The sequence below is a fragment of the Streptomyces sp. ISL-96 genome (assembly GCF_018614035.1).
GTDB lineage: Bacteria > Actinomycetota > Actinomycetes > Streptomycetales > Streptomycetaceae > Streptomyces.
On sequence record NZ_JAGGPA010000007.1, the window covers coordinates 1 to 56,054 of the forward strand.

General features: G+C 70.9%; 54 protein-coding genes, 1 pseudogene and 1 riboswitch (1 of these 56 running past the window's edge). Of the genes and pseudogenes, 32 read left to right on the forward strand and 23 right to left on the reverse strand.

All coding sequences use genetic code 11. The annotated features are described in order from the left end of the window. Positions 1-297, reverse strand: a 297-nt coding sequence (locus tag J7E96_RS05140; protein ID WP_215127911.1) for an FAD-dependent oxidoreductase, incomplete at its 3' end; no start/stop codon positions are given. A 76-nt stretch (positions 298-373) separates the two neighbouring features. Between J7E96_RS05140 and J7E96_RS05145 the strand changes: the two genes are divergently transcribed. Then, positions 374-1,402, forward strand: coding sequence for an oxidoreductase (locus tag J7E96_RS05145; RefSeq protein ID WP_215127912.1), 1,029 nt, complete (start codon positions 374-376; stop codon positions 1,400-1,402). Between the two features lie 52 nt (positions 1,403-1,454). Next, on the forward strand, positions 1,455-3,092 hold the full coding sequence (locus tag J7E96_RS05150; RefSeq protein ID WP_215127914.1) for an ABC-F family ATP-binding cassette domain-containing protein: 1,638 nt from the start codon (positions 1,455-1,457) through the stop codon (positions 3,090-3,092). 123 nt (positions 3,093-3,215) lie between these two features. Here J7E96_RS05150 and J7E96_RS05155 read toward each other — a convergent pair whose 3' ends face one another. The 3 genes from J7E96_RS05155 to J7E96_RS05160 all read right to left on the reverse strand — a co-directional run bounded on the left by J7E96_RS05155 (position 3,216) and on the right by J7E96_RS05160 (position 6,792). Continuing rightward, a complete protein-coding gene (locus tag J7E96_RS05155; protein WP_215127916.1) occupies positions 3,216-5,624 on the reverse strand; it encodes a Tex family protein in 2,409 nt (802 codons plus the stop codon). 105 nt (positions 5,625-5,729) lie between these two features. Then, the gene (locus J7E96_RS37095; RefSeq protein ID WP_308295842.1) at positions 5,730-5,864 is read right to left on the reverse strand and encodes an LPFR motif small protein; all 135 of its coding nucleotides are present in this window, start codon (positions 5,862-5,864) and stop codon (positions 5,730-5,732) included. 67 nt (positions 5,865-5,931) lie between these two features. Next, on the reverse strand, positions 5,932-6,792 hold the full coding sequence (locus J7E96_RS05160; protein ID WP_215127918.1) for a hypothetical protein: 861 nt from the start codon (positions 6,790-6,792) through the stop codon (positions 5,932-5,934). Between the two features lie 110 nt (positions 6,793-6,902). Here J7E96_RS05160 and J7E96_RS05165 point away from each other — a divergent pair, with 110 nt between their 5' ends. Beyond that, the gene (locus tag J7E96_RS05165; protein WP_215127920.1) at positions 6,903-7,904 is read left to right on the forward strand and encodes a GlxA family transcriptional regulator; all 1,002 of its coding nucleotides are present in this window, start codon (positions 6,903-6,905) and stop codon (positions 7,902-7,904) included. An 11-nt stretch (positions 7,905-7,915) separates the two neighbouring features. Then, positions 7,916-8,560, forward strand: a complete 645-nt coding sequence (locus J7E96_RS05170; protein ID WP_215127922.1) for a DJ-1/PfpI family protein — start codon at positions 7,916-7,918, stop codon at positions 8,558-8,560. 14 nt (positions 8,561-8,574) lie between these two features. Here the strand turns inward: J7E96_RS05170 and J7E96_RS05175 are convergent, their stop codons facing one another. Beyond that, entirely contained in the window at positions 8,575-9,324 is a 750-nt protein-coding gene (locus J7E96_RS05175; protein ID WP_215127923.1) for an enoyl-CoA hydratase/isomerase family protein, read from the reverse strand. Between the two features lie 80 nt (positions 9,325-9,404). Here J7E96_RS05175 and J7E96_RS05180 point away from each other — a divergent pair, with 80 nt between their 5' ends. Together J7E96_RS05180 and J7E96_RS05185 are read left to right on the forward strand one after the other, a co-directional pair. Further along, positions 9,405-10,007, forward strand: coding sequence for an HdeD family acid-resistance protein (locus J7E96_RS05180; protein ID WP_215127925.1), 603 nt, complete (start codon positions 9,405-9,407; stop codon positions 10,005-10,007). Between the two features lie 94 nt (positions 10,008-10,101). Next, a complete protein-coding gene (locus tag J7E96_RS05185) occupies positions 10,102-10,581 on the forward strand; it encodes an ATP-binding protein (RefSeq protein ID WP_308295843.1) in 480 nt (159 codons plus the stop codon). Here J7E96_RS05185 and idi read toward each other — a convergent pair. From idi to galE, 3 genes are all read right to left on the reverse strand, one after another. Beyond that, entirely contained in the window at positions 10,547-11,140 is a 594-nt protein-coding gene (gene idi, locus J7E96_RS05190; protein WP_215127927.1) for an isopentenyl-diphosphate Delta-isomerase, read from the reverse strand. The genes J7E96_RS05185 and idi overlap by 35 nt on opposite strands. Before the next feature lie 181 nt (positions 11,141-11,321). Next, entirely contained in the window at positions 11,322-12,263 is a 942-nt protein-coding gene (locus tag J7E96_RS05195) for a cation diffusion facilitator family transporter (protein WP_215127928.1), read from the reverse strand. Between the two features lie 143 nt (positions 12,264-12,406). Then, the gene (gene galE, locus J7E96_RS05200; protein ID WP_215127930.1) at positions 12,407-13,390 is read right to left on the reverse strand and encodes a UDP-glucose 4-epimerase GalE; all 984 of its coding nucleotides are present in this window, start codon (positions 13,388-13,390) and stop codon (positions 12,407-12,409) included. 578 nt (positions 13,391-13,968) lie between these two features. On the opposite strand from galE, the gene J7E96_RS05205 reads away from it, so the two are divergent. The 16 genes and pseudogenes from J7E96_RS05205 to J7E96_RS05280 form a co-directional block, all read left to right on the forward strand. After that, the gene (locus tag J7E96_RS05205; RefSeq protein WP_308295844.1) at positions 13,969-15,465 is read left to right on the forward strand and encodes a DUF5941 domain-containing protein; all 1,497 of its coding nucleotides are present in this window, start codon (positions 13,969-13,971) and stop codon (positions 15,463-15,465) included. Further along, positions 15,462-16,199: a sugar phosphate nucleotidyltransferase gene (locus J7E96_RS05210; RefSeq protein WP_215127932.1), complete on the forward strand. Its 738-nt coding sequence runs from the start codon at positions 15,462-15,464 to the stop codon at positions 16,197-16,199. Before J7E96_RS05205 ends, J7E96_RS05210 begins: the two co-directional genes overlap by 4 nt. After that, complete coding sequence (locus J7E96_RS05215; protein WP_215127934.1) at positions 16,187-17,248, forward strand: iron-containing alcohol dehydrogenase family protein; 1,062 nt, start codon at positions 16,187-16,189, stop codon at positions 17,246-17,248. The genes J7E96_RS05210 and J7E96_RS05215 overlap by 13 nt, the downstream gene beginning before the upstream one ends. Next, positions 17,226-18,005, forward strand: a complete 780-nt coding sequence (locus J7E96_RS05220; RefSeq protein WP_215127936.1) for a CDP-alcohol phosphatidyltransferase family protein — start codon at positions 17,226-17,228, stop codon at positions 18,003-18,005. The genes J7E96_RS05215 and J7E96_RS05220 overlap by 23 nt, the downstream gene beginning before the upstream one ends. A gap of 50 nt (positions 18,006-18,055) precedes the next feature. After that, on the forward strand, positions 18,056-18,901 hold the full coding sequence (locus J7E96_RS05225) for a glycosyltransferase (RefSeq protein ID WP_215128020.1): 846 nt from the start codon (positions 18,056-18,058) through the stop codon (positions 18,899-18,901). Positions 18,902-18,995: 94 nt separating this feature from the next. Continuing rightward, complete coding sequence (locus J7E96_RS05230) at positions 18,996-19,931, forward strand: ABC transporter permease (protein ID WP_215127937.1); 936 nt, start codon at positions 18,996-18,998, stop codon at positions 19,929-19,931. Then, positions 19,924-20,709: an ABC transporter ATP-binding protein gene (locus J7E96_RS05235; RefSeq protein ID WP_214979048.1), complete on the forward strand. Its 786-nt coding sequence runs from the start codon at positions 19,924-19,926 to the stop codon at positions 20,707-20,709. The genes J7E96_RS05230 and J7E96_RS05235 overlap by 8 nt, the downstream gene beginning before the upstream one ends. A 351-nt stretch (positions 20,710-21,060) precedes the next feature. Further along, the gene (hpnC, locus tag J7E96_RS05240) at positions 21,061-21,963 is read left to right on the forward strand and encodes a squalene synthase HpnC (protein WP_215127939.1); all 903 of its coding nucleotides are present in this window, start codon (positions 21,061-21,063) and stop codon (positions 21,961-21,963) included. Then, positions 21,960-22,928, forward strand: a complete 969-nt coding sequence (gene hpnD / locus J7E96_RS05245; protein ID WP_215127941.1) for a presqualene diphosphate synthase HpnD — start codon at positions 21,960-21,962, stop codon at positions 22,926-22,928. Before hpnC ends, hpnD begins: the two co-directional genes overlap by 4 nt. Positions 22,929-23,055: 127 nt before the next feature. Continuing rightward, positions 23,056-24,456: a hydroxysqualene dehydroxylase HpnE gene (hpnE, locus tag J7E96_RS05250; RefSeq protein WP_251069454.1), complete on the forward strand. Its 1,401-nt coding sequence runs from the start codon at positions 23,056-23,058 to the stop codon at positions 24,454-24,456. Next, positions 24,453-25,547, forward strand: coding sequence for a polyprenyl synthetase family protein (locus tag J7E96_RS05255; RefSeq protein ID WP_215127942.1), 1,095 nt, complete (start codon positions 24,453-24,455; stop codon positions 25,545-25,547). The genes hpnE and J7E96_RS05255 overlap by 4 nt, the downstream gene beginning before the upstream one ends. 121 nt (positions 25,548-25,668) lie before the next feature. Continuing rightward, positions 25,669-27,702, forward strand: coding sequence for a squalene--hopene cyclase (gene shc, locus J7E96_RS05260; protein WP_215127944.1), 2,034 nt, complete (start codon positions 25,669-25,671; stop codon positions 27,700-27,702). 35 nt (positions 27,703-27,737) lie between these two features. After that, complete coding sequence (locus tag J7E96_RS05265; protein ID WP_215127946.1) at positions 27,738-28,394, forward strand: 1-hydroxy-2-methyl-2-butenyl 4-diphosphate reductase; 657 nt, start codon at positions 27,738-27,740, stop codon at positions 28,392-28,394. Positions 28,395-28,399: 5 nt separating this feature from the next. Beyond that, positions 28,400-29,422, forward strand: a complete 1,023-nt coding sequence (hpnH, locus tag J7E96_RS05270) for an adenosyl-hopene transferase HpnH (protein ID WP_215127948.1) — start codon at positions 28,400-28,402, stop codon at positions 29,420-29,422. A gap of 262 nt (positions 29,423-29,684) precedes the next feature. Further along, positions 29,685-31,082 carry an aspartate aminotransferase family protein gene (locus J7E96_RS05275; protein ID WP_215127950.1) on the forward strand — a complete coding sequence of 466 codons (1,398 nt, stop codon included), beginning with the start codon at positions 29,685-29,687 and terminating at the stop codon, positions 31,080-31,082. Between the two features lie 17 nt (positions 31,083-31,099). Then, positions 31,100-31,278, forward strand: a pseudogene (locus J7E96_RS05280) (helix-turn-helix domain-containing protein); the annotation flags it as partial. Between the two features lie 48 nt (positions 31,279-31,326). On the opposite strand, the gene J7E96_RS05285 reads toward J7E96_RS05280, so the two are convergent. Beyond that, positions 31,327-32,154 carry a tyrosine-protein phosphatase gene (locus J7E96_RS05285; RefSeq protein WP_308295846.1) on the reverse strand — a complete coding sequence of 276 codons (828 nt, stop codon included), beginning with the start codon at positions 32,152-32,154 and terminating at the stop codon, positions 31,327-31,329. Between the two features lie 166 nt (positions 32,155-32,320). On the opposite strand from J7E96_RS05285, the gene J7E96_RS05290 reads away from it, so the two are divergent. The 3 genes from J7E96_RS05290 (at position 32,321) to J7E96_RS05300 (ending at position 36,802) form a co-directional block, all read left to right on the forward strand. Beyond that, positions 32,321-34,417, forward strand: a complete 2,097-nt coding sequence (locus J7E96_RS05290) for an alpha-galactosidase (RefSeq protein WP_215128024.1) — start codon at positions 32,321-32,323, stop codon at positions 34,415-34,417. 299 nt (positions 34,418-34,716) lie between these two features. Further along, positions 34,717-34,890: riboswitch (cyclic di-AMP (ydaO/yuaA leader) on the forward strand. A gap of 2 nt (positions 34,891-34,892) precedes the next feature. After that, entirely contained in the window at positions 34,893-35,822 is a 930-nt protein-coding gene (locus J7E96_RS05295; protein ID WP_215127953.1) for a LysM peptidoglycan-binding domain-containing M23 family metallopeptidase, read from the forward strand. Between the two features lie 188 nt (positions 35,823-36,010). Beyond that, a complete protein-coding gene (locus J7E96_RS05300; protein ID WP_215127955.1) occupies positions 36,011-36,802 on the forward strand; it encodes an SGNH/GDSL hydrolase family protein in 792 nt (263 codons plus the stop codon). Here J7E96_RS05300 and J7E96_RS05305 read toward each other — a convergent pair. Genes J7E96_RS05305 through J7E96_RS05330 form a run of 6 tightly spaced genes read right to left on the reverse strand, consistent with a single transcriptional unit; the run spans position 36,755 to position 42,881 of the window. Beyond that, positions 36,755-37,666, reverse strand: a complete 912-nt coding sequence (locus tag J7E96_RS05305; protein ID WP_215127956.1) for an STM4011 family radical SAM protein — start codon at positions 37,664-37,666, stop codon at positions 36,755-36,757. The genes J7E96_RS05300 and J7E96_RS05305 overlap by 48 nt on opposite strands. A gap of 8 nt (positions 37,667-37,674) precedes the next feature. After that, the gene (locus tag J7E96_RS05310; protein WP_215127958.1) at positions 37,675-39,003 is read right to left on the reverse strand and encodes an STM4012 family radical SAM protein; all 1,329 of its coding nucleotides are present in this window, start codon (positions 39,001-39,003) and stop codon (positions 37,675-37,677) included. After that, entirely contained in the window at positions 39,000-39,812 is an 813-nt protein-coding gene (locus tag J7E96_RS05315; RefSeq protein WP_215128026.1) for an STM4013/SEN3800 family hydrolase, read from the reverse strand. The genes J7E96_RS05310 and J7E96_RS05315 overlap by 4 nt, the downstream gene beginning before the upstream one ends. 1 nt (position 39,813) lies before the next feature. Next, a complete protein-coding gene (locus tag J7E96_RS05320) occupies positions 39,814-40,971 on the reverse strand; it encodes an STM4014 family protein (RefSeq protein ID WP_215127960.1) in 1,158 nt (385 codons plus the stop codon). Further along, the gene (locus tag J7E96_RS05325; RefSeq protein WP_215127962.1) at positions 40,952-41,923 is read right to left on the reverse strand and encodes an STM4015 family protein; all 972 of its coding nucleotides are present in this window, start codon (positions 41,921-41,923) and stop codon (positions 40,952-40,954) included. The genes J7E96_RS05320 and J7E96_RS05325 overlap by 20 nt, the downstream gene beginning before the upstream one ends. Before the next feature lie 7 nt (positions 41,924-41,930). Further along, positions 41,931-42,881, reverse strand: coding sequence for an STM4015 family protein (locus J7E96_RS05330; protein ID WP_215127964.1), 951 nt, complete (start codon positions 42,879-42,881; stop codon positions 41,931-41,933). 174 nt (positions 42,882-43,055) lie between these two features. Here J7E96_RS05330 and J7E96_RS05335 point away from each other — a divergent pair, with 174 nt between their 5' ends. Beyond that, positions 43,056-43,382, forward strand: a complete 327-nt coding sequence (locus tag J7E96_RS05335; protein ID WP_215127966.1) for a hypothetical protein — start codon at positions 43,056-43,058, stop codon at positions 43,380-43,382. 71 nt (positions 43,383-43,453) lie between these two features. Then, positions 43,454-44,455: a DUF6745 domain-containing protein gene (locus J7E96_RS05340; RefSeq protein ID WP_215127967.1), complete on the forward strand. Its 1,002-nt coding sequence runs from the start codon at positions 43,454-43,456 to the stop codon at positions 44,453-44,455. 18 nt (positions 44,456-44,473) lie between these two features. Here the strand turns inward: J7E96_RS05340 and J7E96_RS05345 are convergent, their stop codons facing one another. Then, positions 44,474-45,349 carry a carbohydrate kinase family protein gene (locus J7E96_RS05345; RefSeq protein ID WP_215128028.1) on the reverse strand — a complete coding sequence of 292 codons (876 nt, stop codon included), beginning with the start codon at positions 45,347-45,349 and terminating at the stop codon, positions 44,474-44,476. Positions 45,350-45,543: 194 nt separating this feature from the next. On the opposite strand from J7E96_RS05345, the gene J7E96_RS05350 reads away from it, so the two are divergent. Then, positions 45,544-46,287, forward strand: a complete 744-nt coding sequence (locus tag J7E96_RS05350) for an SIMPL domain-containing protein (protein ID WP_215127969.1) — start codon at positions 45,544-45,546, stop codon at positions 46,285-46,287. A gap of 23 nt (positions 46,288-46,310) precedes the next feature. On the opposite strand, the gene J7E96_RS05355 is transcribed toward J7E96_RS05350, so the two are convergent. Beyond that, on the reverse strand, positions 46,311-46,931 hold the full coding sequence (locus tag J7E96_RS05355; protein WP_215127971.1) for a TetR/AcrR family transcriptional regulator: 621 nt from the start codon (positions 46,929-46,931) through the stop codon (positions 46,311-46,313). Between the two features lie 181 nt (positions 46,932-47,112). Here J7E96_RS05355 and J7E96_RS05360 point away from each other — a divergent pair, with 181 nt between their 5' ends. Then, positions 47,113-48,678 carry an APC family permease gene (locus tag J7E96_RS05360; RefSeq protein WP_308295847.1) on the forward strand — a complete coding sequence of 522 codons (1,566 nt, stop codon included), beginning with the start codon at positions 47,113-47,115 and terminating at the stop codon, positions 48,676-48,678. 24 nt (positions 48,679-48,702) lie between these two features. Then, entirely contained in the window at positions 48,703-49,278 is a 576-nt protein-coding gene (locus tag J7E96_RS05365) for a hypothetical protein (RefSeq protein ID WP_215127973.1), read from the forward strand. An 11-nt stretch (positions 49,279-49,289) separates the two neighbouring features. Here the strand turns inward: J7E96_RS05365 and J7E96_RS05370 are convergent, their stop codons facing one another. Further along, complete coding sequence (locus J7E96_RS05370; protein ID WP_215127975.1) at positions 49,290-49,991, reverse strand: anti-sigma factor; 702 nt, start codon at positions 49,989-49,991, stop codon at positions 49,290-49,292. A gap of 17 nt (positions 49,992-50,008) precedes the next feature. Beyond that, positions 50,009-50,584, reverse strand: a complete 576-nt coding sequence (locus J7E96_RS05375; RefSeq protein ID WP_215127977.1) for an RNA polymerase sigma factor — start codon at positions 50,582-50,584, stop codon at positions 50,009-50,011. Positions 50,585-50,730: 146 nt separating this feature from the next. Between J7E96_RS05375 and J7E96_RS05380 the strand changes: the two genes are divergently transcribed. Together J7E96_RS05380 and J7E96_RS05385 are read left to right on the forward strand one after the other, a co-directional pair. After that, the gene (locus J7E96_RS05380; protein WP_215127979.1) at positions 50,731-51,210 is read left to right on the forward strand and encodes a copper-binding protein; all 480 of its coding nucleotides are present in this window, start codon (positions 50,731-50,733) and stop codon (positions 51,208-51,210) included. After that, positions 51,200-51,604: a hypothetical protein gene (locus tag J7E96_RS05385; protein WP_215127980.1), complete on the forward strand. Its 405-nt coding sequence runs from the start codon at positions 51,200-51,202 to the stop codon at positions 51,602-51,604. The genes J7E96_RS05380 and J7E96_RS05385 overlap by 11 nt, the downstream gene beginning before the upstream one ends. Positions 51,605-51,623: 19 nt before the next feature. Here J7E96_RS05385 and J7E96_RS05390 read toward each other — a convergent pair whose 3' ends face one another. The 4 genes in view from J7E96_RS05390 to J7E96_RS05405 are tightly spaced (each overlapping or abutting the next) and all read right to left on the reverse strand, a layout consistent with a single transcriptional unit that may run on beyond the window. Next, positions 51,624-52,451 (reverse strand): SDR family oxidoreductase, encoded by an 828-nt coding sequence (locus J7E96_RS05390; protein ID WP_215127982.1) that lies wholly within the window; start codon positions 52,449-52,451, stop codon positions 51,624-51,626. Further along, positions 52,448-54,544 carry an acetate--CoA ligase family protein gene (locus J7E96_RS05395; protein ID WP_308295848.1) on the reverse strand — a complete coding sequence of 699 codons (2,097 nt, stop codon included), beginning with the start codon at positions 54,542-54,544 and terminating at the stop codon, positions 52,448-52,450. Before J7E96_RS05395 ends, J7E96_RS05390 begins: the two co-directional genes overlap by 4 nt. Then, entirely contained in the window at positions 54,541-55,725 is a 1,185-nt protein-coding gene (locus J7E96_RS05400) for a Glu/Leu/Phe/Val dehydrogenase dimerization domain-containing protein (RefSeq protein ID WP_215127986.1), read from the reverse strand. The genes J7E96_RS05395 and J7E96_RS05400 overlap by 4 nt, the downstream gene beginning before the upstream one ends. Continuing rightward, on the reverse strand, positions 55,722-56,054 hold the 3' end of the coding sequence (locus J7E96_RS05405; RefSeq protein WP_308295849.1) for a thiamine pyrophosphate-dependent enzyme. It continues 1,314 nt past the right edge of the window; the window shows 333 of its 1,647 coding nt (coding positions 1,315-1,647); its start codon lies beyond the right edge, outside the window; it ends in the stop codon at positions 55,722-55,724. The genes J7E96_RS05400 and J7E96_RS05405 overlap by 4 nt, the downstream gene beginning before the upstream one ends.

Here is a 56,054-nt window from a genome sequence, read left to right on the forward strand (position 1 = left end):
CGCCCCGAGCCCCGCAACCGTGGCACCCGCCATGACGCCACCCACAAGCCGCACGCCCGTATCGTCCGGCGTACGGGCCAACTCCTCGTAAACCCGCAGCGACTCCACCGACCAGTCGCCCACCAGTTCTGCGGGCTCGATGCGATAAGGCCACCACAGCGCCCCCGCCACCGCCGAGCAAGTCCGTTCCGCGGGCTCCCTGGTCCACACCCGCACCGACCAGCCACTCTCCGCAAGGAGAACACCCGTAGTCAGCCCCGCCACCCCGCCGCCCACGACAACCACGTCACCGCTCATGACCGGACGCTAACGCCACTGACGCCAATCCGCGCTGCCGTGCTCACATCACCTCGCAGCTGGGGATACTCAGGACATGTCTGCCGACTACGCGACTTTCGGGCTGGCTCCGGCCATGCGGGCCGGTGGTGTTCTCGTCAACGGGGACTACCAAGTGCACCGAGATTTCATGGACTTCCTCATCGACGGCCACCCGCTGCTCCACCAGCTGTCCGACCTCGACGCGGTGTCCCCACTGGCCGCCGACGTACCACCCGCCATTTTCACCGCCCAGGTGCGCACCCTGCTCCTGGAAGCGGACGCGCCCCTCCCCGATGGCCGGTACGTGATCTACGGCTGCCCGGAGTGCGAAAGCCTGGACTGCGGCGCGGTCACCGCCGTGATCGAGCGGGCAGGGGAGGACTTCGTCTGGCGGGACTTCGCCTGGCAGACGAGCGAGACCGCCGACCTGGACCTGAACGGCTACCACGGGATAGGCCCCTTCCGCTTCCGCGGCCAGGAGTACCGCACAGCCCTGGAACGCCTCCTCGCAGCAGGTGACGAGGAGCCCCCGCCCCGCCGCCGAGTCCTCCTCATCGGCGCGAGAGTCGACGTACTGGCGAAACTCGCCGCAGCCCTGCGCACGATCAACATCGGCGCGGACATCACCACCGACGCGGCCGACGTCCCACCAGAAGAGCTGAGGGCGTACGGAGCGGTGGCGTTCGGCAGGGCGGTCGACGAGCACAAACGAAGGTCCGTCCGGGAGGCATTCGAGCGAGCGGGCGCAGACGTGACCTACGTGGACGGCCTGGCCCCGATCATCCCGCTCCTGGTGGCCCAGATAGAGGCCGCCCTGGACCGCAGCCCACCGGAGCGGCGCCGGCTGACGCGGTTGGTGGCAGTGGAGGGCGAGGCGGGGGTCGAGGTGACGTCCACCTGCCGGGTACAGCTGATCGCATACCGCATCGACCGGCTCTTGCGGACGCACACCCACGAGGTCTTCGACGACATGCTGGAGCCAGGAGAGCACCGGATCCCGCTGGACGCGCGGGCGACGAAGGGCCAGTCGTTCATCGTCGCCCGCACGATGGGAGCGGTACTGGTAGCGCCCATGATCCGCTGACAGACGCACCCCGCACCCGTCCCCCGGGAGGCTCGGTAGAATCCGTGACCTGATGACTGCAACTCTCGTCGCCAAAGATCTCGCAGCGGGCCACGGCGACCGCTCCCTCTTCTCCGGGCTCGACCTCGTAGTCGCCCCCGGCGACGTGATCGGCCTCGTTGGCGTGAACGGCGCGGGCAAGTCCACGCTCCTGCGCCTGCTCGCCGGACTCGACACCCCCGAGGAGGGCGAGCTGCGGCTCTCGCCGCCCACCGCCACCGTCGGGCACCTCCCGCAGGAGCCGGAGCGCCGCGAAGGCGAGACGGTACGGGCCTTCCTGGCCCGGCGTACCGGAGTGGCCGCCGCCCAGACCGCGCTCGACGAGGCCACCCAGGCACTCGTCGACGAGGCCCCGGGCGCGGACGACGCGTACTCCGACAGCCTCGACCGCTGGCTGGACCTGGGCGGCGCCGACCTCGACGAGCGCGCCGAGGAGGTAGCCGCGACCCTCGGCCTGACGGTCGGCCTCGACCAGCCCATGACGGCCCTGTCCGGCGGCCAGGCGGCCCGCGCGGGCCTCGCCTCGCTCCTCCTCTCCCGGTACGACGTCTTCCTGCTGGACGAGCCCACGAACGACCTGGACCTCGACGGCCTGGAGCGCCTCGAAGGCTTCGTCTCGGGCCTGCGCGCGGGCACAGTCGTCATCAGCCACGACCGCGAGTTCCTCACCCGCACTGTCACCAAGGTCCTGGAGCTGGATCTCGTCCAGCAGCAGATCAAGCTCTTCGGCGGCGGCTACACGGCGTACCTGGAGGAGCGCGAGACCGCGCGCCGCCACGCCCGCGAGGACTTCGACGAGTACGCCGACAAGAAGTCCGCACTCGAAGGCCGCGCCCAGATGCAGCGCGGCTGGATGGACAAGGGCGTCAAGAACGCCCGCCGAAAGGCGACCGACAGCGACAAGCTCGGCCGTAACCTCCGCAGCGAGGCGAGCGAGAAGCAGGCCGCCAAGGCACGCCAGACGCAGCGCATGATCGAGCGCCTCGACGTCGTCGACGAGCCCCGCAAGGAGTGGGAGCTGCGCATGGAGATCGCGGCGGCCCCGCGCTCCGGCGCGGTGGTAGCCACACTGCGCGACGCCACCGTCAAGCGCGGCGACTTCAGCTTCGGCCCGGCCACCCTCCAGATCGACTGGGCCGACCGCGTCGCCATCACCGGGGCCAACGGCGCGGGCAAGTCCACGCTGCTGGCAGCCCTCCTCGGCCGCCTCCCGCTGGACGAGGGCCACGCGGCACTGGGCCCGGGCGTCGTCGTCGGTGAGGTGGACCAGGCCCGCGGCCTCTTCTACGGCTCCGAGTCGCTCCTCGACGCCTTCTGCGCGGCCGTCCCCGACACGGAACCGGCGGAGGTACGCACCCTCCTGGCCAAATTCGGCTTGCGCGCCGCGCACGTCCTGCGTCCCGCCACCACTCTCTCGCCGGGGGAGCGGACCAGAGCCGCCCTCGCGCTTCTCCAGGGCAGGGGCGTGAACCTTCTCGTCCTCGACGAGCCGACGAACCACCTCGACCTGACCGCGATCGAGCAGCTGGAGGCCGCACTCGACACGTACGAGGGCACGCTGCTGCTGGTCACCCACGACCGCCGGATGCTGGACGCGGTCCGTACGACCCGCCGCATCGAGGTGGCGAACGGCAAGGTCACCGAACTCTGACGCGAGCGGCCCATCGGGCGGGCGGGCGTGCCTCAAACGCCGGACGGGCCCGACTCGCTGCTGCGCAATTCCAGCCCGTCCGGCGTTTGAGGACCTGGGTCCGGGGCGGAGCCCCGGTTTGCGTCAGCCCCGCTTCGGGTCGGTCAGCCCGGCCCGCCGCAACGCATCAGCCATCGCACTGTTGGCCGGCGCAGGCGCCTGCCGGGAAGCACCGCCGCCACCATCACGCCCGCGCCGCTCGCGCCCACCCTGCCGCTGAGCCGGGGGACGACCACCCGAGCCGCCGCGCCGCTCCCGCTTCCCTTCACCAGCACCAGCACCAGCAGCCGCACCAGTCGCACCAGCAGCCGCCACGTCGTCGTCCAGCCGCAGCGTCAACGAGATCCGCTTGCGCGGAATGTCGACGTCCATGACCTTGACCTTCACCACGTCACCCGGCTTCACCACATCCCGCGGGTCCTTGACGAAGGTCTTCGACAGCGCCGACACGTGAACAAGCCCGTCCTGATGAACGCCCACATCCACGAACGCCCCGAACGCGGCGACATTGGTCACCACGCCCTCCAGGATCATCCCGGCCGCCAGGTCCCCGATCTTCTCGACGCCTTCCTTGAAGGTCGCAGTCTTGAAGGCGGGCCGCGGATCACGCCCCGGCTTCTCCAGCTCCTTCAGAATGTCCGACACGGTCGGCAACCCGAACGTGTCGTTCACGAAGTCACCGGCCCGCAGCGACCGCAGCACAGCCGTGTTGCCAATGAGCGTCCCGACGCCGCTCCCCGCCGTCTTCACCATCGCCCGCACCACCGGGTACGCCTCGGGGTGCACGCTGGACGCGTCCAGCGGATCGTCGCCGCCCTGGATGCGGAGGAAGCCCGCACACTGTTCGTACGCCTTCGGGCCGAGCCGCGCCACGTCCTTCAGCCCCTTCCGGGACCGGAACGGGCCATTCGCATCCCGGTGCGCGACGATGTTCTCGGCGAGCCCGGAGCTGATGCCCGAGACCCGCGAAAGCAGCGGCGCGGACGCCGTATTGACATCGACGCCCACCCCGTTCACACAGTCCTCGACGACCGCGTCGAGCGACCGCGACAGCTTCACTTCGGACAGATCGTGCTGGTACTGCCCGACCCCGATCGACTTCGGGTCGATCTTCACCAGCTCGGCCAGCGGATCCTGCAACCGGCGCGCGATGGACACGGCGCCGCGCAGCGACACATCCATGTCCGGAAGCTCCTGCGAAGCGAAAGCGGACGCCGAGTACACGGAAGCACCCGCCTCCGAGACCATCACCTTCGTCAGCTTCAGCTCGGGATGCTTGTCGCACAGCTCGCCGGCGAGCTTGTCGGTCTCGCGGGACGCAGTGCCGTTACCAATGGCGACGAGCTCGACCTCATGCTCCTTGGCGAGCCGCGCCAGGGTCGCCAGCGACTCGTCCCACTTGTTCCGGGGCACATGCGGGTAGATCACATCGGTCGCGACGACCTTGCCCGTCGCATCGACCACAGCGACCTTCACGCCCGTACGGAAACCGGGGTCGAGCCCAAGAGTGGCCCGCGTCCCGGCCGGCGCCGCCAGCAGCAGGTCCCGCAGGTTCGCCGCGAAGACCCGTACGGCTTCGTCCTCCGCGGCGGTACGCAGCCGCAGCCGCAGATCGATCCCGAGGTGCACCAGAATCCGGGTCCGCCACGCCCAGCGCACGGTGTCACCCAGCCACTTGTCGCCGGGCCGGCCCTGCTGGGAGATGCCGAACCGCCGCGCGACCATGCTCTCGTACGTCGAAGGCCCAGCCACCTCCGAGGACGCGGGCTCCTCCGGCTCCAGAACCAGATCCAGTACGTCTTCCTTCTCGCCCCGCAGCATGGCGAGCACCCGGTGCGAGGGCAGCGCGGTGAAGGGCTCGGCGAAATCGAAGTAGTCGGCGAACTTGGCGCCCGCCTCTTCCTTCCCCTCCCGTACCTTCGCGACCAGCCGCCCGCGCGACCACATGCGCTCACGCAGCTCACCGATCAGGTCGGCGTCCTCCGAGAAGCGCTCCGTCAAGATCGACCGCGCGCCGTCCAGGGCGGCCTGCGCATCGGCGACCCCCTTCTCCGCGTCCACGAACGCGGCGGCGGCCGCGAGCGGCTCCACCGAGGGGTCGGTCAGCAGCCCGTTGGCCAGCGGTTCGAGCCCCGCCTCGCGCGCGATCTGCGCCTTCGTCCGGCGCTTGGGCTTGAACGGCAGGTAGATGTCTTCCAGCCGGGCCTTGGTGTCGGCGGCCCGGATCCGCGCCTCAAGGGCGTCGTCCAGTTTGCCCTGCTCGCGTACGGACTCCAGGATCGCTGTCCGCCGCTCCTCCAGCTCGCGCAGATACCGCAGCCGCTCCTCGAGCGTGCGCAGCTGCGCGTCGTCGAGCATCTCGGTCGCTTCCTTGCGGTAGCGAGCGATGAACGGCACGGTCGAGCCGCCGTCGAGCAATTCGACGGCGGCCCGGACCTGCCGCTCCTTTACGCCGAGCTCCTCGGCGATCCTGCCTTCGATGGACGTCGTCACGATGTTCCCGACTCGCCTTCTCCTGCGGGCTGTGCTTGAGCCTGCATTGTGCAGGGTTGTCGGGTCTCCTGTCGCGCGCGCCCCTGACCGGCCAGCCGGTGACCCTCAGGCCCTGCGGGTTCGCCCGCCACCGCGCGACGCGCCTCCGAAGAGCCGGGCGACCAGCCTGAACGGCAGAGTCACCACCGTCGCGAGGGCCGAGCCGACCATACGTAGTCCATCTGCGATCGCACGGAACACGTTGAACCTCCTGCTGTCTCGGTGTCCGACACAGGACGGGTGTCCTTCAGGGCCCGGCGTAAACGGATCACTTACCGGTGAGATCGGCGGGGAACGCCCCGGCTCCCAGCGCCGCGCCGAGGAAGCCCCGGCCGAGCTCGGTGAGCCGCTCGGTGCCCTCGGCGCCCAGGTGCTCGTACGGCGCCGCGTCGAGCCGGTCCGTAACGTCCTCCAGACCGGCGCGCAGCGCCGTGCCCGCCTCGGTCAACTCGCCCTCGGTGTCCAGCAGCCCGCGCTCCCGCAGCCTCCCGGAGGCCGCGTCCCAGTCCGTACGGCTCCAGCCGCGCGTCGCCAGCGTCCAGCGCGGTGACATCCCCTTGCCGGTCGCCGTGTGGCTGACCAGCGCCTCCAGCGGGTCGAGACCGGCGGCGAGCAGCGCGGCCAGGTGGCCGTCGCCGCGGTGCTCGCGCAGCAGTGTCGCGGCGTGCCAGTAGGCGAGATGGGGCCGCTCGGGCACGGGCAGGTCGGCGTGGGCGGCGTACAGCGGACGGGCGTGGCGGGTGCACGCCTCGGCGGCGCGCAGCGCGAGACCGGCGGCCTCCGCCATCTCGTCGGAGGCGATGGCCTCCTCGCCGAGGAGCCGCCGCAGGGTGGTGTCGACGGCACGCAGGCGTGCTTCGAGGACGACCTCGGGCGACGCCGTACGCCACACCTGGGGGACGTGGCGGGCGACGAGGTCGTGGTTGAAGTTGTAGAACGCGGCGGTGATCACCCCGGCCCCGACCGCGCCCATGGCGGCGCCGCGGCCCGCGAAGTAGGCGGCGTTGCTGTCCTCGATGCCCACCGCCGCCAGCTCCTTCGTGAAGTCCGGGGAGAAGTACACGGTCGAGTGCAGCGGATTGAGGGCGTTGTGGCAGCGGCGGCCGGCGCGCGCGGGCAGAGAAGTCATGTCCGTACGCTACCGACTGGTCAGTACGTTCGGAAGCGCCGGGACCCCGTGGCAGTAAAGGTGGGGTACTCGTCATTGCAGCCATTCCCGGCGCCCCGAAGGATGGGCGCATGACGCAGCGATCCGTACGATCCGTCCTCGTCGTACTGTTCGACGACGTCCAGAGCCTCGACGTGACCGGCCCGGTGGAGGTCTTCGCCGGCGCGGCCCTCCCGACCGGCGACGGCGCCCCGGGCGCGTACCGCATCCGTACCGCGTCACTCGACGGCGCTCCCGTACGCACATCCAGCGGCCTCACACTCGTCCCCGACGCGGCCCTCACCGACGAGCCGGCACCCCACACGCTCCTCGTCCCCGGCGGCCACGGCACCCGTGCCCCCGAGCCGCGCCTGATCGACTGGCTGCGCGAGAACGCCCCGCGCGCCGAGCGCCTGGTCTCCGTCTGTACGGGAGCACTCCTGTTGGCGGCGGCCGGACTCCTCGACGGCCGCAGGGTCACCACGCACTGGGTCGTCAGCGACCACATGGCCCGCGTCTACCCGGCCGTCGAGGTGGACCCCGACCCCATCTACATACGCGACGGCAACGTGGCGACCTCGGCCGGCGTCACCTCGGGCATCGACCTAGCGCTCGCCCTCGTCGAGGAGGACCTGGGCAGGGACATCGCGCTCACCATCGCCCGCCATCTCGTCGTCTTCCTGCGGCGCCCGGGAAACCAGGCGCAGTTCAGCGCCCAGCTCGCCGCCCAGACCGCGCAGCGCGAGCCCCTCCGGGAGGTCCAGCAGTGGATCACCGAGCATCCCGGGGACGACCTGTCGGTCGAGTCCCTGGCCGAACGTGCCCGCCTCTCGCCCCGCCACTTCGCCCGCGCGTTCCAGTCCGAGACCGGCATGACACCGGGCAGATACGTAGAGCGCGTACGCCTGGAACACGCGCGCCGGCTCCTGGAGGACTCCACGGACGGCATCGAGGAGATCTCCCGGACCTGCGGCTACGGCACCCCGGAGGCGATGCGCCGCGCCTTCGTCAAATCCCTCGGTACGCCCCCGATGGAGTACCGCCGCCGCTTCCACGCCCCCGCGCAGCCTCCGCACAGCGAACCCGCCCACTGAGAGGAACACCCATGCAGATCGCCGTTCTGCTCTACGACAACTTCACCGCCCTCGACGCGGTCGGGCCCTACGAGCTGCTCGCCCGGCTGCCCGGCGCCGAGACGGTGTTCGTCGCGAAGGAGGCCGGTCAGGTCCGTAACGACCAGCGCAGCCTCGCCCTCGTCGCCGACCGGTCGCTCGCCGAGGTGACACGTCCCGACATCATTCTGGTGCCCGGCGGCCCCGGCTCCCGGCAGGCCATGCACGACGAGACGATCCTCGACTGGCTCCGTACGGCCGACGCCACCAGCACCTGGACCACATCGGTGTGCACCGGCGCACAGGTGCTCGCGGGCGCCGGACTCCTCAAGGGCCGCCGCGCCACCGCGCACTGGCTCTCGCTCGACGAACTGAAGCCGCTCGGCGCCGAACCGACCGGCGAGCGCGTGGTCTTCGACGGGAAGTACGTCACCGCCGCAGGGGTCTCGTCCGGCATCGACATGGCGCTCCACCTGCTCGGCCGCATCGGCGGAGACGCGCTCGCCCAGACCGTGCAGCTGCTCACGGAGTACGACCCCCAGCCGCCGTACGACGCCGGTTCACCGGCCAAGGCCCCGGCCGAGATCGTCGCGCACTGGCGCGGTGAGGCGGAAAAGGTCCTGGCCGTGCAGGACTGACGGGTGCGCCCGCGTCAGACCTCGTAAGTGAAGTGGGGCGTACGGCGCTCCAGGAACGCGGCGACACCCTCGGCGGTGTCGCCGCTTCCGCGCGCCTGCTCCGCCCAGTACGCGTCCCGGTCGATGCGGCCGTCGGCGAATTCCTTCACCGCGGCCTGGGTCAACTGCGAGCGTGACACCAGCACCTGCGTGAACTCGGCCACCCGCCCGGCCAGTGCGCCCGCCGACAGCACCTCGTCCACCAGCCCGGTACGCAGCGCCCGCTCCGTACCGATCAACTCGCCCGAGAACAGCAGATACTTGGCGGCGGAAGGGCCCACCAGCGCGACGAGCCGCCGCGTCGACGACGCCGGATACACAATCCCGAGCTTCGCGGGCGTGACTCCGAAGGACGCCCCCTCCTCCGCGAACCGCAGGTCGCAGGCGGCGGCCAGCTGGCTGCCGCCACCGACGCAGTAACCCCTGACGGCCGCCAGCGTCGGCTTCGGGAACGCCGCCAGCGCCTCCTCGGCCAGCACGGCGAGCCCCTGCGGAGCGTCGCCCTCGCGCAGCGACGAGATGTCCGCCCCCGCGCAGAACGTGTCACCCGCCCCGGTGAGCACCAGCGCCCGTACGCCCCGGTCCGCGGCCAGCCGCTCCAGCAGCCCCGGCAGCGCGGCCCACATCCCGGCCGTCATGGCATTGCGCTTGGCGGGGTTGCTGATGACGACGGTGGCGACCCCGTCCTCCACCTCTGCGAAGATCTGCTCCTGCTGCGGCTCCATGCGCCGGATGCTATCCGGACCGTACGAACCTATGATCAAGAAGGGGTCGACAAGCGGACGCTGCTGAGTGAGGAGTCGTCATGGCCGGTCCCGCGAGTACAAGCGAGGGCAGGAAACTCAAGCGCGGTTTCGGGCTCCTGACCTTCCTCGGCGCGATCCTCGTGCTCGGAGGAATCGTCGGCCTCATCTACACGGGCGTCGCCACCCTCACCTCGATGATCCTCTTCGGCTGGCTGCTGTTGGTCGGCGGCCTCGTCGGGCTGCTCCAGGCCGTCCAGTCGCGCGGCTCGAACTTCTTCTGGCTCGGTGTGGTGGTCGCCGCGCTCAACCTGGCGGCCGGAATCGTCGTCATCCGCCACCCCGAGGGCACCGCCGAGGCGCTGACCATGTTCGCCGCCCTGCTCTTCCTGACCGGCGGCGTCTTCCGGCTGGTCGGGAGTGTGGTGGTGCGCGGCCCGCAGTTCGGCTGGACGCTGGTGCAGGGCGCCTTCGGCGTACTGCTCGGCCTTTTCGTGCTCTTCGACTGGCCGCACAGCAGCCTGTACGTACTGGGCTGCTTCTTCTCGCTCGCGCTGCTCTTCGACGGGCTCGGCCTGATCGCGATCGGCACGGGCGGTCGCCAGATCGTCGACAACCTGGTCGCGTCAGCGACACCGGAGGACCAGGAAGAGTCACACAACTGACGCTGCCATAGGCGTAACGGTCAGAAGTTGTCGATTGCGGCTGACTTGTGTTCAGGAGCCCGGCTCGGACCGGCTGGTTCCCAACACTCAGTGCGTGGTGACGAGAGAAGACGCACCGGCAGGGTACGAAGGAGTCTGGCGCTTCACCGCCCCTGCGGCGGACGCCTCCGTACCGGAAGCCAGGCACGCGGTCCGCGACCTGCTGAACCGGCAGGGCGTGCCGGCCCATGACGATCTGGTGCAGGGGCTGCTGCTCATCGTCTCCGAGCTGGTCACCAACGTCGTACGTCATGCGGCGCTGCTCTCTCCGGAGCTGGCCGTCGAGGTGGCGATCGGCACGGAGTGGATCAGGGTCTCCGTGGAGGACAGCCACCCCTACCGGCCCAAGGCCCTGGAGCGGGACTACGCGCAGACCGGCGGGCGCGGCCTGTTGCTCGTGCGGGAGATCACCGCCGAGGCCGGCGGGGTGTGCGACATCGAGCACACCGCGAGCGGCGGGAAGGTCATCTGGGTGGCCCTGCCGCTGGCGGGTGCGGCCGTCACCAGCCCGCGGCCGGGCCCGTCAGCTCTCTGATCGCCGGGCGCGCCGCGTCCAGCACGGTCATGAACCAGGCCGAGAACGGCGCCTTCGCGTGCCGCTCGGCCAGCTCGTCCGGCGTAACGAACGACGTCTCGCCGACCTCCTCCGGGTCGGGCCGCAGCGCGCTCTGCGCCATCCCGACGAAGAGGTGGTTGTACTCCTGCTCGACCAGGCCGGAGCCGGGGTCCGGGTGGTTGTAGCGGACGGTGCCCGCCTCGGCGAGCAGCGAGGGGGAAATGCCCAGCTCCTCGTACGTACGACGAGCGGCCGCGGCGAACGGCGACTCCCCGGGGTAGGGGTGCCCGCAGCAGGTGTTGGACCAGACGCCGGGGGAGTGGTACTTGCCGAGCGCGCGGCGCTGGATCAGCAGCCGTCCGGACTCGTCGAAGAGGAAGACCGAGAAGGCGCGGTGCAGGCGGCCGGGAGCCTGATGCGCGGACAGTTTTTCCGCGGTGCCGATGGTTTTGCCGTCCTCGTCGACCAGCTCGAGCAGGATCTCTTCCGCTGTGCCGTTCGACGAGCTGATCGCCGCGGTGACTGGTGTGCTCGGCATAACCATCCTTCGCTGCTTCGGTTCCCGGTGTCCAAGTCTGCCGTACAAAAGCGTCTTGTCCGTACTTCGAGGAACCGACCGCATGTCCGCCCCCGCCGCACGGCGCGGCGAGGGCGGACGATCCGTCAGCTCGGGCGGCCTCGAAGCCGATGCTGTAGGCGGAGCTCTCCGCCCGGACGCCTCAATGGCAGAGCTTCGCTTCGTGCTCCGCGTGACCACTCGGCTCCAGCTGGAACGTGCAGTGCTCGACGTCGAAGTGCTCCCCGAGGCAGCCCTGGAGGGCGTGCAGCATCTTCTCGTGCCCGACCGAGTCGAGGAACTCCTGGTTGACCACGACGTGCGCGGACAGGACCGGCATGCCCGAGGTGATCGTCCAGGCATGCAGATCGTGTACGTCGTCGACGCCCGGCAGATCGAGTATGTGCTCCCGCACGTCCGCCATGTCCACGCCCTTGGGTGCGATCTCCAGCAGCACGCTCAGCGTCTCCCGCAGCAGCTTCCACGTACGCGGCACGATCATGAGGCCGATGACCAGCGACGCGATCGGGTCGGCGGCCTGCCAGCCGGTCGCCATGATGATGCCGGCCGAGATCAGCACGGCGACCGAGCCGAGGGTGTCCGCGAGAACCTCCAGGAAGGCGCCGCGCACATTGACGCTGTCCTTCTGGCCCTTCATCAGCAGGGACAGTGAGACCATGTTGGCGACGAGACCGACCAGCGCGAAGACGATCGCCGTACCGCTCTTGGTCTCCGCCGGGGTGATGAACCGGTCGACGGCCTCGAAGAGCAGAAAGCCGCCGACGCCGAGCAGCAGCAGACAGTTGGCGAGCGCGGCCAGGATCTCGGCCCTGGCGTACCCGAAGGTGGCCTTCGTGGTGGCGGGGCGGTTGGCGAAGTGGATCGCGAGGAGCGCCATCGCGAGCCCGAGGGCGTCCGTCGCCATGTGGGCCGCGTCCGCGATCAGCGCCAGCGAGTTGGCGAGGAGTCCGCCGACGATCTCGACCGTCATGACGGTCAGGGTGATGCCGAGCGCGATACGCAGCCGCCCCTTGTACGCGGCGGCTGCCGTGCCGGTGGGCGGCGGCCCGCCGTGCGTATGCCCGTGATCGTGCCCTGCCCCCATGTAGGACGCCTCCCCGGTTGGTGTGATGGTGTGACCGAGGTGCCAGTGAACTACGGGCGGGGGGTATGTGCAACACGGGACTGAACACCGTTGTCATGTCCTCTGACCTGCGGAAATGTTCGCAGGTCAGAGCGCTGACAAGATCAGTACCGAGCGGCTTCCGGATGCCGGAGAAGCCAGCCCTCCCACGCCGAGGCGACCATCTCGCGCACCCCGCGCCCGGCCGTCCAGCCGAGCTCCTTGGCGATCAGATCGGAGGAGGCGACGGCCTTCGCGGCGTCTCCGGGGCGGCGCGGCTCGACCACCGGGACGAGTGTGGAACCAGTGACCTCGGCCACCAGATCGGCGAGCTCGCGCACCGAGACGCCCTCACCGCGGCCGATATTGAACGTGAGCTCCGCCGCCTCCTCCCGCGCGGCCAGCGCCCGCGCGACCGACAGATGGGCGTCGGCGAGATCGGCGACGTGAATGTAGTCACGGATGCAGGTGCCGTCGGGCGTCGGATAGTCCGCCCCGAAGATCCGCGGGGCCTCGCCGCGCGTGATCCGGTCGAAGAACATCGGGATGATGTTGAACACTCCGGTGTCGGCCAGCTCCGGCCTCGCCGCACCCGCCACATTGAAGTAGCGCAGGCACGCGGTCGAGAACCCGTGTGCCCGGCCCGCCGCCCGCACCAGCCACTCGCCGGCCAGCTTGGTCTCGCCGTACGGATTGATCGGCGCGCAGGGGGCGTCCTCGGAGATCAGCTCCGCCTCGGGAATCCCGTACACGGCGGCGGAGGAGGAGAAGAGGAAGCGCCGTACCCCGGCCGCCACGACGGCCTCCAGCAGCACTGTGAGTCCGTACACATTCTCCCGGTAGTAGAGCAGCGGCTTCTCGACCGACTCTCCGACCTGCTTCCTCGCCGCGAGATGCACCACACCCGTGACGCCGTGTTCGGCGAGCGTCACGTCGAGCAGCTCCCGGTCGAGTACCGAGCCGCGTACGAGCGCCACCTCTGCCGGCAGCCGGTCGGGAATCCCGGACGAGACGTCGTCCAGGACGACGACCCGCTCACCCGCCGCCGCCATGGTCCGCGCCACATGCGCTCCGATGTAACCCGCACCACCCGTGATCAGCCATGTCATAACGGCCACCCTAGGGTGTGTCCGGACCTCAGGCGGTCGCGGTTTGTGGGGCGGGGCATTGATCGACCAAGATGATCGCGCTTGATCGCGCTCGATCGCGGCTGGGCCGACCGCCTCCCGGTCCGGTCTTATCGGGGCGTTAACGGGCCGTGAACTCGCGCTTCCGTTCATCCGATAGCCTCTGCCGACATGCCTTCCCGCCCATGCCGGGCCGGAATGCCGCATGTCATTGCCGTGCAAGGCCAGCCAGCCCAGCCATGCCCAGCTCCAAGGAGTGAGTTCGTCTGCCGACCGCCATCCTCACCGGTCCGCCGGTACCCGGATCGCCGCTCGAAAGCGATCTGCGGTCGCTGGGATTCGACCTACGGTACGTCGGGCCCGACGCCGACGCCGCCGAGCAGATCGCCAAGCTCCTCGACGGGGCGCCCGGCGGTGAGCGGGTCGCACTCGTCGACCCGCGCTTCGTCGGCCACGTCCACTCCCTGCGCCTCGCGCTGACAGACCCCCGCTTTCCCGCCGCCGCGGCCCCCGGCGCGCTCACCGCGCAGCCCGAGGCCCGCGCGGCGCTGGCACACGCCGTGCGCAGCGCCGGTGCTGGTGCCGGGCCCGACGCCCTCGCCGCCGCGCTCGACGCGAGCGGCACCGCCGTGCAGCGGCCGGAGCTCGGCTCGCTGGTCGCCCTCGTCGCCACGGACGAGGACGAGCGTCAGCAGGCCCGCGCCGCCGTCGCCGCCGTCGACGAGGAGGCCGTACGGCTGCGTACGGCCGTGAAGTCCCGCGACGGCTTCTTCACCACCTTCTGCATCAGCCCGTACTCGCGCTACCTCGCGCGCTGGTGCGCCCGCCGGGGCTTCACCCCGAACCAGGTCACCACCGCCTCGCTGATCACCGCGCTGATCGCGGCCGGCTGCGCGGCGACCGGCACCCGCGGCGGCTACATCGCCGCCGGCGTGCTGCTGCTCTTCTCCTTCGTCCTGGACTGCACCGACGGGCAGCTCGCCCGCTACTCGCTCCAGTACTCGACGATGGGCGCCTGGCTCGACGCGACCTTCGACCGCGCCAAGGAGTACGCCTACTACGCGGGCCTCGCGCTCGGCGCCGCCCGCGCCGGTGACGACGTATGGGCGCTGGCGCTCGGGGCGATGGTGCTCCAGACCTGCCGCCATGTCGTGGACTTCTCCTTCAACGAGGCGAACCACGACGCCGAGTCCAATACGAGCCCCACCGCCGCCCTCTCCGACAAGCTCGACAGCGTCGGCTGGACGGTCTGGGTGCGCCGGATGATCGTCCTGCCGATCGGCGAGCGGTGGGCCATGATCGCGGTCCTGACCGCCGTCACCACCCCGCGGATCGTCTTCTACGCCCTGCTCATCGGCTGCGCGCTCGCCGCCCTCTACACCACGGCGGGCCGCGTGCTGCGCTCGCTGACCCGCAAGGCGCGGCGTACCGACCGAGCCGCGCAGGCCCTCGCCGACCTCGCGGACAGCGGCCCGATCGCCCAGGCAGTGGCGGCCCGGGGTCCGCGCCTCCAGGGCGCCTGGACCGCACCGGCCGTCGCCTTCACCGGCGCCGCCGCCGTGGTCGCCACGGCGCTCACGCAGCCGTTCGGCAGCGGCCAGGTGATCATCGCGGCGGTCTTCTACGCGGTGCTCTCCGGCATAGCCGTCGCGCGGCCCCTCAAGGGAGCCCTCGACTGGCTCGTGCCCCCCGTTTTCCGGGCGGCCGAGTACGGGACGATCCTGATCCTCGCCGCCCGCTCCGAAGTGAACGGAGCGCTGCCCGCGGCCTTCGGACTGGTGTCGGCGGTCGCCTACCATCACTACGACACGGTGTACCGCATCCGGGGCGGCACAGGCGCGCCGCCCCAGTGGCTGGTGCGGACGATCGGCGGGCACGAAGGCCGGACGCTGGTGGCAGTGGTACTCGCCACCCTTCTGGCGGCGCGGAACACAGACCTCACCCTGGCGCTCACGGCTTTCGCTGTGGCCGTGGCGCTCGTGGTGCTGGTGGAGTCCACCCGCTTCTGGGTGTCCTCCGGAGCACCCGCAGTACATGACGAAGGAGAACCCGCATGATCGGCCTCGTACTGGCTGCCGGCGCCGGACGGCGTCTGCGTCCCTACACGGACACCCTCCCGAAGGCGCTCGTGCCCGTGGACGGCGACACGACCGTCCTGGACCTCACGCTGGGCAACTTCGCCGAGGTCGGCCTGACCGAGGTCGCGATCGTCGTCGGCTACCGCAAGGAGGCCGTCTACGCGCGCAAGGAGGCCCTTGAGGCGAAGTACGGCCTCAAGATCACGCTCGTCGACAACGACAAGGCCGAGGAGTGGAACAACGCCTACTCCCTGTGGTGCGCGCGTGATGTCCTCAAGCAGGGTGTGATCCTCGCCAACGGCGACACCGTCCACCCGGTCTCCGTCGAGAAGACGCTGCTCGCCGCCCGCGGCAAGGGCCAGCGGATAATCCTCGCACTCGACACGGTGAAGAACCTCGCCGACGAGGAGATGAAGGTCATCACGCAGGACGGCCAGGGCGTGCGGCGGATCACCAAGCTGATGGACCCGGCGACCGCGACCGGCGAGTACATCGGTGTCACGCTGATCGAGCCCGAGGCCGCCGAAGACCTCGCCGACGCGCTGAAGACGACGTTCGAGCGCGACCCCGACCTCTACTACGAGGACGGCTACCAGGAGCTGGTCAACCGCGGCTTCACCGTCGACGTGGCCCCGATCGGCGAAGTGACGTGGGTCGAGATCGACAATCACGACGACCTCGCGAGGGGCCGGGAGATCGCGTGCCTGTACTGACCCGGCTCATCCCGTCGCCGGTCGTCGTCGACATCAGCCGCGGCGCCATGGACGACCTGGCAGGCCTGCTGGCCGACCAGCGCATCTCCGCCTCCGGCAAGCTGGCGATCGCGACCAGCCCCGGCTCGGGACTGGCCCTGCGCGACAAGCTCGCGCCGGTCCTGCCGGGCGCCGACTGGTACGAGGTCGCCGACGGCACCATCGACTCGGCGGTCACGCTCGCCGACGAGATCAAGGGCAAGCGGTACGACGCCGTGGTCGGCCTCGGCGGCGGCAAGATCATCGACGTGACGAAGTACGCGGCGGCGCGGATCGGCCTGCCGATGGTCGCCGTGGCGACGAACCTCTCGCACGACGGTCTGTGCTCGCCGGTGTCCATCCTGGACAACGACAACGGCCGAGGCTCCTACGGCGTACCGACCCCCATCGCCATGGTCATCGACCTCGATGTGATCCGCGACGCCCCGGTCCGGTTCATCCGGTCCGGTATCGGCGACGCGATCTCCAACATCTCGGCCATCGCGGACTGGGAGCTGTCCCACCATCTTCACGGCGAGCCGATCGACGGACTGGCCGCCGCCATGGCCCGTACGGCGGGAGAAGCCGTACTCCGCCACCCCGGCGGGGTCGGCACCGACGAGTTCCTCACGGTCCTCGCCGAATCCCTCGTGCTGTCCGGTATCGCCATGTCGATCAGCGGCGACAGCCGCCCCTCGTCCGGCGCGTGCCACGAGATCAGCCACGCCTTCGACCTGCTGTACCCCAAGCGTGCGGCGAGCCACGGCGAGCAGGTCGGCATCGGCGCCGCCTTCGCCATGCACCTGCGGGGCGCGCACGAGCAGTCCGGCCTCTTCGCCGAGGTACTGCACCGGCACGGCCTGCCGGTGCTGCCGGAGGAGATCGGCTTCAGCGTCGACGAGTTCGTCGAGGCCGTCGCATACGCACCGCAGACCCGCCCGGGACGCTTCACGATCCTGGAGCACCTGAACCTGTCCACCGACCAGATCAAGGACGCATACGCCGACTATGCAAAAGCCATCAGTAGCTGAGCTCCGACCGGTCGTTCACCCTCCGGGTGTGAAGGACCGGCGCAGCGGCGAGCACTGGGCCGGCCGGCTCTACATGCGCGAGGTCTCGCTGCGCGTCGACCGGCATCTGGTGAACACACGGGTCACGCCCAACCAGCTGACCTATGTCATGACCGTCGCCGGTGCCCTCGCCGCCCCGGCACTGCTCGTACCGGGTATCACGGGCGCCCTGCTCGGCGTGCTGATGGTCCAGCTGTATCTGCTGCTCGACTGCGTCGACGGCGAGATCGCCCGCTGGAAGAAGCAGTACTCGCTCGCCGGGGTCTACCTGGACCGGGTCGCCGCCTACCTCTGCGACGCGGCGGTCCTCGTCGGCTTCGGCCTGCGCGCCGCCGACCTGTGGGGCGAGGGGCGAATCGACTGGCTGTGGGCCTTCCTCGGCACGCTGGCCGCGCTCGGCGCGATCCTGATCAAGGCCGAGACCGACCTCGTCGGCGTCGCCCGTCACCAGGGCGGGATGCCGCCGGTGAAGGAGTCGGCGTCCGAGCCGCGCTCGTCAGGAATGGCGCTGGCCCGCAAGGCCGCGGCCGCGCTGAAGTTCCACCGGCTGGTCCTCGGGGTCGAGGCATCCCTGCTGATCCTCGCCGCGGCGATCGTGGACAGCGTCAGGGACGACCTGTTCTTCTCGCGGATCTGTGTCGCCGTCCTGGCCGGGATCGCACTCCTGCAGACCGTGCTCCACCTCGTGTCCGTCCTCGCTTCCAGCAGGCTGAAGTGACGGCCGCGGGCACGGGCACCGGCCTGAAGGTCGGCGCCGTCATCATCACGATGGGCAACCGGCCGGACGAGCTGCGCGCCCTCATCGACTCGGTCGCCAAGCAGGACGGCGACCACGTCGAGGTCGTGGTGGTCGGCAACGGCTCCCCGGTCACCGGTGTCCCCGAGGGCGTACGGACCGTCGACCTGCCGGAGAACCTCGGCATCCCGGGCGGCCGCAACGCCGGTATCGAGGCGTTCGGCCCCAGCGGCGCCGAGATGGACATCCTGCTCTTCCTCGACGACGACGGTCTGCTGGCCCACCACGACACGGCCGAGCTGTGCCGCCAGGCCTTCGCGGCCGACCCGAAGCTCGGCATCATCAGTTTCCGGATCGCGGACCCCGACACGGGGGAAACCGCGCGCCGCCACGTCCCGCGGCTGCGTGCCGCCGACCCGATGCGCTCCTCGCGCGTGACGACCTTCCTCGGCGGCGCCAATGCCGTACGTACCAAGGTCTTCGCCGAGGTCGGCGGGCTGCCGGACGAGTTCTTCTACGCCCATGAGGAGACCGATCTGGCCTGGCGGGCGCTCGACGCCGGCTGGATGATCGACTACCGGGCGGACATGGTCCTGTACCACCCGACGACCGCTCCTTCCCGGCACGCCGTCTACCACCGCATGGTGGCCCGGAACAGGGTCTGGCTGGCGCGGCGCAATCTGCCGGCCCTCCTGGTGCCCGTCTACCTCGGCGTATGGCTGCTGCTCACGCTGGCGCGGCGCCCCTCCGTACCGGCTCTGAAGGCATGGTTCGGCGGCTTCAAGGAGGGGTGGACGACCTCGGCCGGACCACGCCGCCCGATGAGATGGCGTACCGTCTGGCGACTGACCCGGCTCGGCCGACCTCCTGTCATCTGACAAGCTCGGGTCTGAAAGCATCGGGTGCACGCGGATCTGCAGTCCGTTCCCGCGCCTTACTGCCTGCGCATCTTGAACACGAAAGTTTCAACTTGTGAGTGACACAACCCATGACGGTGCGGTTGCGACGAGCGCCCCGCCATCTCCCGACGACGGACTTACCCCGGCGGAGCTCGCCGCCAAGTACGGCCTGTCGGTGAGCGGTGCCCGGCCGGGGCTGATCGACTATGTCCGGCAGCTGTGGGGCCGCCGCCACTTCATCCTCGCGTTCTCGCAGGCGAAGCTGACCGCCCAGTACAGCCAGGCCAAGCTCGGCCAGCTGTGGCAGGTGGCGACTCCGCTGCTGAACGCCCTCGTGTACTTCCTGATCTTCGGCCTGATCCTGGAGGCCGACCGGGGCATGGAGCGGGAGGTGTACGTCCCCTTCCTGGTCACCGGTGTGTTCGTCTTCACCTTCACCCAGAGCTCGGTGATGGCCGGCGTACGGTCGATCTCCGGCAACCTGGGCCTGGTGAGAGCGCTGCACTTCCCGCGCGCCTCGCTGCCGATCTCCTTCGCGCTCCAGCAGCTCCAGCAGCTGATGTTCTCGATGATCGTGCTCGTGATCATCGCTGTCGCCTTCGGCAGCTACCCCTCGCTGTCCTGGCTGCTGGTCCTGCCCGCGCTGGCCGTCCAGTTCGTCTTCAACATCGGCCTCGCGCTGATCATGGCCAGACTCGGCAGCAAGACCCCCGACCTCGCCCAGCTGATGCCCTTCGTGATGCGTACGTGGATGTACGCCTCCGGCGTGATGTTCAGCATCCCGGCCATGCTCGCCGACAAGAACCTGCCGGGCTGGGTGACGGACGTGCTCCAGTGGAACCCGGCGGCCGTATACATGGATCTCATCCGCTTCGGCCTGATCGACGGGTACGGCTCCGAGAACCTGCCCCCGCACGTCTGGGGCGTCGCCCTGGCCTGGGCGCTGCTCGTGGGCCTCGTGGGCTTCGTGTACTTCTGGAAGGCTGAGGAGAGGTACGGCCGTGGCTGATGACAACAAGCAAGGACGCGTCCCCACGGTCATCGCGGACGACGTGCACATCGTGTACCGCGTCAACGCCGGCGCGGGCGGTCGCGGCAGCGCCACCGCCGCCCTGAACCGCATGATGAAGCGCGGCAAGGGCGATTCGCCCGGCGTACGCAAGGTGCACGCCGTCCGCGGTGTCTCCTTCACGTCCTACCGGGGCGAGGCGATCGGCCTGATCGGTACGAACGGGTCGGGCAAGTCGACCCTGCTCCGTGCCATCGCGGGCCTGCTGCCGACCGAGCAGGGCAAGGTCTACACCGACGGCCAGCCCTCGCTGCTCGGCGTGAACGCGGCGCTGATGAACGACCTGACCGGCGAGCGCAACGTCATCCTCGGCGGCCTCGCCATGGGGATGACCCGCGAGGAGATCCGCGAGCGCTACCAGCAGATCGTCGACTTCTCCGGCATCAACGAGAAGGGCGACTTCATCACGCTGCCGATGCGCACGTACTCCTCCGGCATGGCGGCGCGCCTGCGCTTCTCCATCGCCGCCGCCAAGGATCACGACGTACTCATGATCGACGAGGCGCTGGCGACCGGTGACCGGAAGTTCCAGATCCGCTCCGAGCAGCGCATCCGCGAGCTCCGCAAGGAGGCCGGCACGGTCTTCCTCGTCAGCCACAGCAACAAGTCGATCAGGGACACCTGCGACCGCGTCCTGTGGCTGGAGAAGGGCGAGCTGCTGATGGACGGTCCCACGGACGAGGTCCTCAAGGCGTACGAGAAGGAAACCGGCCGCTAGGACACCCGGGTCACCGTTCGGTACCCCCGCCGGCGCCTCCCGGCGGGGGTGCTGCGTGTCTGCGCTCCTGCGTGTCCCCGCGACGCGAGCGGTCCGGCGCGCCGTAACATGCCGGAATCGTCAACTCCCGCCACCTTCGGGGAGGTTGAGGCATATTGCTGCCTTGTTGTAATGCGACCAACACCCCTGGGCGGGGCTGGTCGTTGTACAACGTAAGCTGTACCGGTGGGCGGCGTGTCCGAAATGGGATGTATTGGGTCGGCAGTGTAGAACGGGAGACGTGACGGCAATGGCTATGGAAACTCTCCAGCTCGAAGACGCTTACGCCGTCCCCGCACCGGGCAGCCCGCGATGACCGGAACCCGGCAGGTGCGCACCGGCGCACACACGCGCACGACCCTGGACAAGGCCGCCGACGAGAATTTCCCGGTGGCTCCCTTCTTTCTGCCCCGCGCCTGGCGGGACGATCTGATGGCCGTCTACGGCTACGCCCGCCTCGTCGACGACATCGGCGACGGCGACCTCGCGCCCGGCGGCGCCGACGCCCGCCTGCTCGGCGTCGACCCCGCCCTGGCCGACGACCGCCTGATCGTGCTCGACGCCTTCGAGGCCGACCTGCGCCGCGTCTTCGACGCCTGTGGCGACGGCCCGCGCCACCCGCTCCTGCGCGCCCTGGTGCCCACCGTGCGCCGCTGCTCGCTCACCCCCGAGCCCTTCATCGGGCTCATCGAAGCCAACCGGCAGGACCAGCTCGTACGCCGCTACAAGACGTACGACGACCTCGTCGCGTACTGCGAGCTGTCGGCCAATCCCGTCGGCCGGCTGGTCCTCGAGATCACCGGCACCGCGAGCCCGGAGCGGATCCGCCGCTCGGACGCGGTCTGCACCGCCCTGCAGATCGTCGAGCACCTCCAGGACGTCGGCGAGGACCTCGGCCGCGACCGGATCTACCTGCCCGCCGACGACATGGCGCGCTTCCACGTCGAGGAAGCCGATCTCGCCGCGCCGTCCGCGAACGCGTCGGTGCGCGCGCTGATCGCGTACGAAGTGGAACGCGCCGGGCGCCTCCTCGACGAGGGCATCCCCCTCGTGGGCAGCGTCAACGGCAGACTCAAGCTGCTGCTCGCCGGTTTCGTCGGCGGCGGACGCGCCGCGCTGACGGCGATCGTCGCCGCCCACTACGACGTGCTCGCCGGACCGCCCAAGTCCACCAGGATCAGCCTGCTGCGCGCGGTGGGAGCCGTCCTGCGATGACACCGAAGAGAGGGGTGAGCCGGCCTGTGGAAGGACTCACGCAGATGTCCGCACCGGTACTCGCCGCGTACAGCTACTGCGAGGCCGTGACCGGACAGCAGGCGCGCAATTTCGCGTACGGCATCAGGCTCCTGCCGACCGACAAGCGCAACGCGATGTCGGCGCTGTACGCGTTCTCGCGGCGCGTGGACGACATCGGTGACGGCGTGCTGGAGCCGGGCGTCAAGCAGGTGCGGCTCGAAGAGACCCGCGCGCTGCTCGACCGGATCCGCGCGGGCATCGTCGACGACGACGACACCGACCCGGTCGCCGTCGCGCTCTCGGACACGGCCCGCCGCTTCCCGCTTCCGCTCGAAGGGCTCGACGAGCTCATCGACGGCGTCCTCATGGACGTACGCGGCGAGACCTACGAGACCTGGGACGACCTGAAGGTCTACTGCCGGTGCGTCGCGGGCGCCATCGGACGGCTCTCCCTGGGCGTGTTCGGCACCGCCGCCGGCGCGCGCTCCACCGAACGCGCCGCCGAGTACGCCGATACGCTCGGCCTCGCCCTCCAGCTCACCAACATCCTCCGGGACGTCCGCGAGGACGCCGGGAACGGGCGTACGTACCTGCCCGCCGACGACCTCGCCAAGTTCGGCTGCTCGGCGGGCTTCCAGGGCGCCACCACGCCCGAAGGCTCCGACTTCACTGGCCTGGTCCACTTCGAAGTACGCCGCGCCCGCGCCCTGTTCGCCGAGGGCTACCGGCTGCTGCCGCTGCTCGACCGGCGCTCCGGCGCCTGTGTCGCAGCCATGGCCGGCATCTACCGGCGGCTGCTGGACCGCATCGAGCGGGACCCCGGGGCCGTGCTGCGGGGCCGGGTCTCGCTGCCGGGACGAGAGAAGGCGTACGTCGCCGTACGCGGCTTGTCGGGCCTCGACGCCCGGCACATCACCCGCAACCACACCAGGAGGCGGGTCTGATGAGGCCCGTTGCGGCCGGCGGGACGAACGGGTACAAGGGACGCGCAACCCCCCGGCGGGCTGACGCGTCCCTGACTGCGACGGCCCGCCGTGCGTACATCGTCGGCGAGGTCCGAGGGGAGGGCGCATGACACGCTCCATGCCCGCCAGGCCCGGGGCACCGGGGCACGCGGTCGTCGTCGGAGGAGGACTGGCCGGCGTCACGGCCGCGCTCCAGCTGGCGGACGCCGGGATGCGGGTGACGCTGCTCGAAGGGCGCCCGCGCCTGGGCGGCCTCGCGTTCTCCTTCCGCCGCGGCGACCTCACCGTCGACAACGGCCAGCACGTCTACCTGCGCTGCTGCACCGCCTACCGGTGGTTCCTGGAGCGGGTCGAGGGTGCCGCGCTCGCGCCGCTGCAGAGCCGGCTCGACGTACCCGTGCTCGACGTCGGCCGGGCCGCGGGGCCCCGGCTCGGGCGGCTGCGCCGCACGGCGCTGCCCGTACCGCTGCACCTGGCCGCCAGCCTGGCGACGTATCCGCACCTGTCCCTCGCCGAACGCGCGAGCGTGGGGCGGGCCGCGATGGCGCTCAAGAAGCTCGACCCGGCCGATCCGGCGCTGGACGGCGTGGACTTCGCCACCTGGCTGGGCCGCCACGGGCAGTCGCCGCGCACCATCGAGGCCCTGTGGGACCTCGTCGGCGTCGCGACGCTCAACGCGACCGCGCCGAACGCCTCGCTCGGCCTCGCCGCGATGGTTTTCAAGACCGGGCTGCTCTCCGAGCCCGGCGCCGCCGACATCGGCTGGGCGCACGTACCGCTCGGCGACCTGCACGACACGCTCGCCCGCAAGGCGCTCGACTCAGCGGGCGTACGGACCGAACTGCGCACCCGCGTCGGCTCCATCTCCCCTTCGGCGGAGGGAGGTTGGGAGGTCGAGACGGCGGGGGAGCGGATCGCGGCCGACACCGTCGTGCTCGCCGTACCCCAGCGCGAGACGCACGGACTGCTGCCCGGGGGCGTCATCGAGGACCCCGACCGGCTGCTCGACATCGGCACCGCGCCGATCCTCAACGTCCATGTCGTGTACGACCGCAAGGTGCTGCGCCGGCCGTTCTTCGCGGCGCTCGGCAGCCCCGTCCAGTGGGTCTTCGACCGCACGGAGTCCTCCGGGCTGAAGGGCGGCGGACAGTACCTCGCGGTCTCGCAGTCGGCGGCCCAGGACGAGATCGACGCGCCCGTGGCCGAGCTGCGCGAGCGCTATCTGCCCGAGCTGGAGCGGCTGTTGCCCGCCGCGCGCGGTGCGGGCGTACGCGACTTCTTCGTCACCCGGGAGCGGACAGCGACGTTCGCCCCCACCCCCGGCGTCGGACGGCTGCGCCCCGGCGCCCGTACGCACGCGCCCGGCCTGTACCTGGCCGGCGCGTGGACCGCCACCGGATGGCCCGCGACCATGGAGGGCGCCGTGCGCAGTGGCATCACCGCCGCCGGAGCGGCCCTCTCCGAGCTCGGCCGCGTCCACGAACATCCGTTGCAGGAGGCGGTATGAGCACTGGTATGGAAACAAGAGGAGAGCCTGTGACCCCGGTGAATCCGGTCGACAACACCACGGTGGACATCGCCGCGCTGCTCGAGCGCGGCCGCACCATGTCCACGCCGGTGCTGAAGGCCGCCGTGGACCGGCTCGCGCCGCCCATGGACACCGTCGCGGCGTACCACTTCGGGTGGATCGACGCCCAGGGCCGGCCGGCCGACGGCGACGGCGGCAAGGCGGTACGTCCGGCGCTCGCGCTGCTGTCGGCGGAGGCGGCGGGCGCGCCGCCCGAGGTCGGCGTCCCCGGCGCCGTCGCCGTCGAACTCGTACACAACTTCTCGCTGCTCCACGACGACCTGATGGACGGCGACGAGCAGCGCCGGCACCGCGACACCGTGTGGAAGGTGCACGGTCCCGCGCAGGCGATCCTCGTCGGCGACGCGCTCTTCGCGCTCGCCAACGAGCTGCTGCTGGAAATGGGCACCGTCGAGGCGGGGCGCGCCACGCGCCGGCTCACCACCGCGACACGCAAGCTCATCGACGGCCAGGCGCAGGACATCTCCTTCGAGCACCGCGAGCGGGTCACCGTCGAGGAGTGCCTGGAGATGGAGGGCAACAAGACGGGCGCGCTGCTCGCCTGCGCGGTCTCCATCGGCGCGGTGCTCGGCGGGGCGGACGACCGTACCGCCGACACGCTGGAGGCGTACGGCTACCACCTCGGCCTCGCCTTCCAGGCCGTCGACGACCTGCTCGGCATCTGGGGCGACCCGGACGCCACCGGAAAGCAGACCTGGAGCGATCTGCGCCAGCGCAAGAAGTCCCTGCCCGTCGTGGCGGCGCTGGCCGCGGGCGGTCCGGCGTCGAAGCGGCTCGGCGAGCTGCTTTCCGCCGACGCCAAGAGCAACGACTTCGAGAGCTTCTCCGAGAAGGAGTTCGCCACCAGGGCGGCTCTGATCGAGGAGGCGGGCGGCCGCGAGTGGACGGCGCAGGAAGCCCGCAGGCAGCATGCCGTCGCCATCGAGGCGCTGCACGACGTCGACATGCCCCCGCAGGTCCGAGCGCAGCTCACCGCGCTCGCGGACTTCGTCGTCGTACGAAAGAGATGATCAGCATCCGCCTCATATGACTCGCAAGTCGCCGTCCGGTGCCGGGGCCCGCCGTAAACCCCGCACCGGACGACGTCGGACCCCAGCACAGCAGATGACCAACTGCCACGAAGGGGAAGCCATGACAGCGACGACCGACGGAAGCACCGGGGCCATGAAGCCCCGCGCAGCCGCGGCCAGCGAATTCGCCCAGCAGGCCAATAACACCAACAACGCCCACACCAACACCAACACCAGTACCGCCGGCGTGCGGGACGCGGCGCGGCGGGCCACGGACCGCGCGGTCGCGCATCTGCTCGCCAAGCAGGACGACCAGGGCTGGTGGAAAGGTGACCTCGAAACCAATGTGACGATGGACGCAGAGGACCTGCTGCTCCGTCAGTTCCTTGGTATCCAGGACGAGAAGACCGTCGGGGCCGCCGCCCTCTTCATCCGCGGCGAGCAGCGCGACGACGGCACCTGGGCCACCTTCTACGGCGGACCCGGCGACCTCTCCACCACCATCGAGGCGTACGTCGCCCTGAGGCTCGCCGGAGACCTGCCGGACGCCGCGCACATGGAGCGGGCCGCCGCCTGGATCAGAGAGCGCGGCGGCATCGCCGCGAGCCGCGTCTTCACCCGGATCTGGCTGGCGCTGTTCGGCTGGTGGAAGTGGGACGATCTGCCCGAGCTGCCACCCGAGCTGATCTTCCTTCCCCCGTGGTTCCCGCTCAACATCTACGACTTCGGCTGCTGGGCGCGGCAGACCATAGTGCCGCTGACCGTGGTCTCGGCGAAGCGGCCGGTGCGTCCCGCGCCGTTCGCGCTCGACGAGCTGCACACCAACGCGCGCGTACCGAACCCGCGCAAGCGGCTTGCCAGGCCCACCAGTTGGGAAGGCGCCTTCCAGCGGCTCGACAAGGCCCTGCACGTCTACCGCAAGTTCGCGCCCGACAGGCTGCGCGGCGCCGCGATGAAGCGCGCGGCGCGCTGGATCATCGAGCGGCAGGAGAACGACGGCTGCTGGGGCGGCATCCAGCCGCCCGCCGTGTACTCGCTGATCGCGCTCCACTTGCTCGGATACGACCTGGACCATCCCGTGATGCGCGCCGGACTCGAATCGCTCGACCGGTTCACGGTGTGGCGCGAGGACGGCTCCCGCATGATCGAGGCCTGCCAGTCGCCGGTCTGGGACACCTGCCTCGCCACCATCGCGCTCGCCGACGCGGGGGTACGGCCCGACGACCCGGCGCTCGTCAAGGCCGCCGACTGGATGATGCGCGAGCAGATCCTGCGGCCGGGTGACTGGGCCGTACGCCGGCCAGGACTGGAGCCGGGCGGCTGGGCGTTCGAGTTCCACAACGACAACTACCCGGACATCGACGACACCGCCGAGGTAGTTCTGGCGCTGCGGCGCGTCGCGCACCCGGACCGCGAGCGGACAGAAGCGAGCATCGAACGTGGTGTCCGCTGGAACCTGGGAATGCAGTCCAGGAACGGCGCCTGGGCCGCCTTCGACGCCGACAACACCAGCCCCTTCCCGAACCGGCTGCCCTTCTGCGACTTCGGCGAGGTCATCGACCCGCCGTCCGCCGACGTCACCGCCCATGTGGTGGAGATGCTGGCCGTCGAGGGCAAGGCACACGACCCGCGCACCCGGCGCGGCATCGAGTGGTTGCTGGGCCATCAGGAGCCGAACGGCGCCTGGTTCGGACGCTGGGGCGTCAACTACGTCTACGGAACGGGGTCGGTCGTACCGGCACTGACCGCGGCCGGGCTGCCCACCGCCCACCCCGCGATCCGCCGCGCCGTCGACTGGCTGGAGTCCGTCCAGAACGACGACGGCGGCTGGGGCGAGGACCTGCGCTCGTACCGTACGGCCGACTGGGCCGGTCGCGGTGCCTCGACCGCTTCGCAGACGGCGTGGGCGCTGCTCGCGCTACTCGCGGCAGGGGAGCAGGAGGCCAAGTCCGTCGAGCGGGGCGTCGCCTGGCTCGCCGAGACCCAGCGCGAGGACGGCTCGTGGGACGAGCCGTACTTCACGGGGACCGGATTCCCGTGGGACTTCTCCATCAACTACAACCTCTACCGGCAGGTCTTCCCGCTCACCGCTCTCGGGCGGTACGTCCACGGGGAGCCCACTTTCCCGGACCTGCGCATCCGGGAAGGGACCTGATGGGCCTGATGGGCCGGATGGATCCCATGGATCCCATGCGCCGGACTCCGGCGCCCCCGCGGCCCGCACCGCTGCTGATCGCCTGCGCGCTCGGCATCGAGCGGTTCGCACTGCGCAGCGGTGCGCGCAAGGAGGTGCCGGGGCCGCCGGTGACCGTTGTGCGTACGGGCATGGGGCCCAGGGCGGCCGAGGAGGCCGTCACCCGGGCGCTCGCCCCCGGCGGACCGGCCGATGACGCCTGCGTCATCGCGTCCGGCTTCTGCGCGGGGCTCGCACCCGGGATGCACCCCGGGGACCTGATCGTCGCCGACGAGACCCGCGGCCCCCGTGGCAGCACCTCCTGTACGGGCGTGGAGCTGCTGGCCGAGGCGCTGGCCAGGGCGGTGCCCGGGCGGACCGTCCACACCGGCCCGCTGACCGGCGCCGACCACGTCGTACGGGGACAGGAGCGGGCCGAGCTGCGGGCCACCGGCGCGATCGCGGTGGACATGGAATCCGCCGCGACGCTCTGGAGCGCACTGCGGGCCGGGCCGCGTCCGGTTGCGGCCGTTCGGGTGGTCGTGGACGCTCCGGAGCACGAGCTCGTACGCGTAGGGACGCTTCGCGGTGGAATATCGGCCTTTCGTGTTCTCCGCGCAGTTCTGCCTGCTTTTTTTGAATGGCACCGTTCTTTGCTGCTCCCCAGGAGGTGAGCTAGATGGCCATGCCGCTCCGTCAGACCATCAGGGTCGGGACGTACCTCGTTGAACAAAAGCTCCGCAGGCGTGAGAAGTTCCCGCTCATCGTCGAGCTTGAACCTCTTTACGCCTGCAACCTCGCATGCGAGGGATGCGGCAAGATCCAGCACCCCGCCGGGGTCCTGAAGCAGCGCATGCCCGTGGCCCAGGCCGTGGGCGCGGTACTTGAGTCCGGCGCTCCGATGGTGTCCATCGCGGGCGGCGAGCCGCTGATGCACCCTCAGATCGACGAGATCGTGCGGCAGCTGGTGGCGAAGAAGAAGTACGTATTCCTGTGCACCAACGCGCTGCTGATGCGTAAGAAGATGGAGAAGTTCACACCGTCGCCGTACTTCGCCTTCGCCGTGCACATCGACGGGCTGCGGGAGCGGCACGACGAATCGGTGGCGAAGGAAGGGGTGTTCGACGAGGCGGTGGAGGCCATCAAGGCGGCCAAGAAGCAAGGCTTCCGGGTCACCACCAACTCCACCTTCTTCAACACCGACACGCCGCAGACGATCATCGAGGTGCTCAACTACCTCAATGACGACCTGCAGGTGGACGAGATGATGATCTCGCCCGCCTACGCGTACGAGAAGGCTCCCGACCAGGAACACTTCCTCGGTGTCGAGCAGACCCGGGAGCTGTTCAAGAAGACGTTCGCGGGTGGCAACCGGCGGCGCTGGCGGCTGAACCATTCGCCGCTGTTCCTGGACTTCCTGGAGGGCAAGGCGGACTTCCCGTGCACGGCGTGGGCGATTCCGAACTACACGCTCTTCGGGTGGCAGCGGCCCTGCTACCTGATGAGCGACGGATACGTCGCGACGTACCGGGAGCTCATCGAGGACACGGACTGGAGCAAGTACGGGCGGGGCAAGGACCCGAGGTGCGCCAACTGCATGGCGCACTGCGGCTACGAGCCGACGGCGGTCCTCGCGACCATGGGCTCGCTCAAGGAGTCCCTGCGCGCGGTCCGCGACACCGTCTCGGGAAGCCACGGGTGACGTGATGGGGGTTGGTGAGCCCGTAGCACTGGGGCTCCCCGAGCTGCCGGCCCTGCCCCTGGCGGTGCGTCGCGCTTCGCGGCGTATCCAGGTCGGGTCGGTGGCGGTCGGCGGGGACGCGGGGTCGCTGGACCGGCGGCTGCGACGTGGTGCCGGCCGACATCGGGCTCACGCCCGCATCGATCGCGGGGCGGATCAGCCTCGCACTGACAGCCGGGGAAGAGCGGGCGGCCCCGCTGGTGAACGCTAAGGAGACCGTGGAATGACGGACGGCGCCCCGAAAGGGTTCGACCTGGCGAAGCTTCTCGCCGAGCGCGGGGCCGAGCGCTACGAGCTGCACGCCAGACACCTGAACCACCAGCTGCCCCGCATGCTGCGCACCATCGGGTTCGACAAGGTCTACGAGCGGGCAGAGGGCGCCTACTTCTGGGACGCCGAAGGCAACGACTACCTCGACATGCTCGCGGGCTTCGGCGTGATGGGTCTCGGCCGGCACCATCCCGTCGTACGCAAGGCGCTGCACGACGTCCTGGACGCCTCGCTCGCCGACCTGACGCGCTTCGACTGCCAGCCGCTCCCCGGACTGCTCGCGGAGCGGCTGCTCACCCACAGCCCGCACCTGGACCGGGTGTTCTTCGGCAACAGCGGCACGGAGGCCGTCGAGACCGCGCTGAAGTTCGCCCGGTACGCGACCGGCAAGCCCAGGATCCTGTACTGCGCGCACGCCTTCCACGGACTGACCACCGGCTCACTGTCGGTCAACGGCGAGGCCGGCTTCCGGGACGGGTTCGCGCCGCTGCTGCCCGACACCGCGATCGCGCTCGGCGACCTGGACGCCCTGGAGCGGGAACTGAAACGCGGCGACGTGGCCGGTTTCGTCGTCGAACCGATCCAGGGGAAGGGCGTTCATGAATCGCCGCCCGGGTTTCTGCGGGCCGCCCAGGAACTTCTTCGGCGGCACAAAGCGCTGCTGATCGCCGACGAGGTGCAGACAGGGCTGGGGCGGACCGGTGACTTCTACGCGTACCAGCACGAGGAGGGCGTGGAACCCGATCTGCTGTGCGTCGCGAAGGCGCTCTCGGGTGGCTACGTTCCGGTCGGCGCGACCCTCGGCAAGGACTGGATCTTCAAGCGCGTCTACTCGTCGATGGACCGGGTGCTGGTCCACTCGGCCAGCTTCGGCTCCAATGCGCAGGCCATGGCGGCGGGCCTGGCCGTCCTCGCGGTGATGGAGGACGAGGAGATCGTCGCGAACGCCCGGCGCTCCGGCGACCTGCTGCGGGAGCGGCTGACCGCGCTCATCGGCCGTTATGAGCTGCTGCACGACGTGCGCGGGCGCGGGCTCATGATCGGGATCGAGTTCGGCAGGCCCAGCTCGCTGAAGCTGCGCAGCCGCTGGGCCATGCTCCAGGCCGCTCGCAAGGGACTCTTCGCGCAGATGGTCGTCGTACCGCTGCTTCAGAAGCACCGCATCCTCACCCAGGTCTCCGGCGACCACCTCGAGGTGATCAAGCTGATTCCGCCGCTGACCGTGGGCGAGAAGGAGGTGGACCGCTTCGTCGGCGCGTTCACGGCGGTGATGGACGACGCGCACAGCGGCGGCGGTCTGATGTGGGACTTCGGGAGGACGCTGGTGAAACAGGCGGTCGGCAACAGGTAGTTTCCGCCTTCGCCGGCCTGCGCCGGCACAGCGGCCTCACGCTGGAGGCGGCCGCCCGGCGCGCCGGGCGCTCGCCCGCGCACCTGTCCCGGCTGGAGACGGTGGCACGACGGTGTCCGCACTCCTGGGCGAGACGCCGGGCGACCGGGACGCCGTACTGCGCGCCGACGAGGCACAGGCGCGGGAGGCCGACGGCGTTGCCCTGCTCCTCACGCTGGGTGGCGAGCGCTGATACCGCCTGTGCTCAGCTCTCGTCGAGCAGGCGCGTCCGCAGCCGCTCGCGGATCTCGGGCGTGACGTTCAGCCCCTCCGAGAGGTAGCGGTCCGTGGTGCCCCAGACATCCTCGATGGTCTCGAAGGCGGCGGCCAGGTACTCCGCGCGGGCCTCGAAGAGCGGGCTCAGCAGCTCCATCACCTCGGGCGACATACCGGTCGACGAGTTGTCGCTGCGGTGCACCTTGTAGCGGCGGTGCGGGTCGTTGGACTTCAGGTAGTCGGCCTCGATGGCCTCGCGCTCGACGCCGACCGCCAGCAGGGTCACGGCTATCGAAAGGCCCGCGCGGTCCTTGCCCGCCGCGCAGTGCATCAGCGCGGGGACGGCTTCCCCGGCGAGCGCGTGCAGCACCTGGCTCTGCTCGGCCGTACGTTCCTTGATGATCATCCGGTACGTCTCCGACATCCGGTCCGCGGCTTTGCCGTCGGCGAGGATCTCGCGCAGCTCGTCGAGGTTCCCGTCGCGGACCATCTTCCAGAACACCGCGCCGTCGGCGGGGTCCGTCAGCGGCAGGTTGACGTTGCGGACCCCCGGCAGCTCGACGTCCGGGCCCTCCAGCTTCTGGTCCGCCTCATTGCGGAAGTCGAAGATCGTGTGGAGGCCTAGCGAACCGAGGAACGCCGCGTCGGCCGGGGTGGCGTGCGCCAGGTGACCGCTGCGGAAGAGGGCGCCGTACCGGACCCGTCGCCCGTCCACCGTCGGCAGGCCGCCCACATCGCGGAAGTTGCGCACCGCGGCGAGCTCGGGCTCGGTCTGCTCGGGCTCTGTCGACGGGACCTGCGGCAGCTGCTGTGTCACGTGGGCTCCTGAAGTCTGCCGTCGGCGCTGCTCGCCGACTTCGGCGCGTTTCGACGATACGACATGGGTTCCTGGGGCAATCATCTCGGCTCGGCCCGCGCGGTCGTTGCGCCGGAGAGACCGGACGTACGAAGATGTTCGGACCTGTGCGAATCTGGGGGGCTTGATGATCGAGACCGGCGGCAACGGCCGTACCTGGCTGCTCTCCGGCGCGGTGGGCAGTTACGCGCTGCACCTCACCGACCGCGACGAGCTGGTCCACCTGCACTGGGGGCCGCGGATCTCCCTCGCCGACGCCGAATCGCTCGCCGCCGAACCGCCGCCGCAGTACTGGCCCTTCGAGTCGCAGCTCGACGGACGCGAGGAGTACCCCGTCGAGGGCGGCCCCCGCTTCGTACGGCCGGCCCTGTCGGTGCGTACGCCCGCCGTGCGCGGCACCGAGTGGCGCTGCGCCGGGTCCACCACGGCCGGCGACGAACTGCGGCTGCGCTTCACCGATCCCGTCCATCACCTCGGCCTCACCCTGCACTACCGGATGCGCGCGGACTCCGACGTCGTGGAGCGATGGGCCACCGTCGCGCACGAAGGACCGGCCGACGCCCCCGCCCTCGAGCTGCTGCGGGCCGACGCCGCCGCCTGGACGCTGCCCCGGCGCGAGCGGTGGCGGCTGAGCCAGCTGCACGGCCGGTGGGCGGCCGAATCCCGGCTCGTACGGTCCGAGCTCACCCCTGGTGAGAAGGTGCTGGGCAGCCGCCGAGGCCACACTGGGCACCAGCACCTGCCCTGGGTCGCCCTCGACGCACAGGGGGCCACGGAGGAGAGTGGCGAGGTGTACGGCTGCGCGCTCGGCTGGTCCGGGTCGTGGCGCATCGCCGTACAGCAACTGCCCGACGGGACGGTGCAGATCACCGGCGGGGCCGGACACGACGACTCGGGTCTGCTGCGGCTGGCGCCCGGCGGAACGTACACCACGCCCGTCTTCGCGGGGCTGTGGAGCGACGGCGGTTTCGGCGGGGCGAGCCGGGCCTGGCACGCCTGGCAGCTCGCGCACGTGATCCCCGACGCGGAGCGGGTGCGGCCCGTTCTCTACAACTCCTGGGAAGCGACCGGGTTCGACATCTCCGAGGAGCAGCAGCGCGCGCTGGCGCGGCGGGCCGCGGACATCGGCGTCGAACTGTTCGTCGTGGACGACGCGTGGTTCGGCGCGCGGGTCAGCGACCGCGCCGGGCTGGGGGACTGGACGCCGAACCCGGACCGCTTTCCCGGTGGGCTGAAGCCGCTGGCGGACGAAGTGCACGGGCTGGGCATGCGGTTCGGGATCTGGGTCGAGCCCGAGATGGTCAACGCCGACAGCGATCTGTACCGGGCGCACCCCGACTGGGTGCAGCACCATCCCGGGCGCACCCGCACGGAGTTCCGTAACCAGCTCGTCCTCAATCTGGCGCGGGACGACGTCCAGGCGTACCTCTGGGAGCAGCTCGACGGGCTGCTGTCGAGCGCGCCGATCGACTATGTGAAGTGGGACTTCAACCGCTGCTTCACCGACGCGGGCTGGCCGGGCGAACCGTATCCGCAGCGGCTGTGGACCGAGCACGTGCACGCCCTGTACGCGCTCCTCGACCGGCTGCGGGCCGCGCATCCCGGCGTTGCCTTCGAATCGTGCTCGGGGGGCGGCGGCCGCATCGACCTCGGGATTCTCTCCCGTACCGACCAGGTGTGGACGTCCGACAACACCGACCCGCTGGACCGGCTCGCCATCCAGCACGGCTTCAGCCAGCTGCACCCGGCGCGGGCGATGGCCGCGTGGGTCACCGACAGCCCGAACACCCAGCTCAACGGGCGGGTCAGCTCCTTGCGCTTCCGCTTCGTGAGCGCGATGGCGGGCGTGCTCGGCATCGGGGGCGATCTGACCGGGTGGGGGGAGGAGGAGATCGCCGAGGCGCGCGAGTGGGTCGACCTGTACAAGGAGATCAGGCCGGTCGTGCAGCACGGCGAGCTGTACCGGCTGCGCGCGCCCGACGGCGGGCTCAGCGCCGTTCAGTACGTACGCGGTGACGACACCGTCGTCCTCGCCTGGCTCCAGGCGCAGCATTACGGCGAGGAGCAGCCGCCGCTGCGTCTGCGCGGGCTGGACCCGGCTGCGGCGTACGCCTGCCTGGACACCTCTGCCGTGCACCGGGGTTCCGTACTGCTCCACCGGGGGCTGCGCACCGCGCTGCGCGGCGATCTCGACGCGGCGGTCTTCCGGCTGCGGAGGATGTAAGTGGCGGTTGGGGAGAAACCGGACTATTTCGGTGTAACTCCCCATGGGGGTACGGGAAATGGCGGGGCCGCTGGTGAGCAGGATCATATTCGTGACGGTGCGTGGTGAAGCTGCGCGGGTAAATGCCAGTCGGCGGGCGGGGCGTAAAGATCCGTAATCCACAGAGGGTGACGGGAATTGCGTCGTGAATTCTCGTGGGGCAATGGCGGAATGAATGGACTGGCTTGTACGGGAGAGCCGCGTCGGCTTACGGTCACCGTCAATCCGGGTGGACCGCCGAATCCTGCCACCTCCCGGAATCCGCACTCACACTCACTCACGCGTGGCAGGAGCGGGGGAACCAGGTAAGTACGCCGGTCATCGGGGAAGTTCCCCGTCCGGACCGGCTTTGGGGTTAAGTCGCGCACCAGCGCGGCCGGGCATCTCCAGCCCGAACCCGACAGCTCACCTCGTAGGCGCCGGAGAGGAATGTTCCATGCCCGCAAAGGGTAAGCACCGCCGACCGAGGTCCAACTCGCTCACTCGCGGATTCGTCGCCGCCGGAACGGGCGGGGCCGTACTCGCACTTCCCCTCATCGCCGCCACCGGCGCGAACGCCGCGGAGAAGGCCGCCCCGGCCGCCGCCTCCGCCGGCAAGTCCGCCGCCCCGGCCGCGTCCGAGAAGGCCGCGCCGAAGAAGCAGGCCGGCACCGAGACCTACTCCGTGGTCTCCGGCGACTACCTGTCGAAGATCGCCGACGAGCGGGATGTCCGTGGCGGCTGGCAGAAGCTGTACGAGGACAACCGTGAGGTCGTCGGCGGCAACCCCTCGCTGATCCTGCCCGGCATGAAGCTGACCATCGGCGCGAAGGCCCCTGCCCCCGCGAAGGCGGCCCCGACGAAGGCGGCCCCGGCGAAGGCCGCTCCGGCGAAGCCCGCCCCCGTGAAGGTGGCGCCCAAGGCCGCCCCGAAGGCCGAGGCCCCGAAGGTCGCCCCCGCGGCCGCCGCGCCGAGCACCGGATCCGGCTTCACCGCCCCGGTCTCCGCGGGCGTCACCACCCCGTACCGCATGGCCGGCGGCAGCTGGTCCAGCGGCTACCACACGGGCGTCGACTTCTCCGCGTCCAGCGGTACCCCGGTCAAGGCGGTCGGTGCCGGCACCGTCGTCTCCGCGGGCTGGGGCGGCTCGTACGGCAACGAGGTCGTCATCAGGCACGAGGACGGCCGCTACTCGCAGTACGCCCACCTGTCCTCGCTGGCCGTCTCCTCCGGCCAGAGCGTCGGCGGCGGCACCCAGATCGGCCTCTCCGGCAGCACGGGCAACTCCACCGGCCCGCACCTGCACTTCGAGATCCGGACCGGCCCGAGCTACGGCTCGGACGTCGACCCGCTGGCCTACCTGCGTGGCCACGGCGTCACCATCTGATCTGCCTGAACACTCCGAACGCTCCCGTACGCCCCCTTTTCGCTGCCACATCCGGCAGCAAAAGGGGGCGTACGTGCTTTTTCGGTCCATTCCGGGTTGGGTGAATCTTGACCGGTGTCGTATATCACGCCGCGTCAACCCCTCCTACGGTGGCGTAGGTCACTCGCTCCAGTGAAGGATGTGCCGACGTGGCAGACGATTCGAGATCATTCAATGCAGTCACTATCGGGTCGTACGCGGCGATCGGCGACAGCTTCACCGAAGGCGTCGGAGATCCCGGACCCGACGGTACGTTCATCGGCTGGGCCGACCGGCTCGCCGTACTCCTCGACGACCGCGTCCCCGAGCACACCTTCCGCTACGCCAACCTCGCCGTACGCGGCCGACTCCTCGACCAGATCGTGGCCGAGCAGGTCCCGCGCGCGAAGGAGTTGGCACCCGACCTGGTGAGCTTCTGCGCCGGAGGCAACGACATCCTCCGGCCGGGCAGCGACCCGGACGACGTCGCCGAGCGCTTCGAACGGGCCGTGGCCGACCTCACCAACGCCGTGGGCACCGTCATGGTGACCACCGGCTTCGATACACGCGGCATTCCCGTACTGCGCCATCTGCGGGGCAAGATCGCCACGTACACGGCGCACGTACGGGCGGTCGCCGACCGGTACGACTGCCCGGTGCTCGACCTGTGGTCGCTCAAGTCCGTGCAGGACAGGCGCGCCTGGGACGGCGACCGGCTGCACCTCTCGCCCGAGGGGCACACCCGGGTCGCGCTGCGGGCCGCCCAGGTGCTCGGGCTCGACGTACCGGCCGACCCGGACCAGGCGTCGCCGCCGCAGGCGCCGCGCGGCACGCTGGAGGCTCGCCGGGACAACATCCAGTGGGCGCGGGAGCACTTGGTGCCGTGGATCGGGCGGCGGCTGCGCGGGGAGTCGTCAGGTGATCACGTCGAGGCGAAGAGGCCCGATCTGCTGCCGTTGTGAGGGGGAGCGGGTGGCGGCAGGTATGCGCTCCAGCACTCCGCCCGCGAACACGTCGTACAGCGGCAGCGTCTCCAGGTGGACGTAGCCGATGTGGCAGTCGCAGGCGGTGAGGGGGCAGGCGCGGGGGCGCAGTGCCCGGCGGTACGAGCCGTCGTAGAGGTTGCCGAGTTCGGCGGGCACGAAGTGGCAGCGGCGTACCGTACCTTCGCCGTCCACCGAGATCACCGAATCGCCGGTCCGGCAGGGGAGACCGGCGGAGCGGTGGGGGTGGCGGCTGTACGGGAAGAGGGGGTCCAGGGCCGTCCAGTGGCCGGCTTCCTCGTCCGTGTAGGTGCGGCCTTCCGCCGCGTTGATCCACAGGTAGACCTCGGAGGGGAGCGCGGCGCGGAGCCTGCGCGCCTCTTCGAGATGTTCGGGGAAGCCGACGACGCCCACGCTGAAACGCACGCCACGGGCTGTCAGTTCGCGGCACTTGGCGAGGAAGCGGTCGTACGGCGTCTGGCCCGGGTGGTACGTGCACCACAGCGCGAGCGTGGCGAGGTCGGCGCCGGCTTCGCCTTCGGTGAGCCAGTCGGTGCGGCAGCTCAGGTTCGTCTGGATCGCGACGCGCCGGATGTGCGGCAGCCGGGACAGTTCGGTGAGGGCGCGGCGGTACCAGGAGCGGACCAGGCCCTCGCCCCAGGGTGTGAAGAGGACGGAGAGGCGGTCGCCGGTCTGCGCGGCGGCCCACTCGGTGAAGCGCTCCAGTGCGGCGCGGTCGGCGCTCAACTGCTCACGGCTGTCGCGCCGCTTGGCGAAGGGGCAGTACGGGCAGTCGTAGTCGCAGGAGGCGAGGGGGCCGCGGTAGAGGATCGTGAGGTCCATGGCCGGGCTCACTTCAGTTCGTACGCGGCCATGGCGGCCCGTACGGAGTCGGAGAGGAGCTCGGGGCCCAGCGCGTCGGAGTGCGCGAGGCCTTCGGGGGACAGGCGCAGCAGGCCCTTCGGCGCGCTGTCGTCGAGCCAGCCGCGGGCCGCGAAGCGGTCGAGCTCGGCGGGGAAGTCGGCGGCCGGGTCCGTACCGAACCGTTCGCGGTAGCCGGCCAGGGGCATGCCCTCGGCCTGGAGGAGCGACTGGAGGAGGTGGCGGCGGCGGGCCTCGTCGGCGTCGACGTACCGGCCCACCTGGGCGCGGGAGAAGTCTTCCGTGGCGGTGTAGGCGTCGATGATCGTGCGGATCTCGCGCATGTCGACGGCGTAGTCGAAGGAGTAGTGGAGCGCCGAGGTGTACGAACGGGCTCCGCAGCCGAGGCCGATCATGCCGTCGGTCTGGCAGGCGTAGTCGTCGGCCGCCTGCTTCGGCGCGTCCGTGCGGCGGAACATCCGCATCGAGACCTGCTCGTAGCCGTGGGCGAGGAGATGGTCCCTGCCCTGGCGGTAGAGCCGTAGCCGCTGGGTGTCCCAGGCGGCGTCGGCCTCGGCGCCGAGGCGCCCCAGGCCGGTGAGCGGGCGTACGTACAGCGGGTAGAGGTAGAGCTCCTCGGGCCGCCAGGCGAGCGCCGCGTCGAGCGAGACGCGCCAGGTGGCCGGGGTCTGGCCCTCGATGCCGTAGATGAGGTCGATGTTGAGGACGGGGATGCGGGCGTCGCGTCCGGCGGCGAGGGCCGTCTCGACGTCGGCGCGGCGCTGGGGGCGCACGGCCGCGCGGGCCTCGGAGTCGACGAAACTCTGGACGCCGAGGCTGAGGCGCGTCGTACCGCGGTCGGCGAGCACGGCGAGCCGGTCGGGGGTCGCGGTGGCGGGAGAGGCCTCGACGGACAGGGGTACGGCGCTGAGGTCCGCGCCCATCCGCTTCTCCGCGATGTCGCAGAGCCGTTCGAGCTCGTCGGGTTCCAGGAAGGTGGGCGTGCCGCCGCCGAATGCCGCCGCGGCGAATGAGACTCCGTCGTCGCCCAGGGCTTCGCGGACGGCGGTGGCCTGGCGGTCGAGCGCGTCGAGATAGCGGCCGGTCAGTTCGTCGGGGGCGCCGATCCGGGTGAAGAGGTTGCAGAAGCCGCAGCGGACCTCGCAGAACGGTATGTGGAGGTAGAGGGAGAGGGCGTTCTTGGGCTCGGTCGCCCAGAGGTCGCGGAGGGCGGGGCGGCTCTTGAGCTCGCGGTACGCCGTCTTGTGCGGGTAGGCGTAGACGTAACTCTGGTAGGGGCGGGGCGGCGTGGTGCTCATGGGGTGGCCCCTTGATCGAGGGTGAAGTGGGCGTAGGGGACGGTCCAGACGGCCTCGTGGCCGAGGCGGTGGCCGGTGTAGCCGTCGTCGCCGTACGCCGTGCCGTGGTCGGAGCAGAGAATCGCGAAACAGGGGCGGCGGCTGCTCGCGGCGGCGAACAGGCGGCCGATGTGCTCGTCGACGTACTCCAGAGCGGCCGCGTGGGTGGCGCGGGAGTCACCGGCCTCGCGGGTGGCGCCGGGCAGATGGAACCAGTTGGGCTGGTGCAGGGCGGAGACGTTGACGAAGAGGAACAGCCGCTGGTCCGCCGGGAGTCCGGCGACGACCTGTTCGGCCCGGGTGACCTGCGCCTCGAAGGACGTGGGCGAGGCTACGCCGAACTCCGGCTCCCAGTGGCTCTCCTGGAACATCCCCGGCAGCACCGAGCCGAGGGCGCCCTGCCGGTTGAAGAAGCCGACGCCGCCGATGCACACGGTGCGGTAGCCGGCGTCCGCGAGGCCGGAGACGAGATCGGGCGCGTCGAAGACGAAGGTACGCTCGGCCGTGGTCTCACTGCCCGCGAAGCGTGCGGCGAACAGCCGTGGGTGGGGACCGGGCGCGGCGGGCGTGGGCAGGAACCCCGCGAAGATCGCCTGGTGGGAGGCGTAGGTGAAGCTGCCGGGGGCGTGCCGCTTCTCCCAGACGCCGCCGGGCAGATGCCGGACAAGGTTGGGGATGCGGCCGGCGGCGGCGAGCTCGGCGGCCACGTCGTGACGCAGGGTGTCGAGGGTGACGAGCAGCAGATCGTGGCTGCCGACGATCTCGTTCATGTCAGGTGGTCGCATGGTGGTTCCTTGTCGTGCGGTGCAGGGCGCGCCGCTGTACGGCGGCGACCTGCGCCGCGTAGGTGTCCAGGCCTTCGGCGCCGCTGCCGGGCAGGCCGGTGAGGCGCGGCAGCAGATCGCCGAACGCGTTGACCTCGCAGACGGCGAAGCGGCGCCAGCCCACGGCGGGCAGCAGATCGACGCCCACACAGAGAGTGCGGGGGAAGCAGGCGGCCGCCCGCTCGCACACCTCCATGGCCTCGTCCCAGCTTCCGCCCGCCGCGGCCATGGCGGCGCGCGCGTCGTCGAGGTCCCCGCGCGTGCCACCGAGATGGAGGTTGGTCATGGGGGAGCGGCTGGTGCGTACGACGGCGTGCGTCGCCCTGCCGCCGACCACGACGACCCGCAGGTCGGCGGCCCGGCCCCGCTGCGCGGCCTTGGGCAGCCAGCGTTCGATGTGGAGTCCGTCCGGTGCGAGCGCGTCGACGATCGCCGCGACCTCGCCCTCGGTCGTACAACGGCGTACCCGCAGGGAGTTGAAGAGCCGGCCCCGCGAATCGCGCTCGACGGAGGTGGTGGCCCGGACGCGGCCGGGCCCCGCCGTTTCGACCGCCAGCACACCGGAGGCCGACGAGCCGTGCGCGAGCTTGACGAAGGCACGCGGCATACGGTGCGTGCGCAGCAGTTCCCGTACGTCCGGCCAGCCGCGTACGACCGGTCCCGTGGGACCGGAGGTGGGCGACGGCGGCACGGGGACGCCCGCGTCGTCCAGCACGGCATGGCACAGCCGCTTGTCGAACAGCACCGCCAGCTCCTCGGGGTCGTCGAGCAGGGCGCACCCCGTGGCCGCCCGGCCCACTTCCCGTACGGCCTCGGTGAACCGCTCGTACCAGCGCGCCGAGCCCTCCACCCGGGTGGCGTCGCCGACGCCCCGCAGCAGCCGCTCGACCTGTGGATCCTCGCCGGGCGAGTCGATTCGTACGGTCTCGCCCGGCCGGAAGGCCGCCGCGCCTCCGAGCACCTCCAGCCAGGGGACGATCCGGGCGGCGGGGAGCCCGGCGGCGGCCACGGCGTCCTGGAAGAGCGTGACGCGGCGGTTGGCGGGGTTGCCGACGACCGCGAAGCGCGGCTCCCGGCTGTTTCCGTTACTCGTCGACGGCGACATAGCGGGGTTCGTCGTCCTCGGGATCCCAGTAGTCGGGCCCGTCGAGATTCAGCCGCACGCCGTGCGGTTCGAGCGTCTTGCGTATGCGCTGCTGGATGGGCTCGGTGATGTAGTGGTGGTGCAGGTCCAGCTCGCTCAGGTGGGTGAGCGGCTGGCCGTCGAGCAGAGCCTGTGCGCCCGTGTCACTGAGGGTGCCCATCGACAGGGCCAGTGACTCGAGTTGGGCGACGACCGGCGCGGCGGCGACGGCTGTCGCGATCTCGTCCTGGATCTCGCTGTTCTGGACGCCCAGGTGGCGCAGGCGCGGAAAGGTGCGGCCGGACAGCAGGGGAGCGAGGTCGGCGACCGTCGCGTCACCGCCGTAATGCGTGACGCCCAGCCACAGCTCCAGACGCTCCAGGGCGGGCAGCTGGGACGCACCGACGGCCCGGACGACGGCGCCGGGCAGGCCGCCCGATTCGAAGCGCAGTACCTTCAGCGCGTCGTGGCGGACAGGCCGCAGAGACAGCACGTCCGTGTCGGTGATCGACTCGGCGCAGCCGCGCACCGTCAGCTCCTCCAGCCGCGGAAACGCTTCGAGGCACGGGGTTACGTCCGTCAACTCCAGCCAGGACAGCTCGCACTCCTCGCTGATGACGTCGGCGAGGAAGAGGCCGCGCAGCGCGGGGAAACGGTCCGCGTCCGCGAGGATCCGCTCCAGGACGGGGCGCAGGTGCTCGTAGTCGCCGTTCCACCAGGGGCCGATCAGCAGTGCGCGCACCCGCGTCGAGTCGACGGAGTCGAGGAAGCGCGGCCACAGCTCGGCGAACGGATTGTCCTCGTTCCACAGACAGTCCAGGCGCCAGGCCACGGAGTCCGCCGGCGGGAGCGGCGGGGCGTGCGGGTCACCGGGCTCGGGCAGGGTGAAGACGGGGAGCCCGTGGAAGGTCTCGGGGTGCTCGATGTCGGTCATGTCCGGCTCACTCCGCCACTGCGGTGTAGCGGCCCTCGGCGCCGCGGTTGTCCCACGGCTCCAGACGGTCGGACAGGTCGACACCCACGCCGTGGGGTTCCAGGGCCTCGGCCACCCGCTGCTCCATTTCCTCGGAGAGGAAGTGGTGATGCAGATCGAGATGTTCGAGATGGGTGAGCGGCTGTCCTTCGAGCAGCGCGGCGGCCCCCTCGTCGCCGAGGGTTCCGTTCGACAGGTCGAGGGTGTCCAGCCGGGCGACGACGGGGGCCGACGCGATGGCCGCCGCGATCTCGTTCTGGATCTCGCTGTTACGGAGGCCGAGATGGCGCAGCCCGGGGAAGAGGCTGCCGGAGAGCAGCGGAGCGAGGTCGGCGATCTCGGAGTCGCCGCCGTACTCGGAGACGCCGAGCCACAGGTCCAGGTGGTCCAGGGAAGGCAGCTCGCTCTCGGTGATGCCGCGCGCGACGGCCGCCGGCAGACCGCCGGACTCGAAGACCAGGGAGCGCAGGCGCTCATGCCGCACCGGCGGGAAGAGCAGGCCCTGACCACCGCGGACGCCGAATTCCAGGAGACGGGGAAAGGCGCTGAGCAGACCCGTGACGTTGGACTGTTCGATCCAGGAGATCTCGGCCTGCTCCTGAGTCAGGTCACCGATGAAGACGGCTTCCAGCGAGGTGAACCGGTCGGCGGCGGCGATGACCAGGTTGATGGGGTAGCTCGAATCTTCCTCGTACGACTCGCCCCACTGGCCGATGATCAGCGCGCGTACCCGCGCCGGATCGACGGCCTTCAGGAACGTTTCGAACCTTTCCTCCCACGGCCCGTCCTCGTCCTCGTACGGGTCCACGGAGATGCGCCACGCCACCGCTTCCGCGGCGGGCAACGGCGCGCAGGAGTCGGGACGGAAGTCGACGGCCGGGAGGCCGAGCAGTTCCTGCAGATGGTCCACACCGGACATGGCCCTGGTCTCCTGACGCTGTGCGAGTGACTGACGTGCGAAAGGTTTATCAAGCGGCACTGACAATCCCGCCAGCGGGTTCCTTTTCGCAGGTCAGCGGTGATTGTCAGACCCTGCCCGTAGCGTTTTCCCCGTGGTCGGCACAGGGTGTGCGGCCCGGGAGGGGAGACAGCCATGTACCGGCAAGGGGACGTACTGATCGTGCCGTTGGCCGAGTCGGCGGTGCCGGCACATCTGGCGGACGCGTCCGGCGAACGACGCGACGCGCGGGGCCGGCTGGTGCTGGCGCTGGGCGAAGTCACGGGGCACGCGCACGCGGTGCAGGGGCCCGGAAGACTGCTGCGGGAGGCAGGTCCGCTCGATCCGATGCTGCTCCATCTGCCCGACGGCGGACGGGTCGTGCACGAGGAGCACGCGGCGATACCCCTGCCCAAGGGCTGGTACCGGGTGGTGCGCCAGCGCGAGTACGTACCGGGGTCGGTCCGTATCGTCGCGGACTGAGCGGGGCCCGGCAACCAGGGACAACGGGAAATCAAGGGCCAGGGATCAGGAACCAGGGGACAGGGAATTCGATGCAGCATGTGAACACTTGGCGGGCCGTCGCGGCGGCGACGGGCGCGGCGGACCGCTCGGCTGCCGAGGAGGGCGTACGGCTCGCCTACCGCACGGCGGGTCTCGCGGAGCCGGAGCGGATCGTCTGGGCCGCTTCTCCCAAGGCGGCGGTCGAGACCGTCGAACGGCTCACCGGTGCGGGAAGATCGGTGCGCGACGAGGTGCGCACCGGGCCGTGGGCGGAGGAACGGCGCCGCTTGCATGACGAGTTGGGCCCCGAGGGCTGGGCCGATCTCTGGTCCGCCACCGGCGCCCAGCTGTGGGACACCACCCGAGAACTGGCCGAGCGGATACGGGCGGGAGTCGTCGCCGAGCTCATGGAGCACCCGGAGGACGAGTCCGATGTGCGGCTGGTCATGCTCGACGCCGTGCTCGGTCAGCACGACGCCGCCTGGCTCGCGGCGTTCGACGGCCGGGGCGAGCGGCTCGCCGGACTGGCGCAGGTGGCCAGGCACGCCGGCTGGTGGTGGCCGTACGAGAACACCGTGGTGATCAGCGAACGGCCGGTGGAGCTCCACCGGGACGAGGCGGGACGGCTCGACCGGGGCGACGGCCCCGCCCTGGCCTTCCCCGACGGCTTCGCGCTGTACGCCTGGCGCGGCATGCCCGTACCCGCGGCGTTCCTCGACGAGCTCACGTCGCTGACACCCGAGCGCATCCGGGCGGAGGAGAACGCAGAGCTGCGCCGCGTGATGCTGGAGCACTACGGCTACGACCGCTATCTCAGCGAGTCGGACGCGCAGCCGGTGCACCGCGACGAGACCGGCATTCTCTGGCGCATCGCGCTGCAGGGCGACGAGGACGTGGTGATGGTCGAGGTGGTCAACTCCACCCCCGAGCCGGACGGCATACACCGGACGTACTGGCTGCGCGTGCCGCCCAGGACGAGGACCGCGAAGGAGGGAGTGGCCTGGACGTTCGGGCTCGGCCAGGAGGCGTACGAACCGGTGAAGCAGACCTGAGGAGGCCCACGCCCCGCTCTAGGAGGAGAGGAGGTCCCCCGGTCCGATCGGGTCCGTGTTGCCCTCCGTCGTGCAGGCGTGCGCGCCCGCCAGGGCGCCCAGGCGGGCGCACTCCTCCAGACCCCGGCCGGCGAGGCGCCCGTACAGGAACCCGCTGACGTACGCGTCCCCGGCGCCGTTGGAGTCCACCACCGGGCCCTTCGGCACGGTCGCGGGGATCGGGCGCGGGGTGCGGCTGCCGTCCCGCGTCAGCAGGTACGAGCCGCCCGCGCCCGCCGTGGCCACCACGGCCTCGGCGCGGCCCTCGCGCAGGATGTCGCGCATCACGGCGGCGATCCGCTCGCCGGCTCCCGCCGCGCTGAGGAAGACCAGGTCGGAGCGGAGCGCGAATTCCCGGTGGTGGTCGGCGAGTCCGTCCCAGTCGTGCAGATCGGTCGAGACCGGGACGCCGAGCTCCTCGATGTCGTCGAGCAGGTGCCGGGCGAAGTCCATGATGGACAGGTGTACGTGCCCGGCCCGCCGCAGGTGGGGAAGGTAGAAGTCGCGGGGCATGCGCAGATCGCCGGGGTCGCGGGCATCGTAGAAGGACATCCGGCGGCCCGTCGCACTGTCCACGAGGTTCACCGCGCGGCGGGTGCCCGCCGGTGAGATCAGCGGCTCGAAGTCGACACCGCCCTTGGCGAGCCGCTCCCTGACCTGACCGCCGATCCAGTCGTCGCCGATGAAGTCGAGGAATTTCACGTCGAGCCCAAGAGCCCGGCAGCCCAGCGCGACATTGCCTCCCGTATGCCCCGGCCACTCCCGGATCGGTGGCACGCCGAACGAGTCGGCGACCGGTACCGGCAGCGAATCGACACGGACGACCGTGTCCACCCCGCTGCCGCCGACGACCAGGACGTCGTACACCGCCTGCTCAGAATGCTGGTCAGACCGCTCTTCAGACTGCTGTTCAGACACCGCAACCCCTTCCGGCTTCCCGCTGAGGCACAGTATGTCTGGTACGGAGAGGTGACAGGGCTGGAGTGGCGCGACCGGTCCGGCGGCGGGTGGTGCTGGGATGGCCTTTCTACCTCCGGAAGGACCACTTCATGTCCGTGACTACGGCCCTCACCGCCGCCGCGCTCACCGGTGGACTGCTGATCGGCGCCGCCGCACCCGCCTTCGGGGCGGCACCTGCGCGTGAAGCCGCCCCGGCCTCCGCCGCCGTTGCCGACGCCACTACCGTCTCCGTGAGCGGCGAAGGCAGAGCGTCGGCCGCCCCCGACATGGCGGTTCTCACCGCCGCGGTCGAGGCCACGGAACCCACCGCGAAGCGGGCGCTGGCCGCCCAGTCCGCGGCCGCCGACGCGCTGCTCGCCGCCGCACGCAAGCAGGGCATCGCCGACCGCGACGTACGGACCGAGGGTCTCTCGCTGAACGCGGTCTACCAGCAGACCGACCGCGCCTCGAAGCTGACCGGTTATCAGGCGGGCCAGTCGTTCTCCGTCAAGATCCGTGACATCGCCAGGACCGGCGCGGTCGTCGAAGCCGTGACGCACGCGGCGGGCGACGTGGTCCGGGTCAACGGCGTCACTTTCGACGTGGCCGACCCGTCCGCCCTGCGCGCCAGGGCCCGCGACGCCGCCCACGCCGACGCGCGCGCGAAGGCCGAGCAGTACGCGCGGCTCAGCGGCCGCCGGCTCGGGCGGCTCGTGTCGCTCGCCGAGACGGGAAGCGGCGCGCACCGCCCGCTGAACGTGCCCGGCGCGGCGTTCGACGAGGGAAAGGTGCAGGTGGCGCCCGGCGAGGTCCGGGACGAGGTCACCGTCACCGCGGTATACGAACTGGACTGATCCGGCGTGACAGGACCGGGACTTCAGCGCCCCGCGGCCGCCAGCACCGCGCGCTCGATGCCCAGTTCGCGGGCGAGCGCGTCATCGGTCCACTCCAGCATGGCGCTACGGGACAAGGACCCGGCGTACGAGGTCATCTGGACGGCGAGTCCGTCCAGCAGGGCGGTCAGCCGCCAGGCCGCGGACACGGGGTCCTCGCACCGGAACTCACCGGCCTCCGCCCCCTCCGCGATGACCTCGGCCAGCGCCGCCTTCCACCGCTGATCCAGATCACGGGCCACCTCGCGCAGGGCCGGCTCACGCAGCGAGGCCGCCCAGCCCTCGATCCACAGCTTCCACCCCTTGGCCTGCCCGGTCGGCGCGTACCAGCGGACCGCGGCGCGCAGCCTGCGGACGGCGCTGGTACGACGGCCGAGCAGCTTGCGCAGCTGCGCGAGATCACCCTCGGCGGCGTACGTGAAGGCGGCCGCGACCAGCTTCTCCTTGGTCGAGAAGTGGTAGAGGACCAGCGCGTTGCTCACGGAGAGGGCAGAGGCGACATCGGCGATACGTACGGCGCTCACGCCCCTCGCCTCGATCTGCTCGACTGCGGCGCGCAGCATTTCCTCGCGCCGTTCCTCCACGCTCAACCGCACTCTCGCCACGCGGTAACCCTACACACGGGTCACTTGACCAGGCCGGTCTCACGGATGCCGACGAACCCTTGACAGCGGACTGTGGCGCGGGCCACAGTCGCCTCTACTGACTGGCCATTCAGTCAGTGTGAAGCATGAAGAAGTGCCGCGCCTGTACGCAGTCCCCCGTACCGCCGTAGGAGTCAGCCCCGTGACCCAAGCGCCTCCCTCCCGGACGCAAGCAACAGCAAGAGCAGCAGCCGACGGAGCACCCGACCTCTCCGAGGGCTGGGGCGAACAGCGCGGCAGGCTGCGCAAGGACTTGCGCAGCCTCGATGTCCTCTTCTTCCTCATATGTACGCTGGTCGGCCTCGACACCATCGGTTCGGTGGCGGCGCAGGGCCCCCAGGGCCTGACCTGGATGGCGATCCTCGCCGTCGCCTTCTTCCTCCCGTACGGCCTGCTCGTCGCCGAGCTCGGATCCGCATTCCCCGTGCAGGGCGGCCCGTACGTCTGGACGCGGCTCGCCTTCGGGCGGCTCACCGCCGGCGTCAACCAGATCCTCTACTGGATCTCCAACCCGGTCTGGGTGGGCGGCAGCCTGTGCATCATCGCCCTCACCACCTGGGAGGAGTTCTTCACGCCGCTGCCCGGACTCTGGAAGTACGCCGCCGGACTGGTCTTCATCTGGGGCGGGGCGCTCGCCGTCGTACAGTCCGTGCGCATCGGCAAGTGGGTGCCGATCGCCGGCGCGATCGCCCGGATCGTACTGCTCGGCTTCTTCCTGGTCTCCGTCGTCGTCTTCGCCGCCAAGAACGGCGTACACACTTTGCCGGCCGGTGAGTTCGCCCCCACCTACGTCGGCTTCGTCGCCCTCGTCCCCGTCCTGATCTTCAACTTCGTCGGCTTCGAACTCCCCAGCTCCGCCGCCGAGGAGATGAAGAACCCGCGCCGCGACATCCCCCTGTCCATCCTCCGCTCCGGTCTCGCCTCCCTCGTCCTGTACGGCGGCCCGATCCTCGGCATCCTCTTCGTACTCCCCAGCGAGGACATCGGCAGCCTCGGCGGATTCATCGACGCCTGCAAGGCCGTCTTCACCGTCTACGGAGGCTCGATCGCCGCCGACGGTACGGTCACCCTCACCGGCGCGGGCTCCGTCTTCGGCGGAATCGCCGCGGCCGGCCTCATCATCGGGCTGCTGACCAGCGGCGTCACCTGGGCCATGGGCGCCCACCGGGCGCAGGCCGTCGCCTGCGCCGACGGAGCGGGCCCGGCCTGGCTCGGCGCGATCTCCGAGAAGCACGGCACGCCGGTACGGGTCAACCTGCTCTCCGCCGTCCTGGCGTCCCTCCTCTTCGTCGTCGCGCTCAATCTGTCCGGCGGCGACGGCGAGAAGTACTTCGCGGCCGGTCTCGGCCTGACGATCAGCACCACCTTCATCTCGTACGTCATCACCTTCCCCAGCCTGGTCGTGCTGCGCCGCAAGTACCCGGACGTCACGCGCCCGTACGCCGTCCCGGGCGGCCGCGCCGGAGCGTGGCTCGTGACCTCGCTCGCGACCGGGCTCGTCGCCTTCACCGTGGTCGTACTGATCTGGCCGGGCTTCGGCGTCGGCTGGTTCGGCACCGAGGGGACGGCCGCCGACTCGCTGCCCGAGGCCTTCGCGGGCGAACGGCTCCAGTACACGCTCAGCCAGGTCGTACCGCTGCTTCTGTTCGTGGGTATCGGGCTGGTCTTCTACGCGCTGGGGGCGAAGACCCGCCGCGCGAAGGGATGAGGATTACGGGATAGCGTGCGGCCCATGGGCGATGCGTACGTATGGGTGGCCGACCTGGACGCCCGGCCGGAGGAAGCCGCGGTGCTCGCCGGCCGGGTCATGGACTGGCTGGAGCACCAGGGCATCGTCCACGGCGAGCTGACGAACTGCCTGCTCGGCGACGAGCTCGGCAGGCCGCCGGGACCGCACGCCGCGCGCGCCGTCACCGAGAACGAAGTGACGGTGGGCGGGGCGTGCGGCGTCGGCATGGAGATCGAGCGGCGCGTGTACGTGTGCGCGGACCTCTGGACGGCCACGTGCCCGCACTGCGGCGCCACGACCGAGCCCGCCGACAGCGGCCCCGACATGTGGACGCGCGCCTGGGCCCCGCTGCTCGACGACCTGTACGCCTGGTTCGGCGGCACGGGCCCGGGCAGCGGGACTTGCGTGCGGTGCGGGGAGCGGTCCGGCTTCCTCGCGTGGAAGATCGACCCGCCGGTCGCGGTGGCTCACCTGGGAATGGTCCTGTGGAACTGGCCGCCGCTGTCCGAGCCGTTCCTCGCGGAGCTCGCCGCTGTTCTGGGCGGCCATCGGCTGGTGACCGCGAGGACCACGGTGTAACCGGGCAGGGATCAGGTAGGCGGCGGGAAGTTCGCGGTGGCGAGTACGGAGCCGTCGGGGGCCAGCAGCCGCGCGCCGGTGACCGTCGCGGGGTCTACGGGGGCCGGGGCGCCCCAGTATCCGTAGCCGCCCTTGAGCGTGAACGAGCCGACGGGGACCGTGGTGCCGTCGGAGCGTTCGAGCCGGCAGTGGACGACTCTTCCGTCGTCGCCGTACCCACCGCCCTTGAGGTCGACGGACATGTACACCCAGCCCGGCGAACTGGGATAGAGGTATATCCGGCCCACCTCGTGGACGCCCGCGACGAGGGCCGCCTGGAGGAGAACCGGCTGCCCCTGGGCCTGCGACGAGGGAGCGGGACCGTCGTCGAAAGAGGTGCCGACGGCCCAGCCGCCGAAGCCGCACGCGAGCGCGAGCGCGGCCGCGGCCGCCGTGACCCGCAGACGCCGGCGCAGACGCCGGCGCAGACGCCGGCGGGGCGTGGCCGACCGGGCGAGGTTCATCCGGTTCGCGACGCTGGTTTCGAAGCCGACCGGCGGCTCAGTGCCCGGAACCAGACCGAGCAGGCCGTCTCCGACGAGAGTCAGCTGCTCGATGTCCTGCCGGCAGCCGGGACAGCCGTCCAGGTGCGCGACCGCCTGTGCCCGCTCCTGGGCGGGCAGGATGCCCAGCGCCAGCTCGGCGGCGAGGTCCCGCATCCGTTCGCAGGTCATGCCTCCTCCCGTGCTCATCATCGGCTCACCTCGCTCCCGAGGGCTGTGCGCAGTTTGCGCATCGCCGTCCTGATCCGCGTCTTGGCGGTGCCCAGCGGAATCCGCTCGAACTGGGCGATCTGCTGGGCGGTCATCCCGTAGATCCCGGCCATCACCAGGGCGCGGGCCTGTTCCCGGGGCAGGGCCGCCACCGCCGTCCGTATCCGGGCCGCCGTCTCGTCGGCGAGCGCCTGCCGCTCGGGTGTGTCGGTCATGATGTCGAGGAGCGGGTCCAGGTCTTCGGGTGCGACGGGAGTGGCCCTGCGCGCGCGGACCGCGTCGATCGCCAGGTTGTGCGCGATGGTCGTCAGCCACGTCTTCACCGACCCGCGGCGGGAGTCGTACACCTGGGCGTGCCGCCACGCTCGCTCGAACGTCTGCTGCGCGATGTCCTCGGCGAGCTGGGGATCGCCGACGACGGCGATGGCCACGCCGAAGACCGTGCGCTGGAAGCGGCGTACGAACGCGACGGCGATTTCGGGGTCGCCCGTCGTCAGACCAGACAGCAGTGCCTCGTCCGGTGCGCGGCCGAGGGGGAGGCCCATTCTCCGCATACCAGTGGATACGGTCGGCCTCCCCGAAGGGATTGCTCCGCCTCCACGGGAAGTCACACTCGTAATCCTCCCTCCAATCCATCGGCACGGTTGATCCGTATCCACTGCACGACGGACACGACGGAACTCCTGCGGAGGGCTGAGCCATGGCAAGGACACTCACTCGAAGCCGCCTGGGGCCGGGGCTCGCGGCCGCGGCGCTGGCGGGCGTGCTGGCGGGCTGCGGAGGCGGCAACGGTGAAGGCGGCGGAGGCGGCGACGCGACCACATCCGCACCCCCGGACAAGAGCACCCAACCGGGAGTGACACGGGTGAACGCCGATATGACCGACTTCCGCATCGCCCTGTCGGAGAAGACGTTCAAGGCGGGCGACTACACCTTCGTCGCCAAGAACAACGGCAAGCACGACCACGCCCTGGAGATCGAAGGCCCCTCGGGGGAGCACCGCACCCAGACGCTCGCTCCCGGCGCCTCCGAGACGCTCAAGGTCACCCTGAAGCCCGGCACCCACGAGGTCTACTGCCCCGTCGGCGGACACGAGGACCTGGGCATGAAGATGGAGATCACCGTGGGCGGCGGCGATGCGCCGGTGAACGAGACCCCATCGAGGAACAATGGCTACTGAGCGTGGTCCGTTCCTGATCGCACTGCGACTGGTGAGTGCCGCTCTGACCGCGGCGATGGGCGCGATCCACCTCTACCTCTGGGACGACGGCGGCTACCGGGACCTGGCCACCATCGGCGTGCTCTTCCTGCTCAACGCCATCGGCAGCGCCCTGCTGACCTTCTCGCTGCTGGCCTTCCCCACGCGTTACGTCGCCGCTCCGGCCGCCCTCGGAGTGCTCTTCACGGCCGGCACGCTGGCCGCGCTGGTCATCAGCCTCACCATCGGCCTGTTCGGCTTCGTGGAGTCCCTCGACGCAGAACTGGTGTGGCCGACCATCACCGTCGAATCGGCAGGGGTGGTGGCCCTGACGGCGCTGACCCTGCTGGCGTACGGCCTGAGGCATCGCCGTTGAAGACCCCGCCGCAAACGGGTCAGGGGGCGGCGGCTCCGGTCCGTCCGTACACCTGCTTGCCGAGCCACTGTCCGCCGTCCACCGTCAGGCACTCGCCCGTCACGTACGACGCCCGCTCACCCAGCAGGAACAGCGACGCGTCCGCGATCTCGGCCGGCGCCGCGAAGCGGCCGGCGGGAACGGTCGCGAGCACCTCGGCCCGCGCCTCGTCCGTCGCCCACAGCGCGGCGCCCGCACCCGCGGTCTCCGTCGGGCCCGGTGCGATGCAGTTGAGCCGGATACCGAGCGGGGCGAGCTCGACCGCGAGCGTACGCGTCATGGCGAGGACCCCGGCCTTCGCGGCGGCCGAATGGACGGTGCCCGGATGGCCGTGCCAGGCGTACGTCGCGATCACCGAGAGCACCGAACCGCCGGTGCCCTGGTCGCGGAGCTGCCTCGCGACGGCGCGGGTGCAGTAGTACGAGCCGTTCAGGACGATGTCGACGACCGCGCGCCAGCCGTTCGGACTGATGTCGATGCCGGGCGCGACGAAGTTGCCCGCGGCGTTGTTGACCAGGCCGTCCAGCTGACCGAAACGGCTCGTGGCGGCCGCGACGAGCGCGTCGACGGCCGCCGGGTCCCGTACGTCCGTCGGCACGGCGAGGGCCTGGCCGCCCTCCTTCTCGATCAGGGCGACCGTTTCCTCCAGCTTCAGGGGTGTGCGTCCCGCGACGACGACCCGGGCGTCCGCCGCGCCGAGGGCGAGGGCGATCGCACGGCCGATGCCGCTGCCGCCACCGGTCACGATGTACGTACGCCCGGCGAACTCGGAACCACTGGCGCCCTTCGTCTTACTCACCTTGGTCATCGGATCACTCCATGCGCATCGAGGGCGATCGCGCCGCCCGGGTGGACCAGCAGGGGATTGACTTCGAGCGCGGACAGCTCCGGATGCTCCGCGCCGGCCCGCGCGAGCGCGCACAGGGCGGCGGCGGCCGCGTCCAGATGTACGGGCGGCGAACCGCGCCAGCCGGTCAGCAGCCGGGCGTGGCGCAGCGACAGCAGCAGCTCGCGGGCGCGGCCGGGCGTGAGCGGTGCGAGTGCGACGGCCGTGACGGCGAGGAGTTCGGCGGTGACTCCGCCGATGCCGACCATGGCGACCGGACCGAAGGCAGGGTCGCGCCGTACGCCGGCGATGAGTTCGACGGCGTACGGGGGAGAGGCCATCGCCTCCACGGCGTAGCGGGCGGCGCCGGTGGTGGCCCGCATCCGGGCGAAGGCGGCGCGCAGCCGGCCCTCGTCGCCGATGCCGAGGGCGACGCCGCCCGCCTCCGTCTTGTGGGCCAGGCCCATCGCCTTGAGGGCGAGGGGGTAGCCGGTGCGGTGCGCGGCGTCGGCCGCCTCGTCGGCGGTCGTCACGAAGCCGGCCACCGGGAAGGTGAGGCCGTACGAGGCGAGCAGCTCACGCACGGTTTCGTAGCCGCCGTCGGGCACGGTGAACGAGGCCGGAGGCGGCGACGAGGGTGGAGCCGCCACGACGGCAGCGTGCAGCCGGGCCGTCCCGGCGAGGGCGGTGGCGGCCTGCTCGATCCGCTCGTACACGGGCACGGCGTGCGCGCGCAGTACGGCGAGGGCGGGGGAGTCGCGTGCCATGGTGTGCACGACGAGCCGGCGCCCGGACTCCCGTGCCGCTGCCGTGAGTTCACGGGCGACTTCGCACTCCGCGTCCGCCTGGGTGGGGTTGGCGGTGGCGTAGTCGCCGAAGTACCCGGTGAGGACGACGGCGTCTGCGTCCCCGCCGGACAGCAACGCGCGTGCGATACGGGCATAGTTGGCCAGATCCGCCTCGCCGGCCCCGGCGAGATCGACGGGGTTGCCGCAGGCCGCACCGGTCGGCAGATGAGCGGCGACCTCGCGCGCGGTGCGGGCGGAGAGCCCGGGCACCTCAAGCCCACGCGCCACCAACGCATCGGCGGCCAGGGCCCCCTGCCCCCCACTGTCCCCAACGACCCCAACCCGCAGACCACGCCGCGAACCCTGCGCGTCCCCCAAACCCCCCTCCACCGGCGGTCGCAGCGCCGATCTCCGCGCGGGCGCCGCCAGTAGACATATCGCCGTGTCGACCAGCTCGCCCGCCGTGTCCAGCAGCAAGGCCCCCGCGTCGCGGCACACCGCCTCCACCGTCGCGCGGGCGCTGACCAGGGCTCCGGTGTGGGAGGCCGCCGCGCGCCCCGAGGCTTCGCTGCGGCCTACCGTCAGCAGCAGCACCGGTTTGCCCGCCGCGTGGGCCGCGGTCAGGGTGCGGGCCAGGCGGCGGCCGTCGCGGAAGTCCTCGACGTACGCCGCCACGATCCGGGTCGGGCCGTGCCCGATCAGCGCGTCCAGCGCGTCCGCCGCGTCGATGTCGCGCTGGTTGCCGAGCGACACGAAGCGCGAGAAGCCCTGACCGGCGCGGGCCAGCAGCCTGCCGATCTCCAGTGCCAGATTGCCGCTCTGCGAGACGAGGCCCACCGCACCCGCCGGGAAATCGCCCCAGCTCAGGCGTAGTGCGGTCGTCGTGTCCACCACGCCCATGCAGTTGGGGCCCAGCAGCCGGGCCCCGCCCCCGGTGACCAGGGAGGCGAGTGCACGCTCCTCGTCCGCGCTCGTACCGCCGGACGTGATGACCGTGAAGCAGCGGGCCCCCGCCGCCAGGCCCTCGACCACCAGGGGCCTCACCTGACGCGGAGGTACGGCGACGACCACGTGCTCCGGCGGGTCCGGCAGGCCGTCCAGGCCGGGCAGGAAGGGCACGCCGTGCAGTGCGCCGCCGCGCCGGTTCACCAGGTGGACCGTACGACGATCACGTCCTTCGAGGGCCCCGGCGGCCAGCCAGTACCCCCACTTCCCCGGGTTGGCGGAAGCGCCGACGACGGCGACGGATCCGGGGTCGAAGAGCGCGTCCAGACCGGTGCGCGTCACCTGTACCACCCGAACCGCTCCCCGATCACCGGCAGCCGGTCCGCGACGATCGCGTGCGCCGCGGCGCGCGGCGTCGTGCCGTCCGCCTCGGCCCGTGCCAGCATCTGGTCGATCAGCGCGCGCATCGAGCGCCGCGTGTACGCGAACGCCTCGTCCGCGTCGGCGCCGATGTCGCCGAAGAGGGTCCACCACCACCAGGCGTTCGTACCGGAGTTGACGACGACGTCCGGCAGGACGCTCACCCCGCGTTCCGCCAGCAGCAGCTCCGCGTCCGGCAGCACCGGCATGTTGGCCGCCTCGACGATCCAGCGGGCGGCGGCGCCGACGCGCTCCTGGTTCGTGGCATCGACCGCGTACGAGACAGCCGCCGGAATCAGCACCTCCGCCTCTGCCGACAGCCAGGCGTCGCCCGGCAGTTCGAGGTCCCCGGCGCGCAGCACGCCCCGGTCCACCGCGCCGTAGGCGTCGCGCGCGCCGAGCAGCGCTTCGACGTCCAGCCCGTCCGGGTTGGCGACGGTGCCCTTCACATCGGCCACGGCGACGATCTTCAGCCCCGCCCGGGACAGGAAGCGGGCCGTCGCGCCGCCCATCGTGCCGAGGCCCTGCACGGAGACACGCGTCCCCTCGTACGCGACCCCGGCCCGGTCGAGCGCCGCGAGCACCGACTCGGCGACCCCGCAGCCGCCGACCAACTCGTCGAGCCCGATGCCGTCGACCTCGACGGCGAACGCGTCGGCGAGCCGCCGCCGCGCCGCGCCCTCGTCGTCGAGCAGCGGATAGACGGCCTGGATGGAGGAGACGAGACCGGCCTCGGCGGCGGCCTTGTCGACGATGTCCTGGCTCAGGCCGAGGTCTTCCCCAGTGGTCCAGAAGTTCTCGATGTGCGGCCGCATGGCCCGCAGGTAGCGCACCAGGATGCCGTACGCCTCGGGGTCCCGCGGGTCGCAGTCGATGCCGCCCTTGGCGCCGCCGAGCGGGATGTAACGGCCCTCCGCGTTGTAGTGGAGGGCCTCCTTCATCGTCATGCCACGGGCCAGTCCGGCGACCTCGTCGAGCGTGCAGCCCGCCCGCATGCGCAGGCCGCCGCTGGACACGCCGCGTACGAGCCGGTCGACGACCAGGAAGCCCCGGCGCCCTGTGACGTGATCGGTCCAAGTCTGCGAGATTAGGGGGGCGTTCATACGGTGGTCTCCTCGGGAACGGTGATGACGGTCGGACCGGGGGTCTTCAGCGCCCGCGCCAGCGCGTCGGCGAGCGCGCCGGGGGACGCGGCGTGCGTGCCCCCGCCGCCGTACGCACGGCACAGCGCCGGCAGGTCGACGCGCGGCAGGTCGACGCGCGGCAGGTCGACGGCGGTCGGCGTGTCGCCGCGGGCCTTCATCTCGTCGCGGATCTCGCCGTACCCGCCGTTGTCGAACACGACGACGGGCAGCGGCAGTCCGAGCTGCGTGGCGGTCGCCAGCTCCTGCACGGTGAACTGCAGCCCGCCGTCGCCGCTCAGCGCGACGAC

What these genes read in the sequence shown, in the direction of transcription:
- J7E96_RS05145 (WP_215127912.1), top strand. Translation starts at nt 374, where the DNA reads ATGTCTGCCGACTACGCGACTTTCGGGCTGGCTCCGGCCATGCGGGCC.
- J7E96_RS05150 (WP_215127914.1), top strand. Translation starts at nt 1,455, where the DNA reads ATGACTGCAACTCTCGTCGCCAAAGATCTCGCAGCGGGCCACGGCGAC.
- J7E96_RS05160 (WP_215127918.1), bottom strand. Translation starts at nt 6,792, where the DNA reads ATGACTTCTCTGCCCGCGCGCGCCGGCCGCCGCTGCCACAACGCCCTC.
- J7E96_RS05165 (WP_215127920.1), top strand. Translation starts at nt 6,903, where the DNA reads ATGACGCAGCGATCCGTACGATCCGTCCTCGTCGTACTGTTCGACGAC.
- J7E96_RS05170 (WP_215127922.1), top strand. Translation starts at nt 7,916, where the DNA reads ATGCAGATCGCCGTTCTGCTCTACGACAACTTCACCGCCCTCGACGCG.
- J7E96_RS05175 (WP_215127923.1), bottom strand. Translation starts at nt 9,324, where the DNA reads ATGGAGCCGCAGCAGGAGCAGATCTTCGCAGAGGTGGAGGACGGGGTC.
- J7E96_RS05180 (WP_215127925.1), top strand. Translation starts at nt 9,405, where the DNA reads ATGGCCGGTCCCGCGAGTACAAGCGAGGGCAGGAAACTCAAGCGCGGT.
- idi (WP_215127927.1), bottom strand. Translation starts at nt 11,140, where the DNA reads ATGCCGAGCACACCAGTCACCGCGGCGATCAGCTCGTCGAACGGCACA.
- J7E96_RS05195 (WP_215127928.1), bottom strand. Translation starts at nt 12,263, where the DNA reads ATGGGGGCAGGGCACGATCACGGGCATACGCACGGCGGGCCGCCGCCC.
- galE (WP_215127930.1), bottom strand. Translation starts at nt 13,390, where the DNA reads ATGACATGGCTGATCACGGGTGGTGCGGGTTACATCGGAGCGCATGTG.
- J7E96_RS05210 (WP_215127932.1), top strand. Translation starts at nt 15,462, where the DNA reads ATGATCGGCCTCGTACTGGCTGCCGGCGCCGGACGGCGTCTGCGTCCC.
- J7E96_RS05220 (WP_215127936.1), top strand. Translation starts at nt 17,226, where the DNA reads ATGCAAAAGCCATCAGTAGCTGAGCTCCGACCGGTCGTTCACCCTCCG.
- J7E96_RS05225 (WP_215128020.1), top strand. Translation starts at nt 18,056, where the DNA reads ATGGGCAACCGGCCGGACGAGCTGCGCGCCCTCATCGACTCGGTCGCC.
- hpnC (WP_215127939.1), top strand. Translation starts at nt 21,061, where the DNA reads ATGACCGGAACCCGGCAGGTGCGCACCGGCGCACACACGCGCACGACC.
- hpnD (WP_215127941.1), top strand. Translation starts at nt 21,960, where the DNA reads ATGACACCGAAGAGAGGGGTGAGCCGGCCTGTGGAAGGACTCACGCAG.
- hpnE (WP_251069454.1), top strand. Translation starts at nt 23,056, where the DNA reads ATGACACGCTCCATGCCCGCCAGGCCCGGGGCACCGGGGCACGCGGTC.
- J7E96_RS05255 (WP_215127942.1), top strand. Translation starts at nt 24,453, where the DNA reads ATGAGCACTGGTATGGAAACAAGAGGAGAGCCTGTGACCCCGGTGAAT.
- shc (WP_215127944.1), top strand. Translation starts at nt 25,669, where the DNA reads ATGACAGCGACGACCGACGGAAGCACCGGGGCCATGAAGCCCCGCGCA.
- J7E96_RS05265 (WP_215127946.1), top strand. Translation starts at nt 27,738, where the DNA reads ATGCGCCGGACTCCGGCGCCCCCGCGGCCCGCACCGCTGCTGATCGCC.
- hpnH (WP_215127948.1), top strand. Translation starts at nt 28,400, where the DNA reads ATGGCCATGCCGCTCCGTCAGACCATCAGGGTCGGGACGTACCTCGTT.
- J7E96_RS05275 (WP_215127950.1), top strand. Translation starts at nt 29,685, where the DNA reads ATGACGGACGGCGCCCCGAAAGGGTTCGACCTGGCGAAGCTTCTCGCC.
- J7E96_RS05290 (WP_215128024.1), top strand. Translation starts at nt 32,321, where the DNA reads ATGATCGAGACCGGCGGCAACGGCCGTACCTGGCTGCTCTCCGGCGCG.
- J7E96_RS05295 (WP_215127953.1), top strand. Translation starts at nt 34,893, where the DNA reads ATGCCCGCAAAGGGTAAGCACCGCCGACCGAGGTCCAACTCGCTCACT.
- J7E96_RS05305 (WP_215127956.1), bottom strand. Translation starts at nt 37,666, where the DNA reads ATGGACCTCACGATCCTCTACCGCGGCCCCCTCGCCTCCTGCGACTAC.
- J7E96_RS05310 (WP_215127958.1), bottom strand. Translation starts at nt 39,003, where the DNA reads ATGAGCACCACGCCGCCCCGCCCCTACCAGAGTTACGTCTACGCCTAC.
- J7E96_RS05315 (WP_215128026.1), bottom strand. Translation starts at nt 39,812, where the DNA reads ATGAACGAGATCGTCGGCAGCCACGATCTGCTGCTCGTCACCCTCGAC.
- J7E96_RS05320 (WP_215127960.1), bottom strand. Translation starts at nt 40,971, where the DNA reads ATGTCGCCGTCGACGAGTAACGGAAACAGCCGGGAGCCGCGCTTCGCG.
- J7E96_RS05325 (WP_215127962.1), bottom strand. Translation starts at nt 41,923, where the DNA reads ATGACCGACATCGAGCACCCCGAGACCTTCCACGGGCTCCCCGTCTTC.
- J7E96_RS05330 (WP_215127964.1), bottom strand. Translation starts at nt 42,881, where the DNA reads ATGTCCGGTGTGGACCATCTGCAGGAACTGCTCGGCCTCCCGGCCGTC.
- J7E96_RS05335 (WP_215127966.1), top strand. Translation starts at nt 43,056, where the DNA reads ATGTACCGGCAAGGGGACGTACTGATCGTGCCGTTGGCCGAGTCGGCG.
- J7E96_RS05340 (WP_215127967.1), top strand. Translation starts at nt 43,454, where the DNA reads ATGCAGCATGTGAACACTTGGCGGGCCGTCGCGGCGGCGACGGGCGCG.
- J7E96_RS05350 (WP_215127969.1), top strand. Translation starts at nt 45,544, where the DNA reads ATGTCCGTGACTACGGCCCTCACCGCCGCCGCGCTCACCGGTGGACTG.
- J7E96_RS05365 (WP_215127973.1), top strand. Translation starts at nt 48,703, where the DNA reads ATGGGCGATGCGTACGTATGGGTGGCCGACCTGGACGCCCGGCCGGAG.
- J7E96_RS05370 (WP_215127975.1), bottom strand. Translation starts at nt 49,991, where the DNA reads ATGACCTGCGAACGGATGCGGGACCTCGCCGCCGAGCTGGCGCTGGGC.
- J7E96_RS05375 (WP_215127977.1), bottom strand. Translation starts at nt 50,584, where the DNA reads ATGCGGAGAATGGGCCTCCCCCTCGGCCGCGCACCGGACGAGGCACTG.
- J7E96_RS05380 (WP_215127979.1), top strand. Translation starts at nt 50,731, where the DNA reads ATGGCAAGGACACTCACTCGAAGCCGCCTGGGGCCGGGGCTCGCGGCC.
- J7E96_RS05385 (WP_215127980.1), top strand. Translation starts at nt 51,200, where the DNA reads ATGGCTACTGAGCGTGGTCCGTTCCTGATCGCACTGCGACTGGTGAGT.
- J7E96_RS05390 (WP_215127982.1), bottom strand. Translation starts at nt 52,451, where the DNA reads ATGACCAAGGTGAGTAAGACGAAGGGCGCCAGTGGTTCCGAGTTCGCC.
- J7E96_RS05400 (WP_215127986.1), bottom strand. Translation starts at nt 55,725, where the DNA reads ATGAACGCCCCCCTAATCTCGCAGACTTGGACCGATCACGTCACAGGG.